This window comes from Streptomyces sp. ST2-7A (assembly GCF_021390475.1).
GTDB lineage: Bacteria > Actinomycetota > Actinomycetes > Streptomycetales > Streptomycetaceae > Streptomyces.
Map to the genome: position 1 here is coordinate 111,595 of NZ_JAJUWS010000009.1, position 45,351 is coordinate 156,945.

Consider the following 45,351-nt stretch of genomic DNA (forward strand, 5'->3'; position numbering starts at 1 on the left):
TCGGCGCCAACCACGGCGGCGCCCCGGAGGACCACCGGGTCGAAGCGATCTTCCTGTGCCGACCCGAGGGCGATCCGGACAAGCTCGGCGGTCACGCCGAAGACGACGTGCAGACCGGCCTGGAATGGGTGGAGCTGGAGAAGGTGCCCGGCCTCAACCTGCTGCCCCACGGTCTGCGCCCCCTGATCGCCGACCTCGCCCACGGCGAGTCCCCCACCCGCTACCTTGGCGATCTCGCCTGACACCGTGGCCGGGATCGACGGTCGAGTCCCCCACGGCGCCACCGAAATCACCACCGGCTAGGTCAACCGCGTCTGGTACATCGGCGGACGCGAGCCGTATGTCCTCAAGCACTACAGCGACCCGGCCCGCGCCGCCAACGAGGCCGCCGCCCTCGCGCTCCTCACCCACCACCGCGCCCCCGGTCCCCGCCTGCTCGACGCCGACGTGAAGGGGCAGCCGGCCTGGACCGCGCAGAGCGCCGTCCAGGCACAACCCGTCCCCGCTGACCAGTTCCTGGATGACCTCGCCGGCCCGCTTGCCGCAGTCCACGCCATCGGCGGAACCCACTTCGGGCGTCTTGCCGGAGCGGCCCGTCACCCCACCTGGTGCGTCTACCTCCACGACCGCCTGAATCTGTACACGACCACAGCACCCGATCTCGCTACCGTCGCTGCAGCCCTTCGCCGAGACCTCGACCGGGTGAACCTCGACATCGAGCCACGGCTGCTCCACCACGACCTTCAGCCCGGGCACCTCGTCCGCACCACGGGCGGTCTGCGGTTCCTGCTGGACTGGGAACTCGCCGCCTTCGGCGACCCGATCTCCGACCGAGCCCGTCTCGCCGTACGCCTACGCCTGCCGTCCCCGCAGGCCCTGCCCGCCCACAGGGCTACCCCAGCCGACCGGCAGCGCCTGGACCTGTACTGGCGCCTCCACCTCCTCGCCGATGCGGCCCTGGCCACCGACCCGGCAGTCCGTGCTCACGCCCTGTCCTCACTGCTCGCCCACCCCGACCGTGCTTTATGACCTGCAGAGGAACGGTAAGACGTGTCGCCCACCACGGGGAATCCAGGGCTTCCGCAAGGCCGCATATCGGAGCGGACCCGGCAGCGCGGGCCGCCGGTCAACGCAGGAAGGTGAACACGGCAGCGGCGATGGCGCCGAGGGCCGTTCCGCAGACGAGCTGGGCGAGGGTGTGTGCCTTCAGTACCCGCCGGGACCACCCGATCAGCAGGATGATCACCGCGGAGGGGAGAGCCTGCAAGCCGAAGACCAGCATGAGAATCATGACAGTGCCGCCCGCGACCGCGTTGTGCACCGAAATCTGCCACCAGACCGTGACCAGCAGGGTCGACGCGAGACCGACGAGCATGGCGATGACGAGGGCGGTGACATCGCCGGGTGCCCGGAGCGCGTAAAGCAGCGCGATGCCCACGGCGACGGAGAGAAGGCTGGCGGCGAGGGGCACGATGCGTTGCCTACGGATACGGATGTGTTTGTCCGTCAGCTGTCCGCGTCGCACGCCCAGCTGAATTATGGCGAGCGGGAGGACACCGCAGAAGAACGCGGCGAGCAGACCCCAGCCGAAGCCGGTAACGCTGTGGGTGCTGTGCCATCCCACGATGAGAAGCAGGGCGATCACCAGATTGGCAGGTGCGAGCACGTCCGTGACGAGCTTCGCCGCGCGCACGCGCGGAGGGGCCTCCGCATAGGACGGCGGGGCGGGGGGTGTGAACGTACTCATCGCTGAGTCTCCAGCAGGGGGGAAGGGGCGGAAGGCTCCGTCGCGTCGACGAAGGCGCGGGTCAGATCGGAGTAAAAGGCTTCGGAGAGTTGGGTGAGAGCCCTTATCTCGCTGTGCAGATCGCGTCCACCGCCGGACGGTTGGTGGGGCTGCGGGGAGGAGCTTTCGCCGCGTAGGCGAGAACGCCGGGCCGAGGCTAGCCGGCAGGCTTCCGCCGCGGTCTCGGCCTGGGTACCGATGAGCCCGGCCGTCGCGACGTGCTCCCGCGCACGCGTCCGGACCTCGGGGGCCGCGTGATCATTGAGCGCGAGCGCGGCATCCCGGATCTCCACCGTTCGTCGGTACAGCCGGTTCTTGACGTGTCGTGGGTCGAGGTGCTCGGCGAGAGCGCTTCGCGGAGGATCGAGACGAATAGAGGGTACGGACTGTGTGAGGTCCTTCCACAACGGACGCAGACGGAACAGGTCCTGACGCTCCTTTCGCCATGACCTCAGCCTGTCGAGCACCGGCAAGGTGCTTCCGACGACGATGAGGAAGAGCGCGGTCAGGAGCAGCAGCGTCGCCACCAGGTCGTCCTGGTCCCCGGGGAGAATCCCGTCCCCGCGGAACCGGGAGAACAGCGCCGCGATGCGGACAGCGGAGTAGAGAACACCGGCGGCGAGGCCTACGCCGATGATCCGTAGTCCCCAGCCGAGCATGCCGTTCCCCGACTCACGACCCCAGTGCCAGCAGACCTGTACGCCGGAGAGCAGGGAGACGCTCAAAAAGCCGAGAAAGATCACGGTGTAGGACAGAAGAGCGAGGTGCGCCGTGACATCCTGATAGATCGCCACGGTTTCGTAGGGTTGGAGCTTGGCAAAGAACAATGCCGACATGCTCACCGCGGTGCCCAGGGGGAGGGCGACACGCAGTTTTCTCATCGCGGTAGTGCGATCGGTCTTTCCGGAGACGCCCTGAAGGAAGTCCAACAGTGCAGCCGATGCGAGTACTCCCCCGAAGAGATGTTTCAACAAGTAGGAGAGGTCGGTTATGCCAGTTATTTGGTCAAGGTACTTTCCCGGAGCGAGGCGCAGGGTCATCATCATGGAGAGACCGAGGAACGTCCACCACAGGGCGCGATTCCGCCGGTCTTTCCAGTCCTTGGTCGCTCGCCATGAAGTGGTGATCCACAGAAGGAAGGTGACGGTAATTTCGATGTTATGCATGGGGGTCACTCATAGCGAAGGGCGGAGTCGAGACGGTCGAGTTCGGGAGCCCGTCTCATCGGTGGTGGCTTGAGCATCGCCTGTCCTGCTATGCGGGTGGCGAGCTGCTCGGCCTCCCGTTCCTGCTGGGAACTGAAGCTTGACCTGCCCAGGACGTTCAGCACGGTTCCCGGGTCGATGCCGGTGAACAGGCCTGTGAGGTTCACCCCAAGGTCGGTGTCCCCACTCGCGGTCCTGTGCCCGAGGAGGATGTGGCCAAGCTCGTGCAGGACGATATGGTCCCGGTGAAGCGGGGAAGTTGACGCCTCATAGAAAATGAAGTCGGCGTGTTCGAACTCGATCCACAGGCCGCACAGTTCATTCTCCGAACCGGCGACACCCTCCACCGCTTCCAGGAAGAGCGGACGTCGGCGGTGCTCCGCCACCGCGTCGCAGAGACTTCTGACGTCAAACGGTGAGGGGATCTCGATGCCCGTCAGAGGGTCTCGAAGATCTTGAATTCCGCGATCCGAAGACCGCGACCGTAGGCGTCGACCGATACGCAACGGTGCTCCCGAGTGGTGCTGCATGCGAGTGGATAAGGATCACCGGCTCGGTGATGTACAGATCCAACATCCTAGATGCATCTCGTGTGCGAATTCGAATACTCGGCATGACCTTGACCACAGAGGGCGATGGGGGGGGAGTCACCCATGCGTTACGGAATGAGTCAGCTGCCCCGGGTTCTCCGCTCGGCTGAATGCCACGGGAGGTGCGTGCTTCCGCGTTCCCGATTCGTGAACTCGGCCTGGGCGACGCGACTATGGGCGATTTTCGGGTGACGGCTTCCCGTCGTTGAGGCCCTCCAGGTCGCGTGCTCTCTCGATGAAGCCCTCGATGAGTTTGAGGGTCTCCGGGGAGAGGTCACTCGCCCGCATCGCGACGGAGCGTACGCGACTGTCACGCATGGTTGCCAACATCGACAGCTCGGCGTCGATGCGGCGGGACGCCTCCTCGTCGAAGAAGTAGGAGGGGGAGACCCCGAAGAAGCCCGCCAGGGCTTCCAGGTGCTTCATTGTCGGGTTGTCCCGCTTGCCGGTGCGGAGCTGCCAGATGTAGCTCGCCGACATCGGAGGGCCGCCCCGTTCCCGGATGCCCGCCTCGACCTCCTTGTAGGAGTACGAACCACGGCCGGCCGGGTGGATCGCGGCGAAGAGGTGATCGATCTTCTCCGCGAGGGAGCGCCTCGGTGCTTGCTGTCCTTCGCTCATGGCGGGTGCTCCCTCCGTTCGTCCGGCGTCGTCACCCCGAGGGTGTCCATCAACTGATGGAAACGATACATGCCTGCGCGCGGACGGCATGTCTTCACCAGTTGACAGAGGTCATCTTCTTCAGCCTATGGTCGTGCCGTCACCATCAACTGATGCGAACGCCACCGGGTGGAGAGCGTCGGTATGGGGCGGAGGATCCGGTGTCTGGGGCTGGCACCCCAGACACCGGGCCGCGCCTCGATGGGGCACGGATCCACAACCGGAGCGGTCCGGCCGGCCTTTTCGACGAGAACAGCCGCACCGCCCCACCTACAAAGAGGGGATTCTCGCATGTCCCAACGCCCGAAGGAATCGGCGGACGACCCGGAGCACGGGCGAGCCGGAACCGAACGTCGGCAGCAGCTCATCCGTGCGCTCGTCGACATGCTGCCCGCAGCCGTCGCGATCCGCGTCACCCAGCGAGCCCCGGGGCTCGCCTGGCCCACCCCGTTCGCCCGCGCGTACGACCGGCATGGTCGCTCCCTGGACATGACCCGGACCCAGCGCATCTGCGCCGCCCGCTGGATCATGCGCGGTTTCGCGGAGCTCGACTGGACCGAGGCGCACGACCTCGATCTCACCACCGGGACCCTTCGCCGCGCCGTGGACGCCATCGACCACGACGGAGGCGAGTGAGCATGGCCAGGATCCGGACCATCAAACCCGAGGCCTTCGCCTCGGAATCGCTCGCCCAGGTGAGCGTGCACGCCGAACGAACTTTCTTCGGACTCCTCACCCAGGCCGACGACCAGGGCCGCTTCCGGGACCAGCCCGCGGTTCTCGCCGGACTGCTGTGGTCGCTGCGGCCCGAGCACGGCGCCCTGGAGGTCGAGGATGACCTGACGCAGCTGGCCGCCGCGGGGCTCATCTGTCGCTACGCGGACGACGACGGCAAGCGGTACCTGCACATCGTCACCTGGCGGCGGCACCAGAAGATCAACCGGCCCAGCGGGGTACGTCACCCTCCCTGCCCACTGCACGAACTCCTCCAGGTGTCACCCGCCGGGAGCGGTGCTGTCCTCGCCTCCGGTGAACCCTCCATGAGCGCGCAGGGAGGACTCCTCGATGCCGCGTGTGTTCCGCCGGGAGCTTCGGCCATGCGGGAAAGCGCAGGTGGGAACGGTCTCCCCCATCACTCAGTGAGCCGTCCCGGAGGGCACCGCGAGCCCTCGATGACGACTCCCGGTCCGGATCGTGGATCTGGGAACAGGGAACAGGGATCTCTCCCTTCGGGGGACGACGGCCCCCCGGCGGACACCTCCGCCGGACAACTCATCGCCGAGTACACCGCATCGTGCGAGCACCGCCCGCCGCGCAGCGTTCTGGACCGGCTCGGCCGGGAGACGGCCAAGCTCCTCGCGGAGGGGATCACCGCCTCCCACGTCCGTGCCGGACTGGCGCTGCACCGGGCCAAAGGCCTGCACCCGAGCACGCTTCCGAGCCTGGTCCACGAGGCCATGAACGCCAGGCCCGGACGTTTGGGGCGGCCGGACGCACGGCCTACAGTGCCCGGTCACCGGCCCTGGACCAACCCCGCCAACCCTGTCGCCGCCTACGCCGAGGAGCTGTGATGAGCGAGAGCCATGCCCAGCCCGTCGGCAAACTCGCCCACAGGGTCGCCCGGATCCTGGCGGCCCGGGGCATCGACCCCACGATTCCGCCGACCGAGGCCGCCGAGCCCAGGCCGGCCCTCGTCGCCGCCGAGGCACGCATCCCGGCTCGATACCGGGGCGCCGTGGCCGGCCACCCGACGGTCACGGCCTGGGTGCGCGACATCGCCGCCGGCGGACGACCCGGCCCCGGCGGGATGCCGGGGATCGCGAAGGGCCGATCGCTCCTGATCCTGGGCACCACCGGTACCGGGAAGACGCACGAGGCATACGGGGCCGTCCGCTCGCTGCTGATCGCCGGGGTCCGGCTGCGGTGGAAGGCGACGACCGCCGCCGACCTGTACGCCGAGTTGCGGCCCCGCCCCGGCCACGACACCGAGCGGGAACTGATGGACGCGGCGCGCTGCCCGCTCCTGATCCTCGACGACCTGGGTGCCGCCCGGAGCAGCGAATGGACCGAGGAGATCACGATGCGGCTGATCAACCGCCGCTACAACGAGATGCTCCCCACCCTGATCACCTCCAACCTCGGCCCGGCCGACCTGCGCGACCAACTCGGGGACCGGATCGCCTCCCGCCTGGCGGAGATGACCGAGCGGGTCATCCTCGACGGCCCCGACCGCAGACGTGCCCTCGCCTCCGAGCGCCGTCACACCGCGGCCTGAACCCCCCTCTTCGCCACGGGCCACCGTCCACGGCCCTCTCTGCACCACCCCCGGGGCCTCCGCCTGCCCGAGTGCCCCGGGGCCGAACGGAGACATCCCTTGACGAACACGACGAACGCCGGACACCACATCCCGCGGACGCTGGGCGACCAGACCTGGCAGAACCACGCCGCATGCAGTGCGGTGCCGCGACACCTCCTCGACCCGGAGATCTTCTTCGCCGAGCCGGAGGAGACGGACCGCATCCGGGCGGCGAAGGCTCTCTGCGCCCGGTGTCCTGTCCGCCGACACTGCCTGGACGCCGCCCTGGAGAACGGCGACCGGACCGGCATCCGAGGCGGCATGACTGAACAGGAACGCGCCCCCCTGCACAGCCGGATAGCCAAACGGCTGGACTACTCCCGGGTCAACGCGGCCCTGGAGGGCCGGGACATCCACCTCACCAAACGCGAACGGAGGGCCGTCGCCCGGACCGCCTACCTGGCGGGCACCCCGGCCGACAGCCTCGCCCGCATCCTCAAGATCACCGAGGAGCACGCCCAGAAGCGCTACCGCGAGGTCCGGGAAGCCCTCGGCAAGCGCACGGCGAACGAAGCGATCACCAAGGCCGCCGACGGCCCGGACCGCGACGACCTCGGGACGGCCGCATGAGCCGCACACCGCCGGTGAGCCCGGCGCGAATCAACGGGTGGGACCGCGCCGCCATCGTCGCCCTCGGTGGCGCCGGCTGCGCCCTCTCCTACGACGCCCTCCAGCAGATGGCGACCGCCATCCACGTCCGAGGAATCCTCACCTTCCTCTTCCCCCTGGTGATCGACGGCTTCATCGCCTATGGCGTGCGTGCCCTCCTCGTCCTGCGCACAGCCCCGCTCCCCGCCCGCTGCTACGTATGGCTCCTCTTCGGCACCGCGACCTCCGCGAGCATCTGGGCCAACGCCCTCCACGCCGTTCGGTTGAACCAGCAGCAGCTTGCCGCCGGCGGGTTGCACCTGGGCGACGTCACCGTCGGCGTCCTCTCCACCCTGGCTCCGCTCGCCCTGGCCGGCGCTGTCCACCTCTACATCCTCATCGCCCGCCGGGCGGCCACCTCGGACACCACCGCCGGACAGCCGGACAATCCCGCTGTCCGGGTTGACCGCCTCGACGGTGCCCGGCCGGACAAACCCGGGTTGGACGACGGCCGGACGGTCACCGTCCGGCCGGACCGGCGCGACTCCGGGTCGGTGACCCCCCGCCCATTGACCGACCGCTCCTCGAGCCCCACCCATTCGGGCAACCGCGTTGAACCTCCGGTCGACCAAGCCGCGCTGGAGAAGCGGCACGGAAGCCGCCGGAACACCGACCGGGCGGCCAGACCGGTCACCGCGGCCCGGAGCGCGGGGCGTCCGCACCAGCGGCCCGTGAGCGACCGACTTCCCACTCGACCGGAGGGCTCGGGCACGGACACCCTCCTTCCGGTCGCCCGCCGCGCGGTCACCGACGCGGGAAAGGTCACCCGTCAGGTCGTCGCCGACGCTGTCCGGGGCCAGGGCATCCCGCTGTCCAACGACCGACTCACCGACCTGATGGCCCAACTCCGGACAGAGGCCAAGACCATCTCGGACAGCCGGAGCGGCTGACCGCCCCGGCCAACGGGGTGACCGGGAGGCAACGACCCTCCCGGCCACCCCGCCCCGGCAGTCACACCCGATCATCCCGCGCCCACCGAACAGGAGCCCTCACCATGCGCACCACTCCCGCGGCCAGGGAGGAAGCCGACGTCTGGCTGACCGTCATGGTCCGCCACGGCCACCTGCACCACGTCGAATCCGGGGCTGACGGCACCTGGTCCGTCCAGCGCACCCCGGACAGCGTGCCCTGGACGCTGCACCATCCCGTCTTCGCCCTCGACTACGTCGCCGAGATCCTCCGGGATGTCCGACGCCCGCGCGGCGAGGGGCACCGATGACGGGCACCCCCGCCCCCGGCACACCCCGGGACGGGGAGGACAGCCGACCAGCGGCACGAGGCCGAGCAAGCTATACCGTCCGAAACTCCTCCGCGCCCCCGGGGTGCGGAGGAGTTTCGGACGGGCTTGCCCCCGCCCCGGGGGAGGCGGGGGAGACGGCCCGGCACCGGGGGGCGCCGGGCGACCGGGCAGCGACCGGGGGCGGACCGCAGCCGGAAGGAGAAGCGGCTCCCCGCCCGCGCCGCGCACCGCGTCCACGACTGCGCCGACACGCGCAGCGGGACCAGGTCCGTAGCGTCCGCCTCACCCCGGACGAACTCCGCGCCGTTCAGCACGCCGCTTCCTCTGTCGGGCTCACCACCGCCGGGTTCCTCGCGGACGCCGCGGTCGCGGTCGCCCGCGCCCAACACGGCCCCGGCAGCTGGCTGGTCGATCAGCGCGGCCTCGTCGAAGAACTCATGACCGCCACCGCTCACCTGGCCCGGGTCGGCAACAACTTGAACCAGGTGGCCAGGGCCCTGAACAGCGGCGGCCGTCCGGCCTTCCTCGACGACGCGGTCGCCCGGGTCGTCCGCGCGACCGACCGGGTCGAATCCGCCGCGCTCCGGATCGCGAAGCGCTGATCAACCGTGGTCCCGGACATCTCTCTCGGCGGTCGGACGTACGGACTTCTCGCCTACCTCTACGGCCCCGGCCGCCGGGAGGAACACACCGACCCGCACCTGGTCGCCGCCTGGCGACCGGAACTCGCCCCCGACCCCGGACGCGACCCGGGGGCCACCCTCAAGCAGCTCACCGACCGCCTCGACCTACCGGTCCTCGCCCGCCCCTCCGGCCGTCGCCCCCAACGGCATGTTTGGCACTGCTCGGTCCGCACCGCCCCCGGCGACCGCCACCTCACCGATGACGAATGGGCCCGGGTCGCCCACCGCGTCGTGGCCGCCGCAGGCATCGCCCCGGAGGGCGACGACCAGGGGTGTCGCTGGGTCGCCGTCCGCCACGCCGACGACCACATCCACATCGCCGCCACTCTCGTCCGCCATGACGGTCGCAGCCCTCGCCGCCACAACGACTACGGCCGTGCCCAAGCCGAATGTCGGAAGATCGAGCAGGAGTGGGGCCTGCGCCGCCTCAACGCGGGGGACGGTACGGCAGCCAGTCGTCCCACCAGCGCCGAACGCAGCAAGGCCGAACGCGAAGGCCGTCCCGAGCCACCCCGCGAAGCTCTTCGTGAAGCCGTTCGTCAAGCCCTGGCGGGAGCGGCGGACGAGGACGAGTTCTTCCAGCGCCTTACCCGAGCGGGACTCCGCGTCCACAAGCGCCTCGCCCCCTCCGGCGACGCCCTGGGCTACAAGGTCGCTCTTCCCGGTGACCGCAACCGCGACGGGCAACCGATCTGGTTCCCCGGCTCCACGCTCGCCCCCGACCTCTCCCTTCCCGGGATCCGTCGACGCCTCGGCAGCGGCCTCGCCCACACCACGGACGATTCACCCGCCCCGATCCGGCGAGGCCCGCAGCCCGGCGGGGCTCGGCGCAGCGCCATCCCTCCTGTCGAACAAGCCGCCGCCGTGCTCCGTTCGGACAACGACGCCGAGGCCGCGGCTCAACTCGTCGGCCTCGGCGAGGTCCTCGACGCCCTTGGCCGGGCCACTCCCGGGAGCGCGCGCACCGAGGTATGGGCCGCCGCCCGGGCCTTCGAACGCGCCACCCGCTCCCACGTCCGCGCCGAACACTCCGCCAACCGCGCACTGCGCAGTGCCGCTCGTGACATCCTCCATGCCGGCGGAGCCCTCGGGAAAGGCGAAGACGCTGGCGTCACGGCGATGTTGCTGTCCACCCTCGTCCTCGCTGCCGTCGCCGCCGCCCGCTGGCACTCCGCCCGGGGCCACGCCCAACAGGCCGCTGCCGCCCGCCAGGCCGCCCAAAGCCTTCGCCGGGCGTACAGGTCCAGCGCCGTGGCACCCATGGCCGCGATGCGCGCCCAAGGTCGCAACCTCCCCGACGCCGTACGCCACCGACATGCCGCCACGCTGTCCTCGGCCCTCCCGGAGCAGGCCGCCCGTGTCCTGCGCGAGTCCGGCTGGTACGCGCTGGCCGCCACACTGTCCCGGGCCGAAGAAGCCGGTCACGACATCCCGAATCTTCTCCGGGAGGCCGTCGAGCAGCGGGAGCTGGACACGGCCGAGAGCATCAGCGACGTGCTGGTCTGGCGCATCCGCCGAGCCGCCGCTCTCCCGGCCACCGAGTCATCACCACACCGTCGTACCTCGTTGTCTACGTCTGGTCGCACACCTGCGGTACGACCGCGACTGATGAAACGAACTCCCGTGTATGACCCACCACCTCCCAGGTCGAGCCGCCCACAGCGTTGACCACCACCGCAACCTGCTGAGGCCGCCTGGACCTTCCCTGCTGGAACTGCGTGAACGAGCACACGAAGGAACACTGATGTCGGGCCAGGGCCTTGGCCATGCCCGAATCCTTCTGCCAGCAGCCGTCCGTAGCAGCGAGTTTTTGCTGCGGCTCCAGCAAGATTTGGCTCCGTTGGAAGACGTGTAGATCAGCTGGACTGCCTCTACTCCGCTGTCCAGCCCACGTCAGATCTTCCGGTCAGGCCGGACCCGTGGAGCACGTACGGTTTAATTCTGCTTGTGTGGACTGAGCGGCGATACAGCCTTTACGAGAACTTGCGCGTGCTGGACAACGTGTGCGCTGACCTGTACAAGCGTGCTATCGACACATTGGCCTCAGCCTCTCCGGTTGAGGTTGATCTAGTCGTGGCAGCTCACATGATGCGTGAGCTCATCAACCGTTTCCCCCGTGTGGCCGGTAACGCCGGTCTCCTGTCCGGGGGGAGCACGAGCGATAATGTGCAACGATTTGCGGATGCCTGGGAGGAGTATGTCAATGACATCACGGCGGTGAAGCGAGATGAGGCGAGGGTAACCCTTCCCGATGTAGTTATCGAAGCTGCAGATCGTCTCGTCGAAGCTCACCGGGCAGGCAGCGTAAGGAGTACAAAGCTCCGCAGTATTCTTGTTCTTGGTCATGGCGAAGGGGCAAATGATCCGGCAGTCCAAGAGGTCGCCCGAGCAGCAAAAAAGTTCGAAGAAGTCCGCCACCCCCAGGGCGACACCACGCATTGGGTAGAAAATAAGACCAAGGACATATTGGTCGCGGTTGGAGTTATCGAGAACGCGCTTGAGGCCCGCCTTGGCAGCTTCTTTTCCGTCGTCGATCAACTCAAGGATATCCTCAGTCGAACTAACCAGCGACAGATCAAAAAAGATGGGTCGACAGTTTGGGTAGCCCCTGCTGAAGAAGACGTTCAAGATGTGGTTTCGCGACTCGGGGAAGTGCAATACCGGCGAGTGTTCTTCGGCGGTCTAAAAAACCCGCTGTGGTTCCATGAGTTCGTTAAGCGAGGTGGATTCGACAACGTTCCGAAGTACCTCGTCGATTCGAGCGGAAGAGTGATCTGGATGCCGTGGCCAGAAGGGGAATACCTTGTTGCAATCGCGCCAGAACTTCCCCGGCAAGTTGCTGATATTTTGTGTTCGAAGATTGACGCAAATGCGGCATACGAAGTTCGAGATCTAACGTTGAAAGCCGCACTGTCCATGCCGACCGAACACGCTGCGAAGCTCGTGAAACTAATCATTTCATTCGTCGACACTCCTGTGGGCCCGGATATGGGTTTGAATATGGTGTCGCTGCTTGAGGCGCTGGCACTGGACGGAAAGGCGAAACACTCCTGGAAAATCGCCAGAGCCCTATTGAAGCCTCGCTCCGGTAGCACTCAGCGCTTTGGCAACGATGTTCAGGCAGGTATTGAACAGCCCTGGTACAGCGAAGCTACAGAGCGTGTTGCAAAAGCCTTGGCCCAAGATCAGAAATTGTTGTCCTGGATGGTCCACCGATTGGCCGAAGCCGAGGCGATCGCCAATCCTGACAATGTTGAAACAGGGTACGATATCAGCTACATCTGGCGTCCATCAATCGGCGCAAGTGACACCCACCGCAGCGGTGAAGACATTCGAAATGCGCTGATCGATGTCATCTGTGATATCGCGCTCAAGCGACCCTCTTTCGTTGGGAATTCCCAGCGGATTGTCACTTCCATTGAGGCACCCAACTTGCCGATTCTGAAGAGGATCGCTTTGCATGTTCTGGCTGAGTGCATAACGGAAGATGCGTCCATGGCGTCCATGGCGTTGGATAGGTTGGAGCAGGTTGAACTCATAGAACAACTCGGCTTCCGGAAGGAATATATCCAACTGGCTCGAAAGGTGCTTCCGGGCCTCACTGATGAGGAATTCAACCGGTGGGCCGAAGCGTTTAAGAGGGTTCCCGATGTCGGTCCGTACGAGGTTGAACGAATCACTCAAAATCTAGAGGAAGATGAGACCGTTGAGTCGGTGGTCGCGAGCCACGTCGAACGCTGGCGGCTAGCCCAGCTAACAGCCATTGGCGAATCTGCACTCCGCGGTAAAATCGCGCGTGAGCGGAAAGAATTGGCCGAACGTTACGGCGAACCTGATGCGAATAATGATGAGCGATCTATCAACCATTTTTACAGTGAACACACGAGTCCTTTCACGTTGGAAGAGCTTCTTCCTAAGGCCGCGTTTGAAGTAGTTAATTTGCTGCGCACTTGGGAGCCCGAGGAAGCTGGCAGTGGTCCTGACAAGGAAGGATTCGGTCAAGTTTTGCGATCGGTAGTCGCGCAGCGGGCAGTTGACTACTCTCTTGTCGCCAGCGAGATGCTCGTGATGCCAAGAGATTATGTATGCCGCTACCTGGAAGGTTTGCGAGAGGGGGTTAATCAGGAACAAGGGGTCGCTTGGACAGCCCTGCTGCCTGCTATGCAGAACCTCAAGCAGCTACATTACGGCGATAATATCGACGAACATCAGTGGAGAGCCCCAATTTGCGTGGCTCTCGACCTCATCCAAGCAGGTGCTCGGCAAGGAATTTCCGCCATACCGGCCGATCAACTGGAGACAGCACTCGCTATTGCTGCTACATATGTGGAAGACCCGGATCCGCCGCAGGACCTCAGCGATCAAGAAGTTGACGGGCCAGCGGATTCCCCATTCGATCCATTGCAGGAGTCACTGAACAGGGTTAGGCCACAAGCGCTTCGGACACTCATCCGTTTGGCCTTCTACGAGCACCACCAGATTAAATCTGAAAATCTTCCCAGGGTGATCGCGAGTCAAGTGATTGAAATTCTGTCCGGTCGGTTGACTCCAAGTCGCGACGATAGCTCGGTGATTGCGGCTACTTTCGGCGATGGATTCGGTCGTATTTTGAGTTTCGCGCCCGATTGGATTGAGCAAAGCCAGACTCAACTACTTTCTTCGGACACATTCGGCGACATCGTCGTGACTACCGCTCTCAGTAATCACAGAACATATATCCCACTCATTGAATCTCTTGAGTCCAACATTTCTGACATCATTGCCTGTGTGGCCAGAAATGAAGAAGTCGCTGTGGGTTGGAGAACCGGCAGGTCTCCAATCGAGACCATTGGTGATCACCTCATCATGATGTACTTGTGGGGCGAGTATGATTTTGATGCGGCTCTCTTCGATCAGTTTTTCCGCGAGGCTCCTGTCAATGTTCGAGCCAAAATTCTTGGGCGTGTCGGATGGCTTCTTCTTGGAGATCATGAAGTTCCGGAAGAGTTCCTAATTCGGGCTCGCCAGCTCTGGGAGTATCGAGCGGAAGAGGTTGCGGCAGGCCGAACTGATCCCACAGAACTCCAAGATTTCTACTGGTGGGTCCACTGCAAGCGTTTCCCTCAAGGTTGGTGGCTCCAGCAACTCAAGTACGTGGCCGGGATGGCGAGTGTTGGCGGCCGAACCTATATTGGGGAATCTCTTAGTGAAGCTGCGTTGACCGAGCCTCGAGCTGCCGTCGAAGTGCTCGACAAAATTCTACGTTCGATGCCTGCTCCGAGAGTCAGACATAGCCTTGTCGAGAATTCCGTCACGATCATTGCCCAAGCCCTCGACAGCAAGGATAAGAAGGCTAATCAAGTAGGGCGTGATTTGATGGATTGGATCGGCAAGAGGGGGAACCTTGAAATAAAAGATCGGGTGGATCTGCTCCGCAAGGAATCAAAGGTCAATTTGCGGGCAAAAAACTCCGATTAGCCCTTTCGGGTATTGTCATGGAAGTGTAGGGGAAATCTTTTTCGGGGCGTACTGATAGGCATGATGAATAGTTCCTGGGAGGGGCCGGGGCATGTCACAGCGAGGCGCGGCGCGCTCCTTCAGGAGCGCGCCGCGCGGACTGGGGTTCATGGAGTGGTGGGCCAGGGTGGGAATTTCGGCAGCCGGTGCTGCTAGTAGCTCATGCGTTGTTCCAGTTCAGCTCGTCCCGGACAGCAGCAGGGAGGTGATCTTCCTGACCGTTCTCGGCGATGTAGATGACGGGACCGGCGGGGCCGACACCCTTGACGATCCCGGCGATGGTGTGGGCGAAGGGCCAATCGGGGTTGATGGCCAGAAAGACCGGCAGGGCCGGATCGAGGTTCCGGAGCCGCTGGACGAGCCGGCCGACGGTCAGCGTATGGGGCAAGGGAACTCCTGAGGGGCGGAGAAGCGGGTCAGCGGCAGACCGGGCACGCCCGTGTGGGGGTGGCGATGAGGGCCGTCACGAACCCGGCGACGGCCTGTGCCGGTGTTCCGGCGGTGAACTTCTGGGTCCACCGGCCGCCGGTGTGTGGGTCTTCCACGCTGACGAGCCAGAGGGTGTCGTACAGCGCGGCTTCCATGGTTTCGGGAAGGAAGCCGACGTAGACGGCACCGTCGGGGCTGGTGCAGTGGATGTTGGTGCCGGCGTCGGTGACGATGCTCCATCCCTCCTCGGTCAGGAGGTGCAGAACGGGTTCCGCGCAGTGGCAGTCGGTCAGCCATTCGCGTCCCCCGGGTGCACCGGTAGGGGAGGGGGCATGGTGCCCTGGTGTTGTGGACAAAGCAGCGATCCCTTCGTTGACCTGCTGTTTTGAAGTGGTCGTACGTTCCCTTGGAGTCGACCGTGGTCTCAAGTGCGTCGCAGGGGGTTCGTGTCTGCCGTCGGCGAACCGGCGAACCGGATGGCTGTGGATCTCCGGTCAGCGGCCCCGGCCGGTGGAGGGGTGGGGAGAGGGCGGGAGGACTGCGGCTGGTTGTTCGGGAGCCGTGTAGCCGGTCTGCGCGGTGGTGGTGCGGATGCGAGCGGCGTTCGCGCAGACGCTGCCCTGGCTTTGGGATGCCCGCTGGAGGGCCGCGCTGACGGCGGTCCGCCGGACATCGAGGGGTGTGGGAGCACGGGGTGCGGGTGCGGTTTCCGGGGAGACAGGGGCAAGGCGTACGAGGTGCTCGATGCGGCGATTGATCATGCCCCGCGTACGGACGACGGGAGCGGGGTCGGCCAGCGCGGCGGCGGTGGCGGCGATCAGGTGGGTGGGAGTGCGGGCGGTGAAGGTCGCTTCGGCGCGGGTGCCCCAGCCGGGCGGCCCTGCCCATAGGACCCACGGCTCCTCGGTGGGGGCGGAGAAGGACCTGTCGAGTGCGAGGCCCGCCAGTTCGTCGGGGGCGGTGAGTTCGACGGTGTTTCGGTTCGGGGTGGTGAGAGTCCAGTCGGAGGTGGCCGGGGAACGGACGCTCTCGGACCAATGAGGCGAGGTGGGGCGGAGGAAGTCGTCATTGTCCTCGGACCAACCGTTGGCCAGGGCGCGGGTGAAGCCCGCGACGATCTCGGGCGGCATGTTCTGGTTGAAGGTGGCGACCCACCGTGGGGTGGATACGGCGTCTTCCGCCGCGGTGATCTTCCACAGGTCGTAGTCGTCGCCGAACCAGCCGATGCGGATGCGATGGTCCGGGGATGTGACGAGGAGCTGACAGGGGCCGTCGTCCGGGTAGTGGCGGGGCCAGTGGGCGACCGGCTCGAATCCGGCGTCGCCGGTCCCGCCGGAACCGGCGAGGTGGCGGGGGGTGACGTGGTACTCGCGGAAGTGGTCGTCATCGGGCTCGTACGGCACAGGTGGTGGTCCTTCGGAAGAGCGACACCGGGACGGCATGGCGGGGGAAGGGGAAGCGCGCGGCCCGGGCTGCCCGGCTCGCGCACAGGTGGTGCTGCGGGCCGGAGCCGCCGGGTCCGGAAGCCGATGCGGATGCCGTCTGGCGGAGGTGGTTGACCATGGCGGCAGCGAACGGGAGGTCTCGTGTCGGGTGCCGTCATCACATGCGCCTGGCCGTAGAGGTATGGGCGATCGGGGGAACGCCCGGCTGTCCGGAGGCGGGTGGCTCCGCCGTGAGGGGCGGGGTGGCGCGGAGGTGGGGTGAGCGGGCACGGGCAGCGGTGGCCCGGTTCTCGGGCGGGGTGTTCGTCGTCTCCTGCCGGCGTTCGAGCCGTGCGGCGGCCGTGCGGTAGACGGCGTTGTCGCGGCGTTCACCAACGGCCAGGAGGTAGATCTCCCTGCGGTGCTGGGAGGAGGCGGGGGCGTCCCGGTACTGGATGACCAGACGCCACCTGGTCTGTGGGTCGACGTAGACCTTGTGGCAGCCGAGGAGTTCACGATGCATGGCGGCACCGCGCTCGTTGCCGTGGACGAGGTGCTGAAGTTCCAGGAGCGCCAGGTCGCGGATCTCCTCGGGCACGGTGCGAAGGTCGTTCAGCGCGTCGGGATGGGCGGCGAACGCGAAGCGGGCGTACCTGCTCATCGGCCGCTCCGGCGCGGCCGGGTCACGGGGTTGGGCGCTGTGCGGTGATCCGGGGCGTGGGGAATCGGTGGTGCCTGTGCGGGGAGGTCGGAGCTCGTGAGAGTCGTGTGGGAGCGAGCGGCTGCCGCCCGGGCGTCAGCGGTGGTGTCGGCCGGCGGGACCTCGCGTGTGGCGAGCCAGTGCCGGGCCGAGTCGACATCGGCGAAAGAGCCTTCCCGAAAGCGGTAGGTGCTCAGGTCGGCGGCGAGGTCCTCCACGACCAAGAGGTAGGGGGAGACGGCGGAGCCTGCCTCGCTGTCGTGGAGAAGTGCCCAGGTCTCGCCGTCGTGATCGGGGAAGACGGGTTCGACGGTGTGGTGGTCCACCAGCGTGTAGCGGCCGTGGAGGTCGGTGCGCAGGCGGTTCTCCATCCCGCGGGTGCGGTCGTCGGCGGGTACGGGTCCGTCCGGCGTAGAAAGGGAAAGGGTTTCGAGCGGGCAGCCGTGGCGGTGCAGCCAGTTCTGCGCGAGCGGGAGCAGGGGGTGGTGCCGTTGGTCGAAGGTGAAGGTGCGTGCGGTGAGGTCCCGGGTGACGTGCTGGGAGAGGAAGGCGGGGGAGCCGGGGACGTCCCAGATGGCCGCCTGGTCGTAGGCCAGGAGGTAGGTGTGGCGGCCGTCGGTGGTGTGGTGGACGGCCAGCAACTGGTGCATGTCGCTCGACAGGAGTGCGGCGTCGAAGTCCTCCTCCGCCCGGCCGGTGGCGGGGGAGAAGCCGTCGAGGCGGTGCCGGTTGTCGTGAGGGTTCATGTCAGGCTCCGGCGGCTTCCGGGAAGGGCAGGAGGCGGTGGTGAGGACGGGCGGGGCTGGTGGTGCACGCGCCGAACGGGCCGTCCGGGGAGCGGAGGTGTTGGAGTGTGGGGTCGAGGTGGTCGCGGTGCCAGACGGCCGGGCCGGTGAGGCCGGCTTCGGCGTCGGTGAGCTGTTGCCAGGCCAGCCACAGTGCGTGGAGCCGCGCGACGGCTTCGGGGTGTTCGGCCCAGCGCGCGCACCAGGGGCGACCGGCGGTGATCTCCCTGCCGTAGACGGGGAGGAAGAGGTGGTGCACCCACGTGGCGAGGGCCGCCAGTTCCTCGGTGTACGCCCGGCCGTCCAGGGCCAGGATGAAGATGGAGGAGGGCTCCTCCCGGGAGCCGGTGGCCCCGGAGACCGAGGGGTCGGGTCGGGACTCGGCTTCGTCGACGAGGCGGGTGAGGGTTTCGTCGACCCGTTGGCCGTCGGTGACGAGCTTGGCGACGGTGGCGGCGAGGTCGTCCAAGTCGTGGTCGGGCACGCGTATCGGCTCCTCGGTGGCGCCGGGCGGGGTGAGGTCGGGCAAGGGGAAGCTCCGGGGGAAGAGAAGGGGTGCGAGTCGGCCGGGGGGCGGGCCGTTTACGACGCGGGGTGGTGTGGGCAGTGCGCCAGGGGCGGGGCGAGCAGCTCGATGGCCCGGGACGCCTGCCGGGGCACGACGCCGTTGCCGAGCGCGGTGAGCTGGGCGGGTCGGCCCAGGCCGGGGGTGGCGGTCACCCAGCCCTCGGGCAGGCCCTGCATCCACTCGACGAAGGCCGGGCTGAGCCGCCCGGCCGCGTCGGTGGGCGGCGGCGCCGGGCGGGTGAGCGTCTCCCATCGGGAGATGGCGGTGGCGTAGCGTCCCCAGAGCTCCTCGGCCGAGCGGTCGGGGAGTGACGCGGTCGTGCCAACCGGGCGGCAGCCGACGGGAGGGTGAGATCGCCGTTGCCGTGCCGCTGGTTCGGCGAGCCCTTGGTGCCGTCCGTCGCCTTCGGCGTCGGCAGCAGTGGGGGGTTCGGATCGTGACCACCGGTGTCGCGGTGGGTTGGGTGCCGGTTGCCGATCTCCGTCCCGGGGATGCCGGTTCGGGCCGTGAGTCCGGCGCCAGGCGGTGAGGAAGATTCGGGCGCGGTGGTGGGGTGCGCCGACATCGGCTGCGCGAAGCAGGCGCCATCGTGCATCGAACCCGAGGCCGGCCAGGGTGCCGAGTACGGCGCCGAGTGCCCGCACAGACTGATCTGGACGGCCTCCCAGACACCACGGACAGGGTTCCAGCGGGCGAGGGGAAGCGGCGGGCGCGGTGAGGATGCCGCGGACGTTTTCGATCACCACCAGACAGGGATTGAGGGCTTCGATGGCGCGGGCGATGTGGTGCCACAGCCCGGATCGGGTGCCGGGGGCCAGGCCCGCGCGGCGACCGGCGACGGACAGGTCCTGGCAGGGGAAACCGGCGGTCACCACGCACACCCCGGGGGCCCGGTGCCAGTTGACGGTGGTGAGGTCGCCGAGGTTCGGAACCCCTGGCCAGTGGCGGGCCAGGACCCGGGAGGATCCGGGGTCGATCTCGGCGTGCCAGGCGACCCGGCCGCCCAGGGCCGCCTGGACGCCGAGGTCCAGCCCGCCGTAGCCCGAACACAGGCTTCCGATCAGGCGTTGTCGGGACACCGGTTCGGTGGGCATGACGTGCCCCGGCAGCACGGCCGTTCGGTGGGCCCGCCCACCGGGGTCTGCCTCGGGGGCAGTGGCCCGAGGAAGCCGAGGAGAACGCCTGAACGCGGTGAGGGGGTCGGGGTGTCGCTCGGCATTCCCGGGCGCGGTCATCGGCGAGGTGAGGGCGTCGTCGCGCCGGGTTCGGCGGAGCGGGGGATGCTGTCCGGAGGCGGTGCGGGTTGCGTTCATGGCGCGGCCGTCCTTCGGCTCCGGTGCTCGGGCGCCGTGAGGGACGGGGGCGGAGCGCTGGTTTCGGGAGAGGACCCGGTGGCGTCGGGGTGGGGGCGCGGACTGCGGGCACGGGCCGCGGCGGTCAGGTCGGAGCCGGGGAGCCCCGGCGCCCCGGGGCCGACGCGCGGTGGGGTGGGCGGCCGGCCGGGCGGTTCACCACCGGCTGTGCGCCAGCGCCGGAACGTTTCCTCGACGGGGAGAAGGGTGTGGAGCGAGTAGCCGATCAGCTGCCCCGGGGGGAGGGCGTGTTCGGTGGCGAGGTGGCGTATCCACCCGGCGGCCCGGCCGGCGTTCCGCACGAACGCGGTGCGCACCTGCTGACGCCCGTGGTAGGCGGCGGAGGTGGCCACGCCGCCGGCCGCGCACACCCGCAGTACGCGGTCGCCGGTCAGCCCGGGGCCGGCGTCGTCGGAGAGGTAACCGCGCCGTTGGGCCTCCCAGAGCACGGTGAGCTGGTCGATCGGCTCGCCGCGATGGTGCAGCGCGGTGAGGCAGCGGTAGATCCGCTGGTGGTCGACCTCGACGAAGTCTTCCGGCACGAGCCAGTTCTCGATGCCGTCCAGTCCGGTCGGGTCGGCGGTCAGACAGGCCAGCAGCCATTCCTCGTCGGCGAGCTGTTCCGGGCCGGTCGGTGGTGGCGTGGCCGGTCGCGCGGTCAGCTCGGCCGGTGGGGGAGTGGGCCGGGGGTCGGTACCCCAGACCTTCGCGAGATCCTTCAGCGCGCCGGTGAGGACGCCGAGGTGGTGCCCGGTGTCCCGGTGGTCGGCGTTGGCGGTGTCGGAAAGGGCGGCCTGGTGCAGCCGGGTGGCGTGCTCGGTGACCTTCCGATGGATCGCCCCCTCCAGCACCATCCGGCCGTACAGCGGGGCATGCCGGGGATGGGGGCAGGAGGAGACGAACCCGAAGACCCGGGCCGTGGTCACGCCGGGGGCGGTTCGGCGCGCTCGGGTGACCGCGTCCGTGACCCATTCCAGCGGCACCGGCTCTCCCGGCGCGGTCAGCGCCCCGGGACGCTGTTGTGCGCGTGCGTTGAGCAGGACCTCGTAGAGGGTGGCGTGGTCGTGGTGGTGGAAGTGGGCGGGCCGCAACCAGCCATCGAGGGATTCCAGTTGCCTCGGCTCGAGGAGCACTGCCCCAAGAACGGCCTGTTCGGCGCGGATCAGCGGCATCACGGGCGCCCTCCGGTTCCGGAGTCGGGTACGGCCCCCGCTCGGTTTACCGGCGCCGGTGCCGCTGCGGCTCGGCCCGGCTCGTCACACAGCTCTGCGTCGGCGAGACGCCCCGCCCCGGTCGTGCTCGTCGGCCACCGGCCGGCACCGGCTCGTACCACCGGCACGCCGGGCAGAGGGGCGCTCGGCACGCGGTGCGCGGTCACGCGACGGTCCCGAAGTCGCCGTGCCGCGGTGACTTGCGCAGGGCGCGTTCGGTGATCTCGGTGGTCGCGCGGGCGGAGGCCGCGCTGTGCCGGGCGGCGTCCGGCTGCCGGTACCAGGGCTTGAGATCGAGAAGCGCCGGGCGTACGCCGGTGGCCAGCAGCAGCGCCGAGCCCTTGGGAAGCGCGCGGATCGCGTCGGCGGCCAGGACGCGCTGCTGCCGCATCGAGACCGAACTCGACTTCCCCGAGCTGCTGGAGGACACCGACAGGGTGCGCACGTCGTGGTCGCCCACCAGCCGCGACAACTTGTCCGCGAAATCCGCGTCATCGACACCGGAGCCGATCAGTTTGATCGTGGCCGCGGACCACAGGGCGTCCATCCCGGCCTCACCCCACACCCGCACGCCCTGCCGATAGGACTGGAGGATGGTGACGGGGATGACGCCCCGGGACCCGAGGTGGGAGTAGAGGTCGGGCAGGTCCTGGATCTTGCAGACGTTCGCGGCCTCGTCCAGGATCGCCAACAGGGGTGGATCGAGCCGCCCGCCGCGACGTTCGGCCTGGATGACGGCGGCACGCATCACGGCGTCCGCCGCCGCGGCGATGATCGCCGAAGCGGACCCGCCGCCGTCCTTGGAGAGCAGGAAGAGGGTGTCCCGCCCGGTCGCGAACTCCTGCGGCCGGAACTCCCGCACCTTCCGCGTGCTCTTCGGCGGGGTGACCCAGGCGGCGATCCCGGGGTCCAGGAGGCAGGCGGCGTACTGGCGGGCGGTTTCGAAGATGCCATCCCGCGTTTCGACCGCGCCGGCGACCGTTCCGTGGAGCTGGGCGGCGACCGACTCCAGGCCAGCGTCGTGCAGCAGATCGACCGGCGTGCGATCGGCCGGGGAAGCGAGCCAGACCAGCACGTCGGTGATCGGGCGTCCGCTGGTGGACGCGGCCAGGAACAGAGCGGTGAGGGTGTTGGCGGCGGCCGTGGACCAGAAGTCGTTCGCGCTCGACTCGTTGACGGAGGCGGTGACGAAGTGCCCGGCCAGCCTGCGGGCGCCGGCGAGGTCGCGGGCATCGGCAAGGATGTCCCACCACATCGTCCGTGGTGTGTGGGCGATCTGCTGCGGATCGAGCGTCCACACCTCCCCCACCTCGGAACGCGCGGTCAGCGTGGTGGTGAAGGCGTCCTTGGCCGCCTTGTTGGAGGTCAGCAGCACCGGGCCCGGCGCGCGCAGGATCGCGGGGATTGCCAGACCGGACGTCTTCCCGGAGCGGGGCGCCATGATCGCCAGAAGGACGTCCTCCCAGCTGGAGCGGACCTCCGCCCCACCGGGCTTCAGGGAGCCGAGGAGGACACCGCGGTCATCGGCCGGTACCCGCCTCGGTTTGCAGCCCTTGAGGCCGGTCCGCAGGTCGATCGCCCGGGCGGCCGATTGGCGTGGCAACAGGGCGGCGAGATCCCGGGGTCCGGCCAGCCCGCTGCCGGAGCGGCGGTGCCGCAGCCACCACTTCACTCCGCCGACCCCGGCGGCGAGCAGTACGACAGTGGGAAGGACATGGCAGGCGGTGATCAACGCCGCGCCCGGAAGACTCGGCCACAGCTCCTCCGGGCGCAGGAGCGCGTCAGTGGGCTGATAGGCCGCCCACGGACCGTGCCCGAACAGGACGTTCGCGGTGTTGCCGAACAGCCAGGCCAGTGAACTGCCGCCGACGACCAGCGCGGTGCCGCCGATGAGCAGGTAGAGCAGGAAATCGATGCCGGTGGTGATCGAGGGGGAGCGGGTGTCGGTGTGTGGTGAGGCCAAGGCGAAGTCCCGAAGAGGCGGAGAGAACAGGGCGACGGGGGACCACGCGCGGTTCTGTTGATCACGGTGATGGGCTCCTTCTCGAAGGGAGGTGGGATCCGGGGATCAGCGGGTGTGGCGGGGTTCGGTCCGTGCGGTGGGAGGCGAGGGGGCGGACGCCGCTTCCGGGCAGGGACTCGACGGGCTGCAATGAGCGGTGGTCGAACGGCTCACGGCGGCTCCGGGCTGCCAGCCGGGTGCCGAGGGTCCGAGGGCGCGCAGTTCGTCGGCGCTGTCGGCCAGCTCCTCCCACAGATCGGCGAGCTGCCCGGCAGCGTCGGTGAACCGGTCGGCGAGCTGCCAGCCCTCGATGTCCTCGAAAGCGTTCGCCTGCTCGGCCGCGGCCTCGAAGAACTCATGGAGACGCGGCAGGAGCCCGTTGTCCGGGTCGATGACCTCCTCCAACGTGCCGGCGGCCTCGGCGTAGGTGGCCGAGCCGTTCATCCGGGCGGTCAGGTGCAGGACCGCGTCCCCGAGCGGCTTCGGGTCCGTGGGGGACGAGGCGTGTGGCCAGCGCGGTCAACCGCCGGTGTTGAAGGTGGGGACTCTCGTGCTCGGACGGGACGTAGTGGCCGAGCCGTGCGCAGAAGGTGAATCCGGCTTCCCGCAGCAGGCTGTCGGCGATGGTGAGGCGGTCGGGGTGCCGGCCGAGCGCGAGGCTGATGGGGTGGAACAAGAGGTCCGCTTTCGGTGGATAGGAAGGGGGGTCGGGCCGGTCGGGGTCCGGGCGGTCAGGAGTGCATGCGGGCGTCGGTGTCGAAGAGGTCGCGTTCGACGGGGTGGAGGAGGTGCTGGGTGATGAAGGACCGGCCGGCGATCTTCCACAGCCCGCGCCCTTTGGTGAGGGCGGCCACCGCCTGCGTCTCCACGCCGGTCAGGCCGAGCAGGGCTCCGGCGGCGGCGAGCTGGTCCGCTTCCTGGCGGTAGATGACCCTCGTCGAGCAGTCGCTCAACAGACCCTCGGCCAGCGCCCGTCCCCGGGAGCCGGCATCACCGGCGGACAGCAGGTCGGAGAGCCGGTGAATGACCATCACGTTGGCGATGCCCATGCCCCGGGAGAGTTTCCACTGGCTCTGCATGCGCTCCAGGAGGGCCAAGTGGCGCATGACCCGCCATGCCTCGTCGTAGACGACCCAGCGCCGCCCACCCGCGGGGTCGGCGAGGGCGGACTCCATCCAGGCCGAGGCACAGGTCATGGCCAGCACGAGACCGGTGTCGTCACCGGTACTGCCCAGTCGGGACAGGTCGATGGTCAGCATCGGGGCCTGCGGATCGAACGCGACGGTGGAGGGTGCGTCGAAGAGACCCGCGAGGTCGCCGTGGACCAGGCGCCGCAGAGCGTGGGCGAGGTCCTCGGCAGCCCGGCCGAGCCGACCGGTCGGCTCCCCGGAAGCCGCGTCGAGTCGGTCCGAGGAGGCCAGGAGCGCGGCGACATCGCCGAGTAGCGGAGTGGTCCCGGACGCCGTGGCCCGGATGACGACCTCGTCGAGCGCGACATCGAGCGCGGTGTGTTCCATCGGGGTGAGGTCGCGGCCCAGGACGGTGCGGGCGAGGCTGCCCAGGAGCATCAGACGTCGTTTGCGGACCTCGGCCGCCCAGTCGCCCGCCGTGATCCCGGCCGGTTTCGCCGGCGCGTCCAGAGGGTTCAACCGGCCCGGCAGGCCGGGGCCGAGGGCGATGGTCTGCCCGCCCAGGGCTTCGGCGACCACACTCCACTCGGCCTTGGGGTCGCACGGAACATAGATCTTGTAACCGAAGGCCACAGCCCGGAGAGCCAGGGACTTCGCCAGCGCGGACTTGCCCATACCGATGACCCCGGCCACGACGGCGTTGGGGTTGGTGAACCCCTCCAGTCGCCCGTAGAGCTGGAACGGGTCGAAGGTGAAGGCCGCCTCGGCGTGGACGTCCTGGCCGATGTAGATGCCGTGGGCGCCCAGGCCGCCCTCGGCCAGGAACGGGTACGCCCCGGCGGCGACGGCGGTGGTCATCCGATGCTCGGGAAGGGCGAGCCGGCCGCCGCGGGCGGAAGCGGGCCCCGGCCGCCCGAAGGCCGGGTAGGTGGGCCGCAGATCGGGGTCGGGGCCGCGTTCGGTGCGGCGCCGGGCGGGGCGGGCCGCGTCCCGGGCCCGGGCGCGGGCGGCGGCGAGCCGGTCGCGGGTGGCCCGTACGGCGCGGCGGTCGGTGCGGCGCGGGGTGAACAGCGGACTGGCGGAGGCACGGGGGGATGAGGACATGGGGAGAATTCCTCGGTGGTCAGTGTTGGGCGCGGTCGGTGAGCGGGTCGTGCAGATCGGTCGGGGTGTGGTCGCGGCGGACCGTGACGGCGGTGCTCAGGTGTCGCCCGCAGACGGTGTGTTCGGGCGCGCCCTCCGGGAGACGGGCACGGCAGGCCTCCCGGGTCGGCGGTCGACCGGTTACCGGGTGGGGTGCGCGGTGGTAGGCGGCGTGGAGGTGGTCGGCCGCCTGCCAGATCCGGATTCGGCAGGCCCGCAGGCGGTCGGCCTCGGCGGGCGCGAGGCGGGCGGTCCGGTCGGTGTGGGCGTCGAGAAGGTGGTAGAGCGCCAGAAGATGGGCGTGGAGGGCGTCCAGCTCGGTGCGACCGGCAGCCGCCGGTCCCCGGGGGACCGTGAGAGCCCGGTGGAAGTCCACTGCCTCGGTGGCGTACTGCAACGCGGACGGCATACGGCAAGGGCCCTTCGGGAGGTGGGGGGCGGGGTGGTGCCCCGGATCAGGTGCGAGCGAGTGGCAGGGCGGCGGCGGTGAACGCCTCGGCCTGTTGCCAGGTCAGCGGACGCAGATCGATCAGCGCGCCGACCGCTGCGGTCTCCACGGCCGCGCACGCGCTGCGCAGCTCCTCCTCGGTGTCGGCGGACACGGTCACCAGGCCGAGCAGCCCGACATCGGCGTGCCCCGCTATGAGCTGCCGCTCGCGGTCCCGCGCATCGGCGTACTCGACGTTGTCCTCCTCGGAATCGACCTGCCCTTTGCGCTGCCGCTCCGAGGCGTCCGCCACCACGGTGGCCTTGCGGCGTCGCACGTCCTTCAACGCGGCTTCCAGACTCTTCGGGCCGTATGTGAGGGAGAGGGTGCGGCGCACCCCGGCGGTGAACAGCACCTGGTGCAGAAAGCCGGGGCCGGCTTCGACGCGCGGCCAGTTCTCGACCCAGAAGGTCGCGTGGTGGGCGGTGTCGGTACGGAGGCGGTCGGCGTTCTCCACCAGGACGACCGGACCGGCGGCAGCCGGGTCGGCCTGTGGCCGGCCGGTCGGTGACCAGCGCTCCATCGCCGCCGAGGAGGCCGGGTCGTACGCCGTGCGGACCACGGCGGCGATCTCGGTGGCCGAGAGCCGACCGGCCGGGGTCAGGCCACTGGTTCGGGCGGACTGGTCGAAAGTGTGGACGAGCTGCGCCAGCACGGTGAACGCCCCGGCGAGTCCGCCACCGGCCTGGCTGATCAGACGGCGGGCCGCCTTCATGTCGAGCGCGATGGCGACGTACGCCTCGTGCGGCGCGGCGGCGGGCCCCGCTGCCCGGAGGAGGTCGGCGTAGACGGGTCCGGCCAGCCGGGCGTCGGGACGACCGTGCTCCTCCCAGTACCGGGTGAGCGCGTCACCGGAGTCGGGAACCGTGCGCTCCAACACCTGCACGCGTGCCACATGCCCGGTGCGGGCCAGCGCCGCCAGCGTCCGGCCCCAGCCGGCGACGTTCGCGTCCTGGGTCGAGGCATCGAGGAGGGCGAACGCTCGGCTGGAGATCCGCACGACCGCCGTCAGGGTGTCGCGGTGCGGATCATGGACCGCGCCGAGCTGCCGGTCCGGCGAGGTGACCACGCGCAGGGAGGCGGCTGTACCGGGCAGGTGCAGCAGCCCCTCCCGGCGTGGCCTGGTGGCGGGTCGGGTGAGCCAGAGCAGCTGTCCGCGCAGGCGTCGCAGCGCGTACCGGATGGTGATCGGGGCCCAGTCCGCCGGTGACCGTCCCCGGTACCGCAGGAACGTCACCGCTGCGGCGACCGCCCACAGGGGCAGGAGCGTCAGCGCTCCCGGTACGCCGGAGCCGACCAGCACCATGAACAGCAGGAGCCCGGTGAGAGCGACGACGACGAGTTGGGGGGCGGAGAGCCCGAGGAGGACACCGCGGCGCGAGCGGGTCGGGAACTTCACCGGGGTCGGCCCGGTGGATGTGTCGGTATGCATGCAGAAGCCGTCCTCGAAACGCGAAACGTGAGAGAGGGAGAAGGAGGGGCAGCGGGGGTGAGCCGTACGGCGCGGCTCACCCCCGCTCCCGGTCACCGACTCCGGTCAGGTGCCGGAGCCGCCATCCGGAGCGCGGTGGACCCACCGGGCGGGGGTACTGCCGCCTTCGGGCGGTGGCCCGCCGGGCCCGGACGCCGGTGGCTCGCTCCGGACGGGCGCGGAGAGGGGCGGTACGTCCCCGCCCGCGGCCGGTGGCCCACCGCTCGGGGCCGTGGACGAGGTGCCCCGCGCGGACGCCGGGGACGACCCGGTCGAGCCCTCGGGCAGCGGCCCGGGTGAGCCCGCCGAAGAGGCATCGACCGGGGACGTTGTCGGGCCGGGGTTCCGCTCGGGGCGGCGGATGAGTGCCTGCCCCCTGTCACCGCCGGTGGGGGCACGTTTGATCAGGGACTGCCCCTTGTCACCGGTGGCCTTCGGAGTCTCGCCGAAACGGAACTGCGGCTGCTTGGACTGCTTGCTCCCACCGCTCGGGCCGCCGCTGGGATCGATGCCGGCGATCACACCCCCCGCGCCCTGACCGGACACGGTCGACGGCCCCTGCGGGGCACGACCACCGGTCTTCGTCTGGAGTGCGAGCATCCCGGTGGCCTTCCCCGCACCCGCGGCCACCGCCATGCCGGCGACACCACTGCGATGGATGTCGGCGCCACTGCCGCCGTCGGCGGCCCAGTGCACGAACTTGTACGTCACGTACGGACACAGCAGGACCAGGACCAGGACCACCACGCCGGCCATCGCGTCGGACAGCGCGGCGAGGCCGTCGGTGGGGTCGGTCTGCCCCATCGCGCTCACGCCCAGCAGGAAGACGATGGTCATCAGCAACTTGGACACGATGAGGGTGGCGGTGGCCTCGATCCAGCCGCGCCGCCAGCGGCGGGCGACCTCCCAGCCTCCGCCGGCGCCGGCGAAGACCGCCAGGCTCACCAGGATCAGGATCCCGACCTTGCGGGCGACCATCACCGCCCAGTACAGGAACGCGCCGATCGCGGCTCCCATGGCGACGAATGTCGGAACCAACCAGCCCATCTCGAACATGGGCCCGTACATCGAGACCTGGATGACCCGCCGGATGGCGTCCTCGATCGAGCTGTTGGCGGCTTTGAACAACCCGGCGCTCAGCGCGTCGACGACCGTGAGCGCGACCGTGGTGAAGGCGATCGCGCTGAACGCGAAGAGCACCCCGACCATCGTCCCCGTCGCCGCCTGCACCAGCGCCCGCTCGTCCCGCCGCCACGCGGCCCGGACCAGCTGCAGGATGAACGTGCCCACCGTCAGCACCAGGCCGATCGGCAACAGCAACTCGTAGTTGTCCTTGAACCAGGACGCGGTCAGATCGACCCGGGTGGTGCTGTCCACCGCCTGTGCCGCCAGGCTCGCCGCGCTCGCGGCAAGCTCTCCCGTGCTCTTGGCGATCCATGCCCCGATCCCGTTGGTGATACTCCCTCCGGGGTCGGTGACGAAGTCGATCGCGTCCACGGTCTGGCAGACCGTCTCCACCAGGGGGATGTTGCAGATATCCGGCACGGCTACCTCCCTTCCTGCCGTCGGACGCCGATCACGGGAGAACCTGTGGCAGCACGCCGACCAACCCGCAGGGCTGCTCGGGGCGACACTGCACGGCCAACGTCACCGAGCGGGCCTCCGCACCCGCGCCGGAGCCGGTCCAGGTCAGGCTCTGCCTGCCGTGCACGGTCACGACGTACACGTACGCCTCGGTGATCGCCCCCGGCTCGTTCGCCATCGCGTCCTTGAACGCCTGCGGAAACCGGCCCTCGGCCGCCTCCGCCGTGGCGCGCTGCTTGTTCTCGGACATCCGCTCCCAGAGCACCGCGTCCGGCAGCTGCCTCTTCACCGAAGCCCAGTCCGCGTACCGGCTCTCCCCGGTCATCCACGTCCTCAGCTCTGCGAGGTGTTCCTTGTGGGAGGTGGAGCGGGTGTCGTACGACCACAGCGCCCGGGCCGCGGCCTTACCGAAGTCCACCGGGTCACCGGTTTCCGGACGGCTCCCGGCCTCCACTCGGTCCGGGCCCGGATCCGTCAGTGAGGGGGAGGCCGAGGGCGCAGCGGGGGGCGAGCCCTCATGGGGCGAGGAGGCTTCCGGCTTCGGCTTCTCGGCCGGCGCGTCATCGCGGGTGAGGAAGGCCAGCAACCCGGCCAGAGCGGTCAGGGCGAGAAGGACCGCGCCGCCCAGCAGCGTTCGCCGCAGGACGCCGGATGTCGCGGGGGAAACGGTCGGGAGTGAGGGCTTCTTCATTACTGCACCTGCGTTCCGAGTGCGGAGAAGAACGCGACGATCCCGTTCGCCGCACCCAGCAACAGGGCACAGGCCGCAGCGACAACCGTGCCCTTCTTCCCGTTCGCCTCGGCCTGGTGCCCGCCCGAGTGGTGGCCCCAGGCCCAGATCAACGCGGACACGGCCAGGGCACCGACCACGGCCACGATCGCGAAGAGGTTGAGGCTGTTGATGACACTGCGCAGGACGCTCAGGCCCGGAAGGCCGCCCTCGGCAGGGGAGACACCGGGGTTGTAGGCCAGGTACTGCATGCGTTCGAGGAACGTCAAAGCACACTCCAGAGGTGATTGCGGGTACGACGAAGCCCGCTGGGGAGAGAGGGATGAAGAGGAGGGGGCGGCGTCAGACGACGCGGCGCGCGGCGAGGATCTGCGGCTTCCAGTCGGCCAGTGGCTCGACCCGCACCACCGTTCCCGTGCGCGGGGCGTTGATCACCAAGCCATGGCCGATGACCATGCCCACGTGCTCCGGCCGGTCCTTCGTGCCGCGGGTGAAAACCAGATCACCGGGCTTGAGAGCGTCGAGTGCGACGGCCCTGCCGTCCTCGACCTGGACGTAGGTGGTCCGCCCGATTCGTACACCGGCGGCCTTGTACGCCTGCTGCATCAGGGAGGAGCAGTCGCACCGTCCCAGCGGGTCACTGCCGTGCGCCGCGGTACACGAGCCACCCCACTGATACGGCGTTCCCAGCTGGCCCACGGCCCAGCGGAGCGCCGAACGCACCACGGCCGGGGCATCCTCGGGAATCTCGTACCCCGCCGGCAGCGTGCCGTCGGGAATCGGCCCGTAACCCGAGCCGTCCCCTTCCCGCGCACACCCTTCGGCAGCGGGACTCCGGGCCTCTCCGTCGTCCTCGCCCCCTTCGCCCCGGGCGTCGAGTGTGGGGACGATCGCCTGCTGGAGCGCCCGTGCCAGCGGTTCCCACTGGGCGTACGCGTCCGGGTAGGCCGAGCGCTGGACCGCCTGCGCGGCCTGCGTCACCGTCAAGGACTCCCAGCCGGCCACCTCCAGCAGTCCTTGGTAGAACTTCTTCGAGCTGTGGACCGGGTCCATGATCTGCTCGACCGTCCCCCACCCCTGGGAGGGGCGCTGCTGGAACAGCCCCACGCTGTCCCGGTCTCCGTAGTCGATGTTGCGGAGCGTCGATTCCTGCATGGCGGTGGCCAGCGCGACGACCTGGCCACGGGCCGGGACGTTCATGGCCACCCCGGTCGCCAGGATGGTGCGGGCGTTGGGAATCTGCTCGCGAGGATCCCGCAACCGGGCCACCTCGACGCCCTCTCCGTCACCGCCGGAGAGAATCGACTCCACCTGAGCCGCCAGCGCCCGGGTGTCGAGGTCCTGCGTGTCGTCCTCGCAGTTCGCGGCGACGTTCGCGCCGGCCGAACCAGCGGAAATGGCGATCACCGGAACGACCAACAACAGCGGACTCGCGGCCACCGCGGTGGCCGCCAGGACCATCTTCTTCATCGCCGACCACCACGGCCGGCGGATATCGGTATCCGGGCATGCCGCATCGACAGCTCCTTCGCATAGGTGGTGTGGCGCCGGCGTTCTCGTCGAAAAGGCCACCGGCGCCACACCGGTGATGAGGAAATCCCCCTTCGGGGGAGCAACGGTCCGCTGTCGCGCTACCGGGAGGTGATCAGCGGACCGTCGTCATGGGACGCGGCAGCCGGCCGCACTTGTAATCTGAAGAACCACACGAAGAACACCCTGACCCCTTCCATCGGAAAACAGCGCACACGCTTCAACGGCGCTCCTGTTGGACAGGACGGCACGTCTCGGCAGGGTTCGACAGAGAGCACGGGGTGATCCCCTGACCTGCGAACGTGCCCAGACTGTAGACACGAATCCCGGCCGCACCCAATGGCTCCCGACTCAGCCCTCGCCCTCCCCGGCCCCCTCCCGGACGACGGATTGGTGCGGCCGTGAAACGTGGTTACCATCCGACGCACCCAAAGCCGGGTAAGCCATCCCGGGTGCCCCTTTCACCCGGACGGTAGGAAGCAGTCGGAAAGAGAGAGCCGTTTTGACCTACGCTCTGCACCGCGGCGATGCGTTGACCGTCCTCAAGTCCCTACCCGACGAGAGTGTGGACAGCGTGATCACCGATCCGCCCTACAACTCCGGTGGTCGAACGAGTTCCGACCGCACCGCACGAACCGCGCGCGCGAAATACACCAGCGGCGACGCCACCCACGACCTCGCCAACTTCCCCGGTGAGAATCGCGACCAGCGCTCCTACCGCGCCTGGCTCACCGAGATACTGACCGAGTCCTATCGCGCCGCCCGCGAACACGCCGTCGCCCTGGTCTTCTCCGACTGGCGCCAGGACCCCACCACCAGCGACGCCCTTCAGATGGCCGGCTGGACCTGGAGCGGCATCATCCCCTGGATCAAGCCCGCGTCCCGTCCCCGCAAGGGCGGCTTCAAGCAGAGCAGCGAGTTCATCCTCTGGGGCGTCAAGGGCTCCCTCGACAAGACCCGGGATCTCTACCTGCCCGGTGACTTCACCGCCTCCCAGCCCCGCAAGGGCCGGGTCCACATCACACAGAAGCCCGTCGAAGTGATGCAGCAACTCGTCCAGATCTGCCCCGAAGGCGGCACCGTCCTGGATCCCTTCGCCGGTAGCGGCACCACCGGCGTCGCAGCACTCAAGGAAGGCCGCAACTTCATCGGCGTCGAACTCTCCGACCACTACGCCGACATCGCCGAACAGCGCCTCCGCGCAGCCCAGCACAGCTTCTCCCCGACCAACTTCACTCTCGCGGGGCCGGAGGAGTGAGAGCCTCGACTCCCGGCCATCGGACGACAAAGGGCGGGTGGGACAACCGACCACCGGTTGCCCACCCGCCCTCCTGCGTGCCGCCGGGCCTACCCCGACTCGACGCTGCGGCGGATCAGCTCGTTCGCCCGCTCCAGATCGGCAGCCGATCTGATCCGCACCTCGAGATCCCCCGTGCCCAGGCAGCCGACCTCGCTCACATCCCGTGAGAACCCCTCGCACAGCTCCACCGTGGAGGGATCCACCCGCAGGTTCACCACCAGGACCCGCTTCCGCGGCTGCACGCGCACCGTGGCCACGTTTCGTATCCGCCGATAGGCGATGTAGTGCAGCTGCGTCTCCTTCTGCACCTCCGGATAGGACAGCAGCACACGATCCAGCTCCGCGAACAGGTCCCGCAGCTCCGGCGGTGACGCCTCCAGATACTGCGTGACCGACTTCGGCGCCCCACCGGACGCCGTCGTCCGGGCCGCGGTCACCGCCCGGCCCCGGCGCGGAGGTGACGTACCCGCGACCGACGCGACCAGCTGCAATGTGAGGACGTCCCCGAACATTCGGTACGCCACCAGGTCGACTCGTCGCCCGATGACCTCCAGGGCCACCGAGTCGTGCGGTGAGAACTCCGCCGCCACGCAGATCAGCCGTGGATTGCTCCAATCCACCGTCTCCACCACCGCAGCGCCGAGTCTCTCGCGCACCAGGCCCTCGAACTCGGGCCGGCTGTCCTCCAGCCACGACAGATACGACAACCCCTGCGTGATCACCGACGCGTCCCGGGTCCGCTTGTACTCGACGATCACCGGGGTCCCGTTCTCGTCCAGCCCCAAGGTGTCGATCCGCCCTCGGTGCCGCCCAGTCGCGTACTCCGAGGCCACGAACCGCACGCCCAGCATGACCTCGGCATTGGCTTCGACCAGCCGCTGGAGCTCCCGCTCCCACGCGACCGACGCACCCGCCAGCTCCACCACCGAGCCCTCCCGAACCCGGAACGCCCTCAGCTCCACACCGCACCCCCTGTAACAGCTCCAGAGAAGTGACAATCGACTGGCCGTACGCTCTATTCCCGCCGGAGGTTGAGCAACCCGATCATGCGCATGCGGCTCCGGAGAGTGGACGCCGTGTGATCGTGGACGGGATCGAGCCTCCTCCCTGGTTGTTCTACGTTCGCCAGCGATGCAGCGTTGGGTTGCTTTCCACCCTGGCCCCGTTGCTCGACTCGATACGGTCCGGTGGCACTGTCCGTGGGATGGGTCATGATGCGGTATGCCGAAAAGAACTCCGCCGCCTGCCTACGTCGAGCGCCTCCTGTCCGAGCTCACAGACATCGAGCAGTCCTACCGAGCTATCCTGGAGAGCTCCCAGGTTCGCAACCGGGAGATGCAAGGGCCCGGCTACACGATCATAGGACACCCCTTTGCGTGGGTTTCCAGTGGGCCGGAGCTCGAGACACACCGTATGGAACTGCTGCGTTCAGTGCGAGACTGGGAGCCCCGATTCCGGCTGCTCTTCCCGCATTCGACTCCAGAGGTGAAGCGGCGCCTTGACGACGGGATCGGATTGATGGAGGACTGGTTGCTCCGCCATCGGAAGAGCAACCATGGCGCACCGCCATCAATTCCTGTGGCTTTGACCCGACTGAGCAAAGCAATTGAAGAGCTACGAGGTTTGGCGGATCTGTTGCCGGGCGATGAGTGGCGGGTGCGAGTAGTAGTGGACACCAACGTGCTGATGGAAGACCCTGATGTCACGGCTTATCAGAATGAACTCGGTCCCCGGTACATGGTCCATCTCTTGCCGGTTGTCCTGCGGGAACTGGATGATCATAAGCGGGTGGGCAACCGGCTCGAGAGACGGGAAGCGGCGAAGAAGGCGGAGAGACGACTGAAAGCGATGCGGGACAACGGTGATGTCCTCCAAGGTGCACGCGTGGCCGGTGATGTCTATGCCGTCTTCGAGCACATCGAGCCGCGTTCGGACGAACTGCCAAACTGGCTGAACCTGGAAGTCCCCGACGACCGCTTCGTCGCCTCGGTACTACTACTGCAGTCAAGGCACCCGGGAGCCAAGGTGTATACGGCGACGGGCGACATCAATCTACAAACGAAGCTGGCCGCCGTCGGACTCCCATACATCGACCGCATGTGAGCCGATGCCTCTTGGCCCTTGACTTGCTGCGCGGCGGGCTCCGAACCACCTCGTGAAGTCGTTCGGTGCGGAAATACCCCACTCGACGTACCGTGTCGTGGCAGACTGCCTGATTACCCCCTCGGTGTCATGGAGTTTGTAACGACTCTCCGGCCCTGAACAGAGCCATCCACGCGAGATTTGGTTCGTAACCTGCTTCCGCTCACCTGGTGTGGGGCGGCATGCTGGGTTCATGCACCCCCGGAACAGCGAGACATGGCGGGCGATCGACAGGGGAGATCGTCCCATTGACTGGGCCGCCTGGTTCGGGCACCCGGATGGCGCCGACTATCTGTCCGATGCCGGACGGGCCGTTACGGAGCGGGCCATCCAAGACCTGGACCGTTTTTTCAGCGCGAAGTGGTTGCACCGAGCCATGACCGCCGACATGCAGGGCAGGCACACACCCATTGGCTTGGGACGGTCCGCGCCTATCTGGTACGCGGGTGAGACCGCAGTAGGAGCATGGGTGGAGGCAGTACGCTGGTGGGCTGCCAGCACCTACCTCGAAAAACTCCGGGTTCCAGGGCTGGACACAGTACGCAGGAGCATCCGCACTGACATCACCTTGTCTCGGTTCGTGCACACCCAGACTCAACTCCGGCTAGCGATCATGGGTGCCAGCCGCGGCGTGGCAGTCGAACTGGAGCCGGGGAAGAACACCGAAGGACCTGGTGACGTGCGAATCGGTCCACTCTATGTGGAGGCCACCACCTTCAGCGAGCACCGCAAAATTCAGGAGTACGCAGAGTTCCGCCAGCGGTGCATGTTTCATCTCCTGCAATTGGAGTCACGACACGATGTGCATTGGGAGGGCTCCTACCCCGAACTCCTCACTGCAGAAACGGAACGAGCGGACTGGCGCAGCCGCACTGAAACCGCAGCAGTCCAATGTGCCGAGACAGGAGAAGTGGCCGATGTCGTAACCGGTGAGACTGTTTTGACCGTGCGCGCAGGTCGAGCTCCGAATGGCACACAGCGAACCGGGGTTGTCCTGGAGGATGACACGGGCCGTCGTTTCCTCGGTAGGGTCCGCGCGAAGTGTGAACAGACCCGGGGCGCCGGTACGGCATGGATTTGGGTTGAAGATCTTCTCGGTATTACTCATCCGTTGTTGCCAGCCACTCGGATGCCGCTGCCCGAACGGGTCGACACCTTCGCTGAATTACTGCTTCCCCTTCTTGGCGAGTACCTTCATGTCGCCGGGATTGTGGTATCCAACGTCTCCCCCTGTTGCCTACCTCTGCCTGCTGATGAGAACACCGAACGTCGAAACGGGTGGGGGCTTCGGCGCGGCTTGCCAACGAACCGTCTACGCGAGACGATCGTCATCCCCCGTCGCCTGATCCTGCCGGACCAGACCGCGTTTCTGCTGCGGATGCTGGCTGCCGAACCCGACTGGCTCCCCTGGGCGCTGGACGGCCTTGGCGTGTTCGGAGGAATTTCTTCCCTTTTGAATCCACATCCCCACGTGCGCCGGGTAGAGTGAGTGCTCAGTAATCACATTCCAGACCAACCGCGGGCTGAGAGACCAAGAAACTGAGAAGTTGAAGCTTAAGAACTCCTAACACAATGAGCGGATCTGTCGTTCGGTGATGATGCAACAGGCCAGTTTGAGGAAGGCTTCGTGCATATCGACTCTGCGTTCCCAGCGGGTGCGGAGGCGTCGGAAACCGTGGAGCCAGGCGAAGGTGCGCTCGACACCCCAGCGGTAGATGCCCAGGCCCGTGCCGTGGCGGGTGCCGCGTCGGGCGATGGCCGGGATGATGCCGCGAGCACGGACTTGGTCGCGGTAGATGTCGTGGTCGTATCCGCGGTCGGCGAAGACGGACTGGGGCTTGCGCCGGGGCCTGCCGACCCGGCCCTTGACCGGCGGGATGGCGTTCAGCAGCGGGATGAGCTGGGTGACGTCGTTGCGGTTACCGCCGGTCAGGATCACCGCGAGCGGAGTCCCGTGCCCGTCGGTGATCAGGTGATGCTTGGAGCCCGTGCGGCCCCGGTCGACCGGCGACGGCCCCGTCCGGTCCCCCCTTTCAGCGCCCTGACGTGGCTGGAGTCGACCACACAGCGGGACCGGTCCAGACGGCAGGCGGCGTTGAGGTCGGCCAGTAGGACATGGGGGAGGCGGTCCCACACGCCGGCTTCGTTCCGGTCCCGCAGCCTGCGCCAGCAGGTCATTCCCGAGCCGAAGCCCAGCTGCTTGGGCAGGTACTCCCACTGGATGCCTTGGTAGAGGACGTAGAGGATGCCGCACAGCACCTGCCGGTCCGGCACCGGCTTGCGCCCTGGACAGCGGAAGCGACGCTCCCGCCGGGGCAGCAACGGCTCGACCCGCGCCCACAGTTCATCCGACACGATCCACGGCTCAGCACTCACACACCATCCAACGCCCCACCACACCTGCGGACACGGCCCCCGAGCCGAGCCACCTCATTGTGTTAGGAGCTCTAATTCGAAGCTTAGGCATGCGCCGGTCCAGCATCGTCTTCTGTCCCGGCGTTCGACTCTGTGGTCGGCTGAAACACTGGCTCCGGCCTTGATTCCAAGTCATCCTCCACGGAGGACATGGTTATGCCCACCCAGTAGCGTCCCTTCGCGGATCGCCGTTGAGTGCCTCCTAGCTTGCGAAGCGCGTCAGCCATACTCGCCACCGGACACGGAGCCCCGCCAGCCCACTTCGCCCAAGCTTTGCGAATATCACTCACTGGCACTGGAGGAGAGTCGGAGGGGCAGGGGAGCATGCATGCAGCAATGAATTTATCAACGGCGTCTGCGTCTCGCGCGCGTCTGCGGGCTACGACATATATATCCTCTTCCACGGCGCTCAGAATCGCCTCAAGTTCTTTAATGCGTTGCTCTGACTCTATCAGCTCCTTTTCCGCTCGTTGAATTCGTCCTGCAAGGCGTGTATCTTTTCGTTCCCGCAGCACATCAACGCGACTGGGCCCCTTATTCCACGGCTCACCTCGATGGTTCTTCGTCAAGTATTTGATCGCTGCGAGTAGGATATCTACGCTGTCTCGCGCATTCCCTAGCAAGAAGTTGCACGATTGGCAAAGAGCCCCTCGCACAACATCGGTGTCATGGCAATGATCGATCGCAAAAATACCAGATTCGAAACCAGAATCCGTTGATTCGCAGATCATGCACGCTTCGACGCGACGGATTTCCCGCACTTGTTCCGCGGTCAGTCCATATATGCTGCCCGATGTTTGTATCGAGATGGCGCGATTCCTGCATGTATCTCCACAGTAGAGTGTGGCTCTCCCTTTGGAATTAGCAAGGTATCTCGTCCCGCATTCGAGACAAGACCTCATCTTTCCCATAGTGGACTGAAATCCTTCCCCGCCCTGAGTGCAGCCGCCAAACCATGCGTACTATCACGCATGCGGATCGGCTCATATCATCCGGACGCTAACATCAGTCACTGACAACTGCCCCGAGCTGGCCCCCGGACTGGGTAGCACGACTGCCGCGTTGCGAGCCGGCCTGGCGGCGCTTGCCTCACCTGTCACCCCGGTCATGCTTTGGCGGACCACAGACCATCTGTGGACGGCACACCCGAGTTGGGCTCTGTACTGGGTACGGCCCTTTGCGATGCATTGGGAGACCTGGTTCCGGCATAGGGAGGACTCGACGGAAGGACACGCCCTCCAGAGGGAGCAGCGCTCCCGGGGGCTCCCTGATGGACAGAGAGCAGATCAAGGCCATGCGCAGAGTGCCCTGCGTTCCCGCGCCCGGCCCGCTCCGCCCGCCGCGTCCACGACTTGGGGAAAGGACACAACGCTCACAGGTTTCCGCCCCATGCCGAGCCGTGGGGGACTGCGGATCGGCTGAAGCGGGCGGCCGGGATTGGGTGGGGCCGGTGCTGGAGGTTCCCGACAAAGCCGGACGGCGCCCGTGAAGCGCCGGAACCGAGGGGAGGGGTGGCCAAGGGGTGGCCGGATGTCCCCGGACGGCGCGGCAGCAACCGGCCGGCCCTGGACAGTCCAGGGGCTCTGAGCAGGAGAAACGGGATCCTGTGGCATCGGGCGGTACCATCCGGCATGGACCGATTGGTCTCGTAATGCGTAGGTCAAGGGTTCGATTCCCTTAGGCGGCTCTCCCGAAGGCCAGGTCAGACCCACTCTGACCTGGCCTTTTGCGTTTTCTTCCTGATGACTGGTCAGTTTTCGTGAGGGCTGGAGACCCCGGGGAGCGCGAGGGGAGCGCATTCGGGATCCGGGGTCATGACCATGCTCGGGTGGCTGCATTCCAGGTCCGGGTGGGGGTGTCGCCCGTGACGAGGGGGTCCGCGAAGGCGATCACTTGGCGGACGACGTCGGTGAAGTGTTCCGGGTAGTCGTTCGCGGCGGGGCCCTGGCGGCGGCGCCAGGCGGTGTAGGAGGTCTGACGGCGTTCGGCGAGGTCGGTGATCGCGTTGCTGAGCGGCTCCAGGGGGATGTCGCGATGCGCGGCCGTGGCGGCCAGAGCGGTGGTGAGCTCCTGGCCGTCCAGGTCGTTGAGGGTGAGCAGGCGGTAGAGGTCGGCGTAGTCGCGGTCGCGGGTGTTGAGGTCCCCGAGCGAGATCGCGGTGGTGAGTTTCTCGGCGATGACGGTGGCGAGGGGGTAGCCGAGGATCTGGAAGCTCTCCGGGGTGAGCTGCTGGGGGTAGTCGATGGTGCGGGGGCCGGGGGTGATGGGGTCGCCGAAGCTGACGTCGAGCTGGAGTTTGAGGCGGGCGCGGGCGATGGAGGCGGCCATTGACAGGCGCAGGCCGTGGTACTCGTCATCCTCGCGGATGGGCACGGTCTTCAGCGTCGCCGGGTCGAAGGTGACGCCGTCGTCGGTTTCGGTGGCGGCGATGGCCGCGATCCTTCGGACGATCTCGGCTTCCTCGCCGGGGAAGGAACGGCCGAGGATGTCGATGTCGCGGGTCGTGCGGCGGGCGCCGAACTGGGCGAGCAGCAGCCCGCCCTTGAGTACGAAGTGCTCCCGGCCGAGGGGCGAGGCGGAGAGGCGGTAGAGGAATCGCTCGAGGACGTACTCGACCATGATCTCGTCGGTGGAGCGGTTAGTGCGGCGGGCCAGGTTGCGCAGATCGTTGTAGACGCGCCCGGCGGGGGTGCCGCGGGTCGGGTTGGGCATCAGGCGAGCACCGCCTCGACGGCGGGGCGGATGGTGGAGAGCGCACCGAGTTCACGGGCGATGTCCTGGAGTTCGCGGGCGCCGCGGCGGCCATCGCGCCGGAGGTAGCGGCCTAGTGCGGACAGGGCCAGGGTCTCACCGATGCGGTGGCGGTGGCGCATGGCGTCGACGACGCCGCGGGCGGCGTTGTACACGGGGACGGTCTCGCCGGGGGCGGCTTCGAAGCGTTCAACGCCGAGGGAGAAGGTCTGTGCGGCGTACTGGGCGACGGTGGTGGGCGGGTAGGTGATCGTGGGGCGGCGGGTGCCGCGGGGCACGGCGATATGCACGGCGGTGGGGATGTCGTCGATCAGCTCGTGCAGGGCGAGGGCCGACTCGCCGCAGACGACGGCATGGGGTGCCCGGATGCATACGGCCAGGAGGTCGGCGTGAGCGGTCTCCGGTGCGTCTGCTTTGCGGTAGACCCCGCGGGAGAGGTCGTCGACGGCCCTCTCGCCGACCAGGGTGGCGAGATCGCGGGAGGAGAGCCGGGCCTGGTGTGCTTGCGCTGTGGTGAAAGTGGGGGGCAGGTGGGTCAGCCGCTGTGAGCGGATGGGGTCTTTCACGGCTGTCATGTATTGAATCGTACCCTCCCCTGATGGTAATGGGTGCGATTTGATACATTCGGCGCGCTGACTGTATCGGCGTCGGCGCTTGCCATGCCTGTTCTTGCCGTCTCCGGCTGGGGGGTCCGCTGCCGGGAGCGGCCGAGCCGGGCGGCATGGGTGCGCAGGGCTTGCGCTGCCGGTAGACGTGGCTCCTCGAGTGCGGTCCGGTCGGGGTGGTTGGAGGAGTGCTTCTTTCACGGCCTTGTTCCACCTCTCGCCCTGGGCCCGCAGTGCCTGCACCGAGGCGCCTTCCGGGTCGGGACCTCCGGTGTGCTCGATGAACCGCGGGAGGTTCTCCGTCAGGACGAGGCGGTTCTCGGTGTCAGTCCGGCGTCGGCGAAGCGCCGCATCAGCGCGGACTTGCCGCGGTGCTGCTCGCGCAGGTCGTGCAGGCGCCGGGCGAAAACCTCGGGGGTGCCCGCCCGGTCGTGGACCTCGCGGAGATCCTTCAGGAGGGTGACGGCGGTGGCGTAGGGGCCGGGCTGCTTCTGCCCGATCAGGTGGGCGATGTCCTGCCAGGCTTGCCCGGCGTTCTCGGCCAGGCGGTCCAGGTGGCTCTCGCGGGCCAGCTGTTCGGCCCGGCGGGCCTGGGCGCGGGCCTGCTCCTGCTGCCGGGTGTGCTCGCTGCGCACCTCGTGGGCGGCATCGAGGAGCTCCGCAGCTGAGCGGCGCCGGGTGGCGGTGGGCGGTACGGCTGTACCGCGGGACGCGGCGCGGTGGCGGGCCAGCAGCGCGGGGCCCGGCCGCGGGGCGGCGCCCAGGGCGGCGTCCAGCAGCAGGGCGTCCTTCTCACGTTGCGGCAGGGCGCGGATCCAGCCGGCGAGTGCGGCCTTGTCGATCGCCTGGGAAGGGGTGGCGCCGCTGGTGCGGGCAGCAGCGGTGAACAGGTGCGGATCGATGTGCAGGAAGTCCGCCAAGGCTTGCTGAGGGCCGGTGAGGTCGGCAAGGCCTGCGGGAACGGGCGGCTCGATGGCGGAGGTGTACTCGTCCTCGTCGACGTCCTCCTCCAGCTCCCAGCGGGTGAGCGCGGAAAGCCAGGCCAGATAGAGGGGGCGCAGGTCGCCCGCGGCGAGTTCGGTACGCAGGGTGGTGAAGGAGGCGAGGGTGAAGGAGGTCTCGAAGTCCCACTCGCCGCCGTCCTCAGACTCGTAGGCGAAGTCGAGCAGCAGGTGCCCTTTCCTGGTCCAGCAGGTCAAGGCGTCTTCCGCGCAGTACGGTTCGGCGCTGCGGGCGGACAGCAGCGTGGTGGGCAGGCGCAGCATCAGGCGCCGCGAGCCCCAGTTGGCGAAGTACAAGTGGGCGTCGTAGAGCTGCTCCATCAGTTTGCGCTCGTCGCCGCGGAAGTTGCCGTAGTGGTACTCGTCGACGAAGTGCGTCGCGCTAATCCGGGCCCGGCTCGACAGGGCCCGTACCCGCTCGAGCTCGTCCTTGGCCAAGGGCCGGTCGATGGCCTGGAACTCGTAGTACTGGTACTCACTCACGGCTGTGCAGACTACCGTCAGACGCTGCGGTCCATATCACGGAGACCGGGGTCTGATCCCTCGTTCGGGGCCTGTACGTGGTCATCGTCCTGGAGGTGACGTCACGTTCGTAGGATCGGGCGGAGGACGACAGGTCCGCAGGGGCCGGAGGGCAGGCGCGTGGTGGTGACAGCGAGGGAACGGCTGGCCAGGCTGCTCGGCGGGGCGAAGACGGCGGGGGCTTTCAGCGCCCGGCTGGAGGCGCCTGCGGCCGGCCTGGGCCTTGAGGCGGCCGGGGTCGGGCCGGTGAGCCTTCCGCTGCGGGCGCCCCAGGTGAAGCGGCTGATCTCGGTGGCACGGCCGGCGTTGTTCGGGCGGGGCGAGGAGACGCTGAGCGACACCGGGGTGCGTGATACCTGGCAAATCTCGCCGGATCAGTTCAGCCTTGCCGGTCCTTCCTGGCCGTCGCTGCTGAGCGGTGCGCTGGAGCACTTCCGGGATGCTCTCGGTCTCCCGGCGGCGAGTCGGCTGCGGGCCGAGCCGCACGCGATGCTGGTGTACGGCAAGGGCCAGTTTTTCCTTCCGCATCAGGATTCGGAGAAGGACGACGCCATGGTGGGCACGCTGGTGCTCTCCCTGCCGTCGGTGCACACGGGGGGAGAACTGGTCGTTGAGCACACCGGGCACAAGTGCGCGTACCGCGCCTCGAAGACGGATCTGACCCTCGTCGCCTTCTATGCCGACTGCCGGCACGAGGTCACCCCGGTCCGGTCCGGGTACCGGGTGACGCTCACCTTCAACCTGACCGTCGAGCAGGGGACTTCGGAGCAGGCGTCCGGGCCGCTGGCAGAGCTGGCACACAGTCTGGGCCGGCACTTCGGCTCGCCTGCCAAGCCGCGTTACAGCAGCCGCGAGCTGGATCCCCCGACCCGGCTCGTATACCTGCTCGATCACGAGTACACCCAGCGGGGACTGAGCTGGGAGCGGCTCAAGGGCGCGGATGCGGGACGTGCTGCTCTGCTGCGCGCCGCCGCCGGGCAGGCCGGGTGTGAGTCGGTGCTCGCGCTGGCCGAGGTGAAGGAGACCCGGGATGCCTATCCCGAAGGGGAAAATCCCTGGGACGACTGCGGGTATGAGGATGATGAGGAGGAGAGCGGCGACACGGACTACGTCCTCCAGGAGCTGGTCGACGACGAGATCACCCTGGGCTGGTGGACCGGTCCGGACGACACCGGCGGCGAGTCGATCTCGTTGCGGGTGCACGACTACGAGGTGTGTGCGAGTACCGCGAGCGTGGATCTGACGCCCTACGACTCCCAGTACGAGGGCTACATGGGGAACTACGGCAACACGCTGGACCGGTGGTACCGGCGGGCCGCGGTCGTCGTGTGGCCGCGTGAGCGGGCCTTCGCGGCCCGTGGCGAGGCCGGATCGCGGTGGGCCCTGGAGGAACTGCGCGCGAGCATCGCGCGGGGCGACCTGGACCGGGCGCGCGACCACGCCCAGTCCCTCGCACCATTCTGGAAGCACACCAGCCCGCAACCCGAGCTGCTGGAGTGCGCGTTGCAGGTGGCCGCGGGTCTGGACGCGGCCGAGACCGCGGCCATGCTGCTTGAGCCGTTCCAGGTGGGCGCGCTCGCCCCGGAGCACGCGGGCCCACTCACCGCGGCGGCCGAGCGGTACGGAACAGGGTGGATGGGGCGGGTCGTCGACGGCTGGTTCGCATCGGAGCGCCGCCACCCACCGCAGCAGTACCAGTGGACCGAGCGACTGCCCCAGCTGTGTGTGGCGCTGCGCGCACATCGGGCGACGACGGCGGCGCGGCTGCTGCCCGCCGGGGTCTGGGCAGCGGCCGACAGTGGCCTGCGGCTGTGGACCACGACCGGTCCGGCCGAGATCCGCCGTGCACAGCTGGAGCAGCTGGCCCTGCCGCTGCGCCACCTCCTGGCGGCGGCCGACGAAGAGCTGCGGGACGCCATCCTGGCTGCCCTGCGCGAACGCGGGGACACGGTACTCGAGTGCCTGATGCCGTTGCTGCGCCGCGCCGCAGAGGCGTTGCCGGCGGCCGAGTGGGGCGTGGCAGGGCTCGACGCGATCGCGCGGGACTGCGCGGACCGGCTCCGCACGGTGTGCGAGGGGCCGCCGCGCGCTGCTGACGACTGGTCGGTGGCCTGGGCCGGGTGTGGCTGCGGACTGTGCGATGTCCTTGGTGAGTTCCTCGGCTCCCGGACGCGGCAGGTGCTCGAGTGGCCGCTGGCGAAGGAGGGCCGACGACACGTGCACTCCAGGATCGACTCGGCCGAGCTGCCGGTGCGCCACCAGACCAGGCGGCAGGGGCGTCCGTACACGCTGGTGCTGACGAAGACCCAGGAGCTGTTCACCCGTGAGCAGACAGTCCGCCGCCAGGCCGCGGCGGACCTGGCATGGCTGAGGTCGCTGCGGATGGGATGACTGCGGCTTCCGGCGTGACAGCCTCTTCGCGCAGAAGCGCCCCGGCCGCTCGGGATGGGGTCCGATCCGCCGCCTTGTCCGATGTCGACAAGGCGGCGTCACGCCCGAGTCGAAGGTCGTTCTCCGACGCCGGACCGCCACCGAAGACAATCAGGGGAGCGCAAGGGGAGCGCGGACGCCTTTGGACGGTGCATCACGGGACGTGGACAGCGGGACCGCGACGGGTGCTCCGATCTGCGAAAACAGAATCTGGCGTGATCGCGCAACACAGCCCGGCACGATCCCTAGCGGCCTCGTAATGCGTAGGTCAAGGGTTCGATTCCCTTAGGCGGCTCTCCCGAAGGCCAGGTCAGACACCCTCTGACCTGGCCTTTCTCATACCTCTGGCCTGACCCGGTCTCAGTTTCGGGCCCTTGGGGAGGCCCGTACCGGTTGTGTGTGGCCACAGCGTGGCCACACACGCAGGGCGTGGACGGGGGCGTGGCCGGAGGGTGTGGAAACCGGCCGCTGTCCGCTGTCCTCGTTCTCGTATATCTTCGACTACCCGAGCCGTAGGCTTTCGGCATCCGAATGATGCACCAGCTCACCGGGCCGGATCGGGCTACCGGCGCGATCGCACTGCCACGGGGCCATCTCAGCGCGGACAGCACCAGGTCCTGGTTCGGCGACAGCGCCTTCTTCGCCAAGTGGTAGCCGACCCGGGTGCCGTTCGATAATCATCCATCGATGAGGGGTGTGCCGAGCTTCGGCCCGGCACACCCCCGCCCCGCCCTTCCCGCCTCCTCCTTCTGCCGTCACTGTTCTCTGTTTTCGTTCCCGGGAGCTCCCATGGCCGGCCCCGCCCCCTCCTCTTCTCTTCCGTCTCCCGTGGTTCGGACCGTGATCACGCTGATGGCCGTTCCGGTGTCGGCGGGAGGCGGGGCGCTCCTGGTGTCCTCATCGTGGTGGCGACCCCTGCTGGGGGTGCTGCTGTTGGTCGGTCTGGCCGGTGTGGTCGGTCGGTGGGGGCGGGCC

Annotated in this window: 42 protein-coding genes and 1 pseudogene (1 of these 43 only partly in view); 16 read left to right on the top strand and 27 right to left on the bottom strand. The window is 68.2% G+C overall.

Annotated features, from left to right (window positions below; genetic code table 11):
* Nucleotides 1-242, top strand: partial view of an NUDIX domain-containing protein gene (locus LZF96_RS08115; protein WP_182605171.1) — the 3' portion only. It extends 229 nt beyond the left edge of the window; only the last 242 of its 471 coding nucleotides appear in the window; its start codon lies off the left edge, out of view; it ends in the stop codon at nucleotides 240-242.
* 76 nt (nucleotides 243-318) lie between these two features.
* Nucleotides 319-1,029 (top strand): annotated as a pseudogene (locus LZF96_RS08120) (phosphotransferase); the annotation flags it as partial.
* Between the two features lie 97 nt (nucleotides 1,030-1,126).
* Here LZF96_RS08120 and LZF96_RS08125 read toward each other — a convergent pair.
* The 4 genes from LZF96_RS08125 to LZF96_RS08140 all read right to left on the bottom strand — a co-directional run bounded on the left by LZF96_RS08125 (nucleotide 1,127) and on the right by LZF96_RS08140 (nucleotide 4,202).
* Nucleotides 1,127-1,624 carry a hypothetical protein gene (locus LZF96_RS08125; protein WP_233867846.1) on the bottom strand — a complete coding sequence of 166 codons (498 nt, stop codon included), beginning with the start codon at nucleotides 1,622-1,624 and terminating at the stop codon, nucleotides 1,127-1,129.
* A 119-nt stretch (nucleotides 1,625-1,743) separates the two neighbouring features.
* Nucleotides 1,744-2,952: an MAB_1171c family putative transporter gene (locus LZF96_RS08130; RefSeq protein ID WP_233867848.1), complete on the bottom strand. Its 1,209-nt coding sequence runs from the start codon at nucleotides 2,950-2,952 to the stop codon at nucleotides 1,744-1,746.
* A 5-nt stretch (nucleotides 2,953-2,957) separates the two neighbouring features.
* On the bottom strand, nucleotides 2,958-3,158 hold the full coding sequence (locus LZF96_RS08135) for a hypothetical protein (RefSeq protein ID WP_233867851.1): 201 nt from the start codon (nucleotides 3,156-3,158) through the stop codon (nucleotides 2,958-2,960).
* Nucleotides 3,159-3,752: 594 nt separating this feature from the next.
* On the bottom strand, nucleotides 3,753-4,202 hold the full coding sequence (locus LZF96_RS08140; RefSeq protein WP_182659901.1) for a helix-turn-helix domain-containing protein: 450 nt from the start codon (nucleotides 4,200-4,202) through the stop codon (nucleotides 3,753-3,755).
* Nucleotides 4,203-4,532: 330 nt separating this feature from the next.
* On the opposite strand from LZF96_RS08140, the gene LZF96_RS08145 reads away from it, so the two are divergent.
* The 9 genes from LZF96_RS08145 (at nucleotide 4,533) to LZF96_RS08185 (ending at nucleotide 14,625) form a co-directional block, all read left to right on the top strand.
* Entirely contained in the window at nucleotides 4,533-4,877 is a 345-nt protein-coding gene (locus tag LZF96_RS08145) for a hypothetical protein (protein ID WP_233867854.1), read from the top strand.
* Between the two features lie 2 nt (nucleotides 4,878-4,879).
* The gene (locus LZF96_RS08150) at nucleotides 4,880-5,812 is read left to right on the top strand and encodes a hypothetical protein (protein WP_233867857.1); all 933 of its coding nucleotides are present in this window, start codon (nucleotides 4,880-4,882) and stop codon (nucleotides 5,810-5,812) included.
* Entirely contained in the window at nucleotides 5,812-6,516 is a 705-nt protein-coding gene (locus LZF96_RS08155; RefSeq protein WP_233867860.1) for an ATP-binding protein, read from the top strand. Before LZF96_RS08150 ends, LZF96_RS08155 begins: the two co-directional genes overlap by 1 nt.
* 99 nt (nucleotides 6,517-6,615) lie before the next feature.
* The gene (locus tag LZF96_RS08160; protein ID WP_233867863.1) at nucleotides 6,616-7,167 is read left to right on the top strand and encodes a WhiB family transcriptional regulator; all 552 of its coding nucleotides are present in this window, start codon (nucleotides 6,616-6,618) and stop codon (nucleotides 7,165-7,167) included.
* Nucleotides 7,164-8,135: a DUF2637 domain-containing protein gene (locus LZF96_RS08165; protein WP_233867866.1), complete on the top strand. Its 972-nt coding sequence runs from the start codon at nucleotides 7,164-7,166 to the stop codon at nucleotides 8,133-8,135. Before LZF96_RS08160 ends, LZF96_RS08165 begins: the two co-directional genes overlap by 4 nt.
* Before the next feature lie 104 nt (nucleotides 8,136-8,239).
* A complete protein-coding gene (locus tag LZF96_RS08170) occupies nucleotides 8,240-8,464 on the top strand; it encodes a hypothetical protein (RefSeq protein ID WP_233867869.1) in 225 nt (74 codons plus the stop codon).
* The gene (locus LZF96_RS27310) at nucleotides 8,461-9,087 is read left to right on the top strand and encodes a MobC family plasmid mobilization relaxosome protein (RefSeq protein WP_374203160.1); all 627 of its coding nucleotides are present in this window, start codon (nucleotides 8,461-8,463) and stop codon (nucleotides 9,085-9,087) included. Before LZF96_RS08170 ends, LZF96_RS27310 begins: the two co-directional genes overlap by 4 nt.
* A 6-nt stretch (nucleotides 9,088-9,093) precedes the next feature.
* Nucleotides 9,094-10,836 (top strand): relaxase/mobilization nuclease domain-containing protein, encoded by a 1,743-nt coding sequence (locus LZF96_RS08180; protein ID WP_233867875.1) that lies wholly within the window; start codon nucleotides 9,094-9,096, stop codon nucleotides 10,834-10,836.
* Nucleotides 10,837-11,157: 321 nt separating this feature from the next.
* Nucleotides 11,158-14,625, top strand: coding sequence for a hypothetical protein (locus tag LZF96_RS08185; RefSeq protein WP_233867878.1), 3,468 nt, complete (start codon nucleotides 11,158-11,160; stop codon nucleotides 14,623-14,625).
* A 199-nt stretch (nucleotides 14,626-14,824) separates the two neighbouring features.
* Here the strand turns inward: LZF96_RS08185 and LZF96_RS08190 are convergent, their stop codons facing one another.
* The 17 genes from LZF96_RS08190 to LZF96_RS08270 all read right to left on the bottom strand — a co-directional run bounded on the left by LZF96_RS08190 (nucleotide 14,825) and on the right by LZF96_RS08270 (nucleotide 31,150).
* Complete coding sequence (locus LZF96_RS08190; RefSeq protein ID WP_233867881.1) at nucleotides 14,825-15,052, bottom strand: hypothetical protein; 228 nt, start codon at nucleotides 15,050-15,052, stop codon at nucleotides 14,825-14,827.
* A 28-nt stretch (nucleotides 15,053-15,080) separates the two neighbouring features.
* On the bottom strand, nucleotides 15,081-15,449 hold the full coding sequence (locus LZF96_RS08195) for a DUF317 domain-containing protein (RefSeq protein WP_233867882.1): 369 nt from the start codon (nucleotides 15,447-15,449) through the stop codon (nucleotides 15,081-15,083).
* 138 nt (nucleotides 15,450-15,587) lie between these two features.
* Nucleotides 15,588-16,496 carry a DUF317 domain-containing protein gene (locus LZF96_RS08200; RefSeq protein WP_233867884.1) on the bottom strand — a complete coding sequence of 303 codons (909 nt, stop codon included), beginning with the start codon at nucleotides 16,494-16,496 and terminating at the stop codon, nucleotides 15,588-15,590.
* Nucleotides 16,497-16,695: 199 nt separating this feature from the next.
* Nucleotides 16,696-17,178, bottom strand: a complete 483-nt coding sequence (locus LZF96_RS08205) for a type II toxin-antitoxin system RelE/ParE family toxin (RefSeq protein ID WP_233867886.1) — start codon at nucleotides 17,176-17,178, stop codon at nucleotides 16,696-16,698.
* Nucleotides 17,175-17,963 carry a hypothetical protein gene (locus tag LZF96_RS08210; protein WP_233867888.1) on the bottom strand — a complete coding sequence of 263 codons (789 nt, stop codon included), beginning with the start codon at nucleotides 17,961-17,963 and terminating at the stop codon, nucleotides 17,175-17,177. The genes LZF96_RS08205 and LZF96_RS08210 overlap by 4 nt, the downstream gene beginning before the upstream one ends.
* 1 nt (nucleotide 17,964) lies before the next feature.
* Nucleotides 17,965-18,531 carry a DUF4913 domain-containing protein gene (locus LZF96_RS08215; RefSeq protein ID WP_233867890.1) on the bottom strand — a complete coding sequence of 189 codons (567 nt, stop codon included), beginning with the start codon at nucleotides 18,529-18,531 and terminating at the stop codon, nucleotides 17,965-17,967.
* Nucleotides 18,532-18,584: 53 nt separating this feature from the next.
* The gene (locus LZF96_RS08220) at nucleotides 18,585-19,664 is read right to left on the bottom strand and encodes a DNA cytosine methyltransferase (RefSeq protein WP_233867892.1); all 1,080 of its coding nucleotides are present in this window, start codon (nucleotides 19,662-19,664) and stop codon (nucleotides 18,585-18,587) included.
* A gap of 215 nt (nucleotides 19,665-19,879) precedes the next feature.
* The gene (locus tag LZF96_RS08225; protein WP_233867894.1) at nucleotides 19,880-21,094 is read right to left on the bottom strand and encodes a DnaB-like helicase N-terminal domain-containing protein; all 1,215 of its coding nucleotides are present in this window, start codon (nucleotides 21,092-21,094) and stop codon (nucleotides 19,880-19,882) included.
* Nucleotides 21,095-21,296: 202 nt separating this feature from the next.
* A complete protein-coding gene (locus LZF96_RS08230; protein ID WP_374203162.1) occupies nucleotides 21,297-23,096 on the bottom strand; it encodes a type IV secretory system conjugative DNA transfer family protein in 1,800 nt (599 codons plus the stop codon).
* A 105-nt stretch (nucleotides 23,097-23,201) separates the two neighbouring features.
* Nucleotides 23,202-23,579, bottom strand: a complete 378-nt coding sequence (locus LZF96_RS08235; protein ID WP_233867897.1) for a hypothetical protein — start codon at nucleotides 23,577-23,579, stop codon at nucleotides 23,202-23,204.
* 287 nt (nucleotides 23,580-23,866) lie between these two features.
* Entirely contained in the window at nucleotides 23,867-25,369 is a 1,503-nt protein-coding gene (locus LZF96_RS08240; RefSeq protein WP_233867899.1) for an ATP-binding protein, read from the bottom strand.
* A 19-nt stretch (nucleotides 25,370-25,388) separates the two neighbouring features.
* Entirely contained in the window at nucleotides 25,389-25,817 is a 429-nt protein-coding gene (locus LZF96_RS08245; protein ID WP_233867902.1) for a DUF6238 family protein, read from the bottom strand.
* 46 nt (nucleotides 25,818-25,863) lie between these two features.
* Nucleotides 25,864-27,327, bottom strand: a complete 1,464-nt coding sequence (locus LZF96_RS08250) for an SCO6880 family protein (protein WP_233867904.1) — start codon at nucleotides 27,325-27,327, stop codon at nucleotides 25,864-25,866.
* 105 nt (nucleotides 27,328-27,432) lie between these two features.
* Nucleotides 27,433-28,884 (bottom strand): ATP-binding protein, encoded by a 1,452-nt coding sequence (locus LZF96_RS08255; RefSeq protein WP_374203170.1) that lies wholly within the window; start codon nucleotides 28,882-28,884, stop codon nucleotides 27,433-27,435.
* Nucleotides 28,885-28,942: 58 nt separating this feature from the next.
* Complete coding sequence (locus LZF96_RS08260) at nucleotides 28,943-29,641, bottom strand: hypothetical protein (RefSeq protein ID WP_233867906.1); 699 nt, start codon at nucleotides 29,639-29,641, stop codon at nucleotides 28,943-28,945.
* The gene (locus LZF96_RS08265) at nucleotides 29,641-29,931 is read right to left on the bottom strand and encodes a DUF6112 family protein (protein ID WP_182660411.1); all 291 of its coding nucleotides are present in this window, start codon (nucleotides 29,929-29,931) and stop codon (nucleotides 29,641-29,643) included. Before LZF96_RS08265 ends, LZF96_RS08260 begins: the two co-directional genes overlap by 1 nt.
* 91 nt (nucleotides 29,932-30,022) lie before the next feature.
* Entirely contained in the window at nucleotides 30,023-31,150 is a 1,128-nt protein-coding gene (locus tag LZF96_RS08270; RefSeq protein ID WP_233867908.1) for a C40 family peptidase, read from the bottom strand.
* Nucleotides 31,151-31,712: 562 nt separating this feature from the next.
* Between LZF96_RS08270 and LZF96_RS08275 the strand changes: the two genes are divergently transcribed.
* Nucleotides 31,713-32,468, top strand: a complete 756-nt coding sequence (locus LZF96_RS08275; protein ID WP_233867910.1) for a site-specific DNA-methyltransferase — start codon at nucleotides 31,713-31,715, stop codon at nucleotides 32,466-32,468.
* Between the two features lie 89 nt (nucleotides 32,469-32,557).
* Here LZF96_RS08275 and LZF96_RS08280 read toward each other — a convergent pair whose 3' ends face one another.
* Nucleotides 32,558-33,472, bottom strand: coding sequence for an endonuclease NucS domain-containing protein (locus tag LZF96_RS08280; RefSeq protein WP_233867912.1), 915 nt, complete (start codon nucleotides 33,470-33,472; stop codon nucleotides 32,558-32,560).
* 451 nt (nucleotides 33,473-33,923) lie between these two features.
* On the opposite strand from LZF96_RS08280, the gene LZF96_RS08285 reads away from it, so the two are divergent.
* Nucleotides 33,924-34,613 (top strand): PIN domain-containing protein, encoded by a 690-nt coding sequence (locus LZF96_RS08285; protein WP_233867914.1) that lies wholly within the window; start codon nucleotides 33,924-33,926, stop codon nucleotides 34,611-34,613.
* A gap of 232 nt (nucleotides 34,614-34,845) precedes the next feature.
* A complete protein-coding gene (locus tag LZF96_RS08290; protein WP_233867916.1) occupies nucleotides 34,846-36,141 on the top strand; it encodes a hypothetical protein in 1,296 nt (431 codons plus the stop codon).
* 75 nt (nucleotides 36,142-36,216) lie between these two features.
* On the opposite strand, the gene LZF96_RS08295 is transcribed toward LZF96_RS08290, so the two are convergent.
* From LZF96_RS08295 to LZF96_RS08310, 5 genes are all read right to left on the bottom strand, one after another.
* Nucleotides 36,217-37,028 (bottom strand): IS5 family transposase gene (locus LZF96_RS08295; RefSeq protein ID WP_374203165.1). Its coding sequence is split into 2 segments (ribosomal slippage): nucleotides 36,217-36,702 and nucleotides 36,705-37,028, totalling 810 coding nucleotides; the frame shifts between segments, so codons are not numbered across the junction.
* 83 nt (nucleotides 37,029-37,111) lie between these two features.
* A complete protein-coding gene (locus tag LZF96_RS27315; protein WP_374203166.1) occupies nucleotides 37,112-37,978 on the bottom strand; it encodes an endonuclease domain-containing protein in 867 nt (288 codons plus the stop codon).
* 901 nt (nucleotides 37,979-38,879) lie between these two features.
* Entirely contained in the window at nucleotides 38,880-39,779 is a 900-nt protein-coding gene (locus tag LZF96_RS08300) for a nucleotidyl transferase AbiEii/AbiGii toxin family protein (RefSeq protein WP_233867922.1), read from the bottom strand.
* Entirely contained in the window at nucleotides 39,779-40,393 is a 615-nt protein-coding gene (locus tag LZF96_RS08305; protein ID WP_233867924.1) for a hypothetical protein, read from the bottom strand. Before LZF96_RS08305 ends, LZF96_RS08300 begins: the two co-directional genes overlap by 1 nt.
* A 332-nt stretch (nucleotides 40,394-40,725) precedes the next feature.
* Nucleotides 40,726-41,907: a hypothetical protein gene (locus LZF96_RS08310; RefSeq protein ID WP_233867927.1), complete on the bottom strand. Its 1,182-nt coding sequence runs from the start codon at nucleotides 41,905-41,907 to the stop codon at nucleotides 40,726-40,728.
* A 159-nt stretch (nucleotides 41,908-42,066) separates the two neighbouring features.
* Here LZF96_RS08310 and LZF96_RS08315 point away from each other — a divergent pair, with 159 nt between their 5' ends.
* Both LZF96_RS08315 and LZF96_RS26465 read left to right on the top strand, forming a co-directional pair.
* The gene (locus LZF96_RS08315) at nucleotides 42,067-44,337 is read left to right on the top strand and encodes a 2OG-Fe(II) oxygenase (RefSeq protein WP_233867930.1); all 2,271 of its coding nucleotides are present in this window, start codon (nucleotides 42,067-42,069) and stop codon (nucleotides 44,335-44,337) included.
* A gap of 570 nt (nucleotides 44,338-44,907) precedes the next feature.
* Nucleotides 44,908-45,030, top strand: coding sequence for a hypothetical protein (locus LZF96_RS26465; protein WP_267940616.1), 123 nt, complete (start codon nucleotides 44,908-44,910; stop codon nucleotides 45,028-45,030).
* Nucleotides 45,031-45,351: the final 321 nt, after the last annotated feature.

Bases quoted from the DNA above. Each gene is read 5' to 3' on its own strand.
- LZF96_RS08305 (WP_233867924.1), bottom strand. From the start codon at position 40,393: ATGACAGCCGTGAAAGACCCCATCCGCTCACAGCGGCTGACCCACCTG.
- LZF96_RS08235 (WP_233867897.1), bottom strand. From the start codon at position 23,579: ATGAACGGCTCGGCCACCTACGCCGAGGCCGCCGGCACGTTGGAGGAG.
- LZF96_RS27315 (WP_374203166.1), bottom strand. From the start codon at position 37,978: ATGGGAAAGATGAGGTCTTGTCTCGAATGCGGGACGAGATACCTTGCT.
- LZF96_RS08170 (WP_233867869.1), top strand. From the start codon at position 8,240: ATGCGCACCACTCCCGCGGCCAGGGAGGAAGCCGACGTCTGGCTGACC.
- LZF96_RS08250 (WP_233867904.1), bottom strand. From the start codon at position 27,327: ATGCATACCGACACATCCACCGGGCCGACCCCGGTGAAGTTCCCGACC.
- LZF96_RS08220 (WP_233867892.1), bottom strand. From the start codon at position 19,664: ATGCCCACCGAACCGGTGTCCCGACAACGCCTGATCGGAAGCCTGTGT.
- LZF96_RS08130 (WP_233867848.1), bottom strand. From the start codon at position 2,952: ATGCATAACATCGAAATTACCGTCACCTTCCTTCTGTGGATCACCACT.
- LZF96_RS08145 (WP_233867854.1), top strand. From the start codon at position 4,533: ATGTCCCAACGCCCGAAGGAATCGGCGGACGACCCGGAGCACGGGCGA.
- LZF96_RS08165 (WP_233867866.1), top strand. From the start codon at position 7,164: ATGAGCCGCACACCGCCGGTGAGCCCGGCGCGAATCAACGGGTGGGAC.
- LZF96_RS08225 (WP_233867894.1), bottom strand. From the start codon at position 21,094: ATGCCGCTGATCCGCGCCGAACAGGCCGTTCTTGGGGCAGTGCTCCTC.
- LZF96_RS08245 (WP_233867902.1), bottom strand. From the start codon at position 25,817: ATGCCGTCCGCGTTGCAGTACGCCACCGAGGCAGTGGACTTCCACCGG.
- LZF96_RS08290 (WP_233867916.1), top strand. From the start codon at position 34,846: ATGCACCCCCGGAACAGCGAGACATGGCGGGCGATCGACAGGGGAGAT.
- LZF96_RS08285 (WP_233867914.1), top strand. From the start codon at position 33,924: ATGGAACTGCTGCGTTCAGTGCGAGACTGGGAGCCCCGATTCCGGCTG.
- LZF96_RS08155 (WP_233867860.1), top strand. From the start codon at position 5,812: ATGAGCGAGAGCCATGCCCAGCCCGTCGGCAAACTCGCCCACAGGGTC.
- LZF96_RS27310 (WP_374203160.1), top strand. From the start codon at position 8,461: ATGACGGGCACCCCCGCCCCCGGCACACCCCGGGACGGGGAGGACAGC.
- LZF96_RS08205 (WP_233867886.1), bottom strand. From the start codon at position 17,178: ATGAGCAGGTACGCCCGCTTCGCGTTCGCCGCCCATCCCGACGCGCTG.
- LZF96_RS08150 (WP_233867857.1), top strand. From the start codon at position 4,880: ATGGCCAGGATCCGGACCATCAAACCCGAGGCCTTCGCCTCGGAATCG.
- LZF96_RS08140 (WP_182659901.1), bottom strand. From the start codon at position 4,202: ATGAGCGAAGGACAGCAAGCACCGAGGCGCTCCCTCGCGGAGAAGATC.
- LZF96_RS08270 (WP_233867908.1), bottom strand. From the start codon at position 31,150: ATGAAGAAGATGGTCCTGGCGGCCACCGCGGTGGCCGCGAGTCCGCTG.
- LZF96_RS08260 (WP_233867906.1), bottom strand. From the start codon at position 29,641: ATGAAGAAGCCCTCACTCCCGACCGTTTCCCCCGCGACATCCGGCGTC.
- LZF96_RS26465 (WP_267940616.1), top strand. From the start codon at position 44,908: ATGATGCACCAGCTCACCGGGCCGGATCGGGCTACCGGCGCGATCGCA.
- LZF96_RS08300 (WP_233867922.1), bottom strand. From the start codon at position 39,779: ATGCCCAACCCGACCCGCGGCACCCCCGCCGGGCGCGTCTACAACGAT.
- LZF96_RS08265 (WP_182660411.1), bottom strand. From the start codon at position 29,931: ATGCAGTACCTGGCCTACAACCCCGGTGTCTCCCCTGCCGAGGGCGGC.
- LZF96_RS08210 (WP_233867888.1), bottom strand. From the start codon at position 17,963: ATGAACCCTCACGACAACCGGCACCGCCTCGACGGCTTCTCCCCCGCC.
- LZF96_RS08240 (WP_233867899.1), bottom strand. From the start codon at position 25,369: ATGTCCTCATCCCCCCGTGCCTCCGCCAGTCCGCTGTTCACCCCGCGC.